The sequence below is a fragment of the Streptomyces sp. NPDC090025 genome, from assembly GCF_044748125.1.
In the GTDB taxonomy this organism is placed as follows: domain Bacteria; phylum Actinomycetota; class Actinomycetes; order Streptomycetales; family Streptomycetaceae; genus Streptomyces.
The window spans coordinates 1-56,760 of the sequence record NZ_JBIVFL010000011.1 but is presented as its reverse complement, the minus strand read 5'-3'; the positions used below and the strand labels follow the sequence as shown (position 1 = coordinate 56,760).

Sequence of the window (56,760 nt, the reverse complement as noted above, 5' to 3'; positions counted from 1 at the left end):
CGGGCCACGCCGCCACCGGCTACGCCCAGGCCACCGGCAAGGTCGGCGTCTGCATGGCGACCTCGGGCCCGGGCGCCACCAACCTGGTCACCCCGATCGCCGACGCGCACATGGACTCCGTCCCGCTGGTCGCGATCACCGGCCAGGTCGCCTCCAAGGCGATCGGCACCGACGCCTTCCAGGAGGCGGACATCTGCGGCATCACGATGCCGATCACCAAGCACAACTTCCTGGTCACCAAGGCCGAGGACATCCCGCGGACCATCGCGGAGGCGTTCCACATCGCCTCCACCGGCCGCCCGGGCCCGGTCCTGGTCGACATCGCCAAGGACGCCCTCCAGGCCAAGACCACCTTCAGCTGGCCGCCGCAGACCGACCTGCCCGGCTACCGCCCGGTCACCAAGCCGCACGCCAAGCAGATCCGCGAGGCCGCCAAGCTGATCACCGCCGCCAAGCGGCCGGTCCTCTACGTCGGCGGCGGTGTCCTCAAGGCCAACGCCACCGCCGAGCTGAAGATGCTCGCCGAGCTGACCGGCGCCCCGGTCACCACCACCCTGATGGCGCTCGGCGCGTTCCCCGACAGCCACCCGCTGCACGTCGGCATGCCGGGCATGCACGGTGCGGTCACCGCCGTCACCGCGCTGCAGAAGGCCGACCTGATCGTCGCCCTCGGCGCCCGCTTCGACGACCGCGTCACCGGCAAGCTGGACAGCTTCGCCCCGTACGCGAAGATCGTCCACGCCGACATCGACCCCGCCGAGATCGGCAAGAACCGCGTCGCCGACGTCCCGATCGTCGGTGACGCCCGCGAGGTCATCGCCGACCTGATCCAGGCCGTCCAGACCGAGTACAGCGAGGGCCACCGCGGCGACTACACCGCCTGGTGGACCGACCTCAACCGGTGGCGCGAGACCTACCCGCTCGGCTACGACCTGCCCGAGGACGGCAGCCTGTCGCCGCAGCAGGTCATCCAGCGGATCGGCCAACTCGCCCCGGAGGGCACCATCTTCGCGGCGGGCGTCGGCCAGCACCAGATGTGGGCCGCCCACTTCATCGACTACGAGCAGCCCGCCACCTGGCTGAACTCCGGCGGCGCCGGAACCATGGGCTACGCGGTCCCCGCCGCCATGGGCGCCAAGGCCGGCATGCCGGAGCGCACGGTCTGGGCGGTCGACGGCGACGGCTGCTTCCAGATGACCAACCAGGAACTCACCACCTGCGCCCTGAACAACATCCCGATCAAGGTCGCCATCATCAACAACGGCGCCCTCGGCATGGTCCGCCAGTGGCAGACGCTGTTCTACAACCAGCGCTACTCCAACACGGTCCTGCACTCCGGCCCGGACGACATCAAGGCGAACAAGGGCACCCGCGTCCCCGACTTCGTCAAGCTCTCCGAGGCCATGGGCTGCGTCGCGCTGCGCTGCGAGGACCCGGCCGACCTCGACAAGGTCATCGCCGAGGCCAACGCCATCAACGACCGGCCGGTCGTCGTCGACTTCATCGTCCACGAGGACGCCCAGGTGTGGCCGATGGTCGCCGCCGGCACCTCCAACGACGAGGTCATGGCCGCGCGGGGCGTCCGCCCCGACTTCGGCGACGGCGAAGACGACTGAGACCGCGACGCAGCAGAGCTAGAGGGAAGAGACCGACACCATGTCCACCAAGCACACGCTCTCCGTCCTGGTCGAGAACACGCCCGGCATCCTCGCCCGGATCGCCGCCCTGTTCTCCCGCCGCGGCTTCAACATCGACTCGCTCGCCGTGGGCGTCACCGAACACCCCGACATCTCCCGCATCACCATCGTGGTCAATGTCGAGGACCTGCCGCTGGAGCAGGTGACCAAGCAGCTCAACAAGCTGGTCAACGTCCTGAAGATCGTCGAACTCGAGCCCAGCGCCGCGATCCAGCGCGAGCTCGTCCTGGTGAAGGTCCGCGCCGACAACGAGACCCGCTCCCAGATCGTCGAGATCGTCCAGCTGTTCCGCGCCAAGACCGTGGACGTCTCGCCCGAGGCGGTCACCATCGAGGCCACCGGTTCGAGTGACAAGCTCGAAGCGATGCTGAAGATGCTGGAGCAGTTCGGCATCAAGGAACTCGTCCAGTCCGGCACGATCGCCATAGGGCGTGGTTCCCGGTCCATCACGGACCGGTCCCTGCGGGCCCTCGACCGCAGCGCCTGACCGAAGCGAGCACAGCGACCGCAGCAACCCCGTCCCGACAGGCGGTCCGCCTGACGAGACCCCCCGACCTTCCTTCCGCACCCCGCCGTACGGTGGGAGCAACACCAGCACCTCAAGGAGATTCCCAGTGGCCGAGCTGTTCTACGACGCCGACGCAGACCTGTCCATCATCCAGGGCCGCAAGGTCGCGGTGATCGGCTACGGCAGCCAGGGCCACGCCCACGCGCTGTCGCTCCGTGACTCGGGTGTCGACGTCCGCGTCGGTCTGCACGAGGGCTCCACGTCCAAGGCCAAGGCCGAGGAGCAGGGCCTGCGCGTGGTCACCCCCGCCGAGGCGGCCGCCGAGGCCGACCTCATCATGATCCTGATCCCGGACCCGATCCAGGCCAAGGTCTACGAGGAGTCCATCGCCCCGAACCTGAAGGACGGCGACGCGCTCTTCTTCGCGCACGGCTTCAACGTCCGCTTCGGCTTCATCAAGCCCCCGGCCGGCGTCGACGTCGCCCTGGTCGCCCCGAAGGGCCCGGGCCACCTGGTCCGCCGCCAGTACGAGGAGGGTCGCGGCGTCCCGGCGATCGCGGCCGTCGAGCAGGACGCCACCGGCAACGCGTTCGCGCTGGCCCTGTCGTACGCGAAGGCCATCGGCGGCACCCGCGCCGGTGTCATCAAGACCACCTTCACCGAGGAGACCGAGACCGACCTCTTCGGCGAGCAGGCCGTCCTCTGCGGTGGCGCCAGCGCCCTGGTGAAGGCGGGCTTCGAGACCCTGGTCGAGGCCGGCTACCAGCCGGAGATCGCGTACTTCGAGTGCCTCCACGAGCTGAAGCTGATCGTGGACCTCATGTACGAGGGCGGCCTGGAGAAGATGCGCTGGTCCGTCTCCGAGACCGCCGAGTGGGGCGACTACATCACCGGCCCGCGCATCATCACGGACGCCACCAAGGCCGAGATGAAGCAGGTCCTCGCCGAGATCCAGGACGGCACCTTCGCCAAGAACTGGATGGACGAGTACCACGGCGGTCTGAAGAAGTACAACGAGTACAAGACCCAGGACGAGCAGCACCTCCTGGAGACCACCGGCAAGGAGCTCCGCAAGCTCATGAGCTGGGTGAACGACGAGGAGGCGTAAGCCTTCGGGGCGGGGCCGGACACAGTGTCCGGCCCCGCCTCATCTCCTTGGACATCCCGTCGAACCACGGACGGGTGATCCTTCCAACGAGGCGTACGAGTGACGCCGACGCAGCACTACACTGCTCAAACAACATCGCGTCTGGCCCACAGCGTCGTGCGCTTTCACGCGGCTAGCCCCCTCTCACCGCTGCGGCCGTCGGGACGGCCGTCCGCACTGTCTTTGTGAGGACTCACGTGAGCTCGAAACCTGTCGTACTCATCGCTGAAGAGCTGTCGCCCGCCACCGTGGACGCGCTGGGCCCGGACTTCGAGATCCGGCACTGCAACGGCGCGGACCGCGCCGAACTGCTCCCGGCCGTCGCCGACGTCGACGCCATCCTGGTCCGCTCCGCGACCAAGGTCGACGCCGAGGCCATCGCCGCCGCGAAGAAGCTGAAGGTCGTCGCCCGGGCCGGCGTCGGCCTCGACAACGTCGACGTGTCCGCCGCCACCAAGGCCGGCGTGATGGTCGTGAACGCCCCGACCTCCAACATCGTCACCGCCGCCGAGCTCGCCTGCGGCCTCCTGGTCGCCACCGCGCGCAACATCCCGCAGGCCAACACCGCCCTGAAGAACGGCGAGTGGAAGCGCTCGAAGTACACCGGCGTCGAGCTCAGCGAGAAGACCCTCGGCGTCGTCGGCCTCGGCCGCATCGGCGTCCTGGTCGCCCAGCGGATGTCCGCCTTCGGCATGAAGATCGTCGCGTACGACCCCTATGTGCAGCCCGCCCGCGCCGCCCAGATGGGGGTGAAGCTGCTGGCCCTCGACGAGCTCCTGGAGGTCGCCGACTTCATCACCGTCCACCTCCCCAAGACGCCCGAGACCCTCGGTCTCATCGGCGACGAGGCGCTGCACAAGGTCAAGCCGTCCGTCCGGATCGTCAACGCCGCCCGCGGCGGCATCGTCGACGAGGAGGCGCTGTACTCGGCGCTCAAGGAGGGCCGGGTCGCCGGTGCGGGCCTCGACGTCTACGCCAAGGAGCCCTGCACGGACTCCCCGCTGTTCGAGCTCGACCAGGTCGTCTGCACCCCGCACCTCGGCGCCTCCACCGACGAGGCGCAGGAGAAGGCCGGTATCGCGGTGGCCCGTTCGGTGCGCCTCGCGCTCGCCGGCGAGCTGGTGCCGGACGCGGTGAACGTCCAGGGCGGTGTCATCGCCGAGGACGTGAAGCCCGGTCTGCCGCTGGCCGAGAAGCTCGGCCGGATCTTCACCGCGCTCGCCGGTGAGGTCGCGGTACGGCTCGACGTCGAGGTGTACGGCGAGATCACCCAGCACGATGTGAAGGTGCTCGAACTCTCCGCGCTCAAGGGCGTGTTCGAGGACGTCGTCGACGAGACGGTGTCCTATGTGAACGCCCCGCTGTTCGCCCAGGAGCGCGGTGTCGAGGTCCGCCTCACCACCAGCTCCGAGTCGCCCGACCACCGCAACGTGGTCACCGTCCGCGGCACCCTCGGCGACGGCCAGGAGGTCTCGGTCTCCGGCACCCTGGCGGGCCCCAAGCACCTCCAGAAGATCGTCGCGGTCGGCGACTACGACGTCGACCTGGCGCTCGCCGACCACATGGCGGTGCTGCGCTACGAGGACCGTCCGGGTGTCGTCGGCACCGTCGGCCGGATCCTCGGCGAGGCCGGTCTGAACATCGCGGGCATGCAGGTCTCCCGCACCAAGGAGGGCGGCGAGGCGCTGGTCGTCCTCACCGTCGACGAGACCGTCCCGGCGCCGGTCCTCGCGGAGATCGCCGACGAGATCGGCGCGGCCTCGGCCCGCTCGGTCAACCTGGTCTGACCTCGGGCGCCTCGCGCGCGACGGACGACGAGAACCGCACCCGGCCCGCCGGGTGCGGTTCTTCGTGTCCGGGGTCAACCTGACGCGGTGCCACGGGAGTTGACTAGGGTGGGCGGGTTCCGCCCCCTGTCGTCGAACCGGAGGAGCAGCGCAGGCATGTCGGCCACACCGCCCGGGACCACACCGCCCGAGGGCACCCCGCAGGAGAACGCCCCGCAGCCGACCCCGCAGCCGACCGCGCCCGGCCCGGTGCCGCCCACCGCGCCGCCCGCCACCGCGCCGCGCCCCACCGCGCCGGACGAGCCGTCCACGATGGCGCTCGCCGTCGACCATGTCGTCCCGGGCACCCGTGACCTGCCGTCCCGCAAGCGCTGGAAGGTCGTCGCGACGACCCTCTCCCTGGTCGCCGCCCTCGGCCTCGTCGGCATCTACGCGAACTACGCCGTCCCCAAGTGGCTGGACGAGTCGGCGAAACCGTCCGACGCGGCCACCGACCAGCGGATCCAGGACGACCTCGACAAGGAGGAGACCGCGTTCACCGCCGCCGTCGACTACGACCGCAGCCCGCCGGAGACCTGGCGGGTCGTGCTCGACCGCCCGCTGACCGCGCCCGAGCAGCGCCGTCTCGGCACGCTCGACGGGGACGCGGAGGCGGCCCGCGGCTATCTGACCTCGCTGGGCGGACGCACCCTGCGCCATCCCAGCTCGTTCGACGACCGCGCGGACCTGATGCCGAGGTTCACCGGCACGGACGCCACCGTCTTCCTGATGAACCTGTTCAGCAGACGGCAGTCGAAGCTGACGGTCCTGTCGATGGAGGCCGTCGACGTCTCCTGCCGCACCCCCACCGCCCGGACCGTCGTCGACCTGCCGCCGCAGGGCGGAGCCGCGTACGAGGGGGTGCTGTTCGACCTGTCGACGCCCGCCGCCCCACCGATCGTCACCGACGCGGGCCCGCTCCAGGGGCAGCCCCACTTCGCCCACCGCAAGATCGACCTCGGCGGCGGCGAGTCGCCCGGCGGGCTCCGGGTCGAGGCGGTCACCCGGGCGAAGACCTGCGACTGGGCCATCGAGGCCAAGTACCGCGACGAGTACCAGGGGTTCGGCGCCCTCGTCCTCAAGGACGGCGACAAGCCGTTCGTCGCCGAGGGCACCCCGCTCAAGCCCGAGCAGCTGTGGGTCCGGGACAGCTCCGAGCCGCGCGGCCGGCAGTGGCTGCCCTGTCATGAACGGCCCGCCGAGAGCGCCTGCGCCGCCTGGTACGAAGGTCACGCGGGCACCGCCGGGGCCGCGCGATGACCGCCGCGCCACGCGTCCTGGCCGCCGCCCTCACCACGGCCCTCACGCTGCTCGCGGTCACCGGCTGCACCCGGGACGGCGACCCCGGCCCCGCGACCACGTCCGCCTCGGCCCCCGCCCGGGTGCCGACGGCCGCGCCCGCCCCAGGACCCTGGGGCACGGACGTGGTGGTGTCCGCCGACTGCATGCTCGGCGCCCGGTTCGCGGCGGTGCAGCTGCGGGCCTGGGACCCGCGCACCTGGAAGGTGAAGGCGGAGCGGGTCTTCGACCTGCCGCCGGAGGCCGTGTTCTCCCGGGACCCCGGCGGCCCGGAGACGCTCAGCCCGCTGGTCGACCTGTGCCGGACGAACCCGGACGAGGCGGTCTATCCGTCCGACGCCCTGGAACGGGTGGTGCCCCGGGTGCGGGCCCTGTTCGACCGGGACTTCACCACCCTTGCGGTGGTGCTGCGGACCCCGGACGGCAAGGACAGCCACGTCGGGTACGTCCGGGCGGGGGACCGGGACGGCGGCCGTGCCGACCTCACCGCCCGGGACCGGACCGCCACCGTCGGCGCCCATGAGCAGAACGCGGCCCTGTCGCCCGACGGGACCCGGGTCTGGTTCACGTACCAGCTGCCGTCCGGCCGGGACCGGATCGGCAGCCGGGCGATCGGCGGCGGCGACCCCGGACGCCGTGACGAGGGGCCCGCCGTCGGTGCCGCGCTGCCGCTGGTCGTGGTGGACGGGCCGCCGCGCGGGGTGCAGGCCGAGCTGCTGCGGACCGCCCCGGACGGGCTGCGGACCACGGTGGTGCGGGGGAGCGGCCCCGGCGTCAGCGTCGTCGAGCTGCCGGACGCGCCGACCGTGCTCGCCGGAGCGGCCGTCCGGGGGGCCCGCGAGGTGCCCGGCTGTCTGCACGCGGTCGGCTGGACCGGACCCGAACGGCTGCTGTGCCGTACCGAGTCGGGCGGCTTCCGCACGGTCGGCACCGGCCCCGACGCCGCTCCGGGCCCCGAGACCCGCCCCGGCGTCCGGGGCAGCGAAGGGCTCCTGGTCTCGCCCGACGGCAGCCGCTTCCTGCTGTCGGAGCATCCGCCGGGGGACCCGTACGACGGCTTCCGCGGCTTCCGGATCGTCGGTACGGGCGCGGGTACGGGCGCGGGTACGGGCCCGGGCGGCGCGGTCACCCCGCTGACGGACCCCACCCTGACCGGCAACACCCTTTTCATCGAGTGGCGTTGAGCGGCCGGACCGCCCGACGGGACCGCCGGGCGGTGCGACATGACCGAGATGCCCGGAGGTGTCGCGTCCGGGGCCCGGCGCTGATGTGATGGTCGTTTGGGCGGTCGATCGACGGCCGTCCGACTGTTCGCCCAGGAGGCACCCATGCGCAATCCCCGCCGCACCACCCGGCTGCTGGCCGTCCTCACCGCCGCCGCGTTCCTGATCGGCGCCGCCGCCCAGTTCGCCAAGATGTCCACCAACGACCTGCACGCGACGACGGTCACCGCCATGAACAAGGCCGAACTCGTCGGCGCCTGAGGTTCCTTGACGCCCGGCGGCCGGCGCGCGGCGCCGCGGGCGGCACGGCTCAGAGCTTCGCCGCCTTCAGCGCCATGTGCAGCAGCAGCCGGTCCTCGCCCGTGTCCAGGTCGAGGCCGGTGAGCTGTTCGACGCGGGACAGCCGGTAGTAGAGGGTCTGGCGGTGGATGCCGAGGGCCGTCGCCGTGCGGCCCGCCTGGCCCGCGTGGTCGAGGAACACCTCGGCCGTGCGGGCCAGTTCGGTGTGGGCCGGAGCCAGCAGGGTGCGGACCGCCGGATCGGGCTCGGCCGCCGGGAGCGCGGTCAGCATCCGGTACGGGCCGAGGGCCGCCCACCGGGCCAGCGGGCCCAGCTGCGGCTGGGCGGTCGCCGCGCGGGCGGCCGACGCGGCCTCGCGCCAGGACACGTCGACATCGGCGAGCCCGCGCCGGGCCGACGCGATGCCCACCACGGCCGCCGCGCCCGAACCGCCGCGCAGCCGGTCCGCCGCGGTGGTGGCGGGCGTGAGGTTGTCGGCCGAGCGCAGCCGCACCAGGACCGCGAGCGCCCGGGGCGCGCCGACGGAGACCGGCCCTGCGCCGGGGCCGGGGGCCGGCCGGGCGGCCGGCGGGGTCCACGGCAGCGTGCACAGGGCCGCCGCGCCCGGCACCGTACGCGGCGAGGGGGAGTCGTCGCCGGACCAGGGGGCGACACAGAGCAGCGCGTGCAGGCCCTCGGCGTCCGGGCCGACCGCGTTGCGCAGGGCCGCCACCGCCATGTCGTACTGCCAGCCGCGTTCCGCCGTCAGGGTGGCCCGCAGCTCACGGGAGAGGTCGGCGCCCGCCCGTTCCTCGTCGGCGAGCAGCTCGCCGATCCGCGCCGCCGCCTCCATCGCGGCGGCCAGCCGTTCGTGCGAGGGGCCCGGCTCGACGTCGAGCAGCCAGACATAGCCGAGCACGACACCCCGATGGCGTACCGGCAGACAGATCCGGGCCCGGAACACCCCGGCGTCCGGCGCGGCCGGGATCCGCACCGGACCGGTCGCCCGGGTGATGCCGAAGCCCTCGAACCAGGCCCGGACCGCCGGGGTGGACTTCCTGGTGAGGATCGACCGGGTCCTGACCGGGTCCATCGCGGTGTCGTCGTCGCTGTCGTGCGCGCCGAAGGCGATCAGCCCGAAATCGCGGTTCTCCAGGGTCGCGGGGGTGCCGAGCAGCCCCGAGATCTCGTCGACCAGCTCCTGGTAATCGCCCTTCACGGCGCCATTCTCGCACCGCCCGCGCGGATCTTCAGACAGATGTCTGAGAGCGTGGCCACGGATGCGTGACAGCTGTAGATGGCGGACGATCGGAGCGATCCCTAGGTTTCACGGTGGTTATCCGTGCTGTTCCCGGTTGGTTACGAAAATCCGGGTACAGCACCTTTCGTCGCCCTGCCCTCTGGAGGTCCCCGTGCTGGGTCCTGTGATCCTCGCCGCGTCGCGCAGCGACAAGATGCGCCGTTTCGTGTCGGCCGCCCCCGGGACCAAGCAGGTCGTGGCGCGGTTCATCGCCGGCGAGACGGTGAACGACGTGGTCCCGATCGTGCAGGACCTGGCCGCCCGCGGTCTTGAGGTCACCCTCGACGTCGTCGGTGAGGACATCACCACCGTCGAGCAGTCCTACGCCGCCCGTGACGCCTACCTGGCGCTGATCGGCCGCCTCAAGGAGCTCGGCCTCGGCACCCGCGCCGAGATGTCGGTGAAGCTGTCGATGTTCGGCCAGTCCCTCGACCCCGAGGGCCCCGGCAGCGGCCACGAGCTGGCGCTCGCGAACGTCCGCCCGGTCGTCGAGGCCGCCGCCGAGATCGGCACCACGGTCACCCTGGACGCCGAGGACCACACCACCCTCGACTCGATGTTCGCCATCCACGACGAGCTGCGCCGGGACTTCCCGCAGACCGGCTGCGTCATCCAGGCGTACCTCTTCCGCACCGAGGACGACGCCCGCCGCCTCGCCGCCAACGGCTCGCGCGTGCGCATCGTGAAGGGCGCCTACAAGGAGCCCGCCGAGGTCGCGATCCAGGACAAGGCCGAGATCGACAAGGCGTACGTCCGGATCATGAAGATCCTGATGGACGGCGAGGGCTACCCGATGATCGGGTCCCACGACCCGCGCCTCATCGCCATCGGCCAGGAGCTGGCCCGCCGCGCCGGGCGCAAGCTGGACGAGTACGAGTTCCAGATGCTGTACGGCATCCGCGGCGAGGAGCAGAACCGGCTCGCGGCCGAGGGCCACCGGATGCGCGTCTACACCGCCTACGGCACCGACTGGTACGGCTACTTCATGCGCCGCCTGGCGGAGAAGCCGGCCAACCTCCTCTTCTTCGTCCGCTCCATCCTCACCAAGGGCTGAGCCCCCACTCCGGGGCCGCACCCCTCCCGGCCCCGGCCCCCGGCGAACACCCCACACCCCTCAGAAGGAGTTCCGAGACTCATGGACGCTGTGACCCAGGTCCCCACTCCCGTCAACGAGCCGGTGCACGGCTACGCCCCCGGCTCGCCCGAGCGCGCCCGGCTTGAGGTCAAGCTCAAGGAGCTGGCGGACAACCCGCGCGAGCTGCCGATGACCATCGGCGGAGTGAAGCGCATGGGCGGCGGCGACGAGTTCAAGGTCGTCCAGCCGCACAACCACAAGTCCGTCATCGGTACCTTCCGCGGCGCCACCGAGGCCGACGCCCAGGACGCGATCGACGCGGCCCTGGCCGCCGCCCCGGCCTGGCGCGCGATGGCCTTCGACGACCGCGCGGCGATCATCCTGCGCGCCGCCGAGCTGCTCGCCGGTCCGTGGCGCGAGACCCTCGCCGCCTCCACCATGCTCGGCCAGTCCAAGACCGCCCAGCAGGCCGAGATCGACACCCCGTGCGAGCTCGTCGACTTCTGGCGCTTCAACGTGGCCTACGCCCGCCAGATCCTCGCCGAGCAGCCCCCGGCGAACTCCCCGGGCGTGTGGAACCGGCTGGACCACCGCCCGCTCGAGGGCTTCGTCTACGCGATCACGCCGTTCAACTTCACGGCCATCGCGGGCAACCTGCCCACCGCCCCCGCCCTGATGGGCAACGTGGTGGTCTGGAAGCCGTCCCCGACCCAGACCCACTCCGCCGTGCTCCTCATGGAGCTCCTGGAGGAGGCCGGGCTGCCGAAGGGCGTCATCAACCTGGTCACCGGCGACGGCATCGCCGTCTCCGAGGTGGCGCTGAACCACCGCGACCTGGCCGGCATCCACTTCACCGGCTCGACCAAGACCTTCCAGCACCTGTGGAAGACGGTCGGCAACAACATCGAGAAGTACCGCTCCTACCCGCGGATCGTCGGCGAGACCGGTGGCAAGGACTTCGTCGTCGCCCACCCGAGCGCCGACCGCGCCATCCTGAAGACCGCGCTGACCCGTGGCTCCTTCGAGTTCCAGGGCCAGAAGTGCTCGGCCTCCTCGCGCGCCTACGTCCCGGCCTCGATCTGGAACGACGGCTTCAAGGAGGAGTTCGCGGCCGAGGTCGACGGCATCACCATGGGTGACGTCACCGACCTGTCGAACTTCATCGGCGCCGTCATCGACGAGCGTTCGTTCGCCAAGAACAAGGCCGCGATCGACCGTGCCGCCGCCGACCCGAGCTGCACCATCGTCGCCGGTGGCACGTACGACGACAGCGAGGGCTACTTCGTCCGCCCGACCGTCATCGAGTGCACCGACCCGGAGAACGAGGTCTTCAAGGCCGAGTACTTCGGCCCGATCCTCGCGATCCACGTGTACGACGACAGCTCCGCCGAGGGCTACGACGCCATGCTCACCCAGATGGAGTCGGTGTCGGACTACGCGCTGACCGGCTCGGTCATCTCCGGCGACCGCGCCGCCGCCGCGTACACGATGGAGAAGCTGCGCTTCGCGGCCGGCAACTTCTACATCAACGACAAGTCGACCGGCGCCGTCGTCGGCCAGCAGCCCTTCGGCGGCGGCCGCGCCTCCGGCACCAACGACAAGGCCGGTGCCCCGCAGAACCTGATGCGCTGGACGCTGACCCGCGCCATCAAGGAGACGCTGGTCCCGCCGACCGAGTACGGCTACCCGCACATGGGCTGACGCCCGCCCGCCGCCCGGCCCGCGCCGGGCGGCCCCTGAACACCGCCCCCTTCCTCGGTCCCCCAACCGAGGTCGGGGGCGGTTCCCATTCCGCCGCCGGTCCGCCGCCGCTCCCCGGGCACCACCCGGCACACTGGGCGGATGCTGATCCGTACCGCACCGACCCACGCGCTCGGGCCCGACCGGCTCGCCGCCGCCCACGCGATGCTCGACACCGCCTTCGACGGCTCGTTCGCCGCCGAGGACTGGGACCACGCCCTCGGCGGCGTGCACGCGTGGGCCGAGGACGAGCGGGGGATCGCCGCGCACGGCAGCGTCGTCATGCGCCGGGTCCTGCACGACGGCCGGTCGTTCCGGGTGGGGTACGTGGAAGCCGTCGGCGTCCGCGCCGACCTGCGCCGCCAGGGCCTCGGCGGCCGGATCATGGCCGCCCTCGAACCCGTCGTCGACGCCACCTTCGCGTACGGGGCGCTCTCGGCGTCCGAGGCGGGCGCCGCCCTCTACGCGGGCCGCGGCTGGGTCCGCTGGCCGGGCCGGATCGAGACCCTGGGCCCGACCGGGCCGGTGCGGCTGCCGGAGGACGAGGGCTCGGTGTACCTGTGGCGGACGCCGGGGCGCGAGCTGCCGGACCCGGCGCGGGCGCGGACGCTGGCGTTCGACTGGCGGGACGGCGACGTGATGTGAGGGGCGGGCGGGGCTGCGGGGGCGCTGGTACGGCGTGGGCGCGCGGGCGCTCAGCCCGTGGGGCCGGAGCCCGCACCCGCTCCCGTCCCGGGGACCGTCCCGGCCGTCTCCACGCCCTTCGTCGTCTCCACGCCCTTCGTCGTCTCCAGGTTCGCCGTCCACACCGCCGACACCACACCGCCGAACGCGGCCACGACCGCGAAGCCCGCCACTCCGAGGGCCAGGAACCCGCCGACGGCGAGCAGCAGCCAGCCGGCCAGGAACGCCTTGCCGCGGCGGCTCAGGAACAGCCGGCCGCGCGGGGTCGCGGGGCGGTCGGCCAGTTCACCGGCCGGGCCCGCCGTCACCGCCTTGGGCCGCTTGAAGTAGTGGTAGACCAGCCACTCGCCGCACGGCTCCCAGCCCTCCGGCTCCAGCTCGGCGAACACCTTCGCCCGGCGCCGCCCGGCCGTCACCTCGCGCCGGTACTCCCAGGCGAGCGCCACCCCGGGCGCCCGGCGGCAGACGAAGCGGCCCAGCGAGTCGAGGGACTCCACCTCCCAGCCCTGGTCGCCGTGGACGGTCAGCATCCGGCGGTCGTTGAACAGGTCCGCCGTCCAGGTCCAGTGCTCCGCCGCGGCCTCCGGCGCCCCGGGGGCCGGTACGACCCCGCCGAGCGAGGCCGCGAAGGCCGCGGCGGGCCCGAACTCCTCCTCGGGCGCCGTGCCCGCGTCGGCCAGATGGCCGCGCAGCTCGGCGACGGTCCCCGCGATCTGGTCCTCGGGCACCCGCGCGGCGCGCAGCGCCCCGGTGAGCTCGGCGAAGTACCCCTGGTGGTCCTGGTGGTCGTCGTGGCCCTGGTCGGCAGTCGTGTTGCCGGTCATGTCGTGTCCCCCCGTACGTTCAACTGGTCGCCCACGGCCCGGTGGAAGTCCGCCCAGGCCGCGCTCTCGGCCGCGAGATGCGCCCGGCCCGCCTCGGTGAGCCGGTAGTAGCGCCGCCCCGGTCCGCGCTCGGCGGCCCGGAACTCGGCCTCCACCAGGCCCGCCTCCTCCTGGCGGTTCAGGACCGGGTACAGCGTCCCGCCCTTGATCTCGCCGAGGCCCGCCTCCGCGAGCGCCTTGGCGATCTCGTACCCGTAACTCTCGCCCTCGGTGAGGCAGGAGAGGACGAGGAGGTCGAGGACTCCCTTGAGCCAACTGGATCTGCGGTCTGCGGCCATGAGCGCATCACATCACCATCTAGATAGGAACGCAATCTAGCTGGGTTGGCAGAATACCGCCACCGCGCGGGCGCGGGGGCTCGCCGTCTCAGATAGTAGGAAGTCCGAGTAATTGTGGAGACAGATGCGGTCACCTGCCCTAGCTTTGTAGAAGCCGAACGTCCCGCTCCATCGAGCGCAGGGCGGTCGAGAGCGCTCAGCCCCGAGCAGGCAACCCCTGCGGCGGCGCTCCCCGCCCCTTCCGGCGCCTTTGATCCCCACCGATCCCGTGCCGCCGCTCTCGCGTCGGGCCCGGGGCAACGCTGATCTCAAGGAGTCGATCCCTCATGGCCGCTCAGACCTCCCGCCGCGTCCGCCACTCCGCCGCCCGCACGAGCGACGACGCCCGCAAGAACGCCGCCGCCGCGCTCCAGCGCGCCCTCGACCGCCGTGACAACGGCGGCGAGACCGGCCACTGAGGCCCCTGGGTCCCCCGTCCGGGGGGCCTACGGCTTGCGCGCCTCGATCAGGGTGCGCGCCGAGTGCGCCACGAACGGGCCCTCCGCGCGGATCCGCGCGTCCAGCGCGCGGAGTCGCTCGTACTGCCCCGCCACCGTGAAGCCCGGCACGATCCAGATCACCTTGCGCAGGAACCACACCACGGCCCCGATGTCGTGGAACTCCATCCGCAGCCGCTCCGCCCGCAGGTCCACCACGTCGAGCCCGGCGGCCCCGGCCGCCGCCGCCTCGTCCGCGGGATGCCGCAGCCGGGCCGCCGCCGGCTGCGGGCCGAGGAAGAACTCGACCAGCTCCCAGACGCTGGCCGGGCCCACGTGCTGGGCCAGATAGCCGCCGCCCGGCCGCAGCACCCGGGCGATCTCGGCCCACCACACGGTCGCCGGGTGCCGGCTGCTGACCAGGTCGAAGGCCGCGTCGGCGAACGGCAGCGGCGGCTCGTCCGGGTCCGCCACCACCACGACCCCGCGCGGCCGCAGCAGCTCCGTCGCCCGCGCCAGGTTCGGCGGCCAGGACTCGGTGGCCGCCGCCACCGGCGGCAGTACGGGCACCCCGGCAAGCACCTCACCGCCGCCGGTCTGGATGTCGAGCGACGCCGTCACCCCCGGCCCGGCCAGCCGCTCGCCCAGCAGTCGCTGGAAGCCCCACGAAGGGCGCTCCTCGGTGGCCCGCCCGGCCAGCCAGCCGAAGTCCCAGCCGTCCACCGGCGCCTCGGCCGCCGCCGCGACCAGCTCCTCGAAGGACCCCGAGGCCCCCGCCGTACCGGCATCACCCATGTGCGCGTCCGTCATGACACCCATCCTGCGCACCCGGCGCGCCACCGGCCCGCCCCGACACGACGGCGACACCGCGTGCGTCCACATCCTGGACGTGACGTGTCAGACGGTGGGACGAAGAGTAGGGTGCGGACATGTCTCACAGCATCGATCTCGCAGTCATCCCCGGCGACGGCATCGGCCAGGAGGTCGTGGCCCAGGGCCTCAAGGTCCTCGCGGCCGTGCTTCCCCAGGATGTGAAGCTGGAGACGACGGAGTACGACTTCGGCGCCAAGCGCTACCACGCCACCGGTGAGACCCTCACCGACGCCGACCTCGACGCCCTCAAGCAGCACGACGCGATCCTGCTCGGCGCCATCGGCGACCCCTCGGTGCCGTCCGGCGTCCTGGAGCGCGGCTTCCTCCTGAAGCTCCGCTTCGCCTTCGACCACCACGTCAACCTGCGCCCCTCGAAGCTGCTCCCCGGCGTCGCGACCCCGCTCGCCGGCCAGCCGGAGATCGACTTCGTCGTCGTCCGCGAGGGCACCGAGGGCCCGTACACCGGCAACGGCGGCACCATCCGCAAGGGCACGCCGCACGAGGTCGCCACCGAGGTCTCGGTCAACACCGCCTTCGGTGTGGAGCGCGTGGTCCGGGACGCCTTCGCCCGCGCCCAGGCCCGCCCGCGCAAGAAGCTCACGCTGGTCCACAAGAACAACGTGCTGACCTTCGCGGGCCACCTGTGGACCGACATCTTCACCAAGGTCGCCGCCGAGTACCCCGAGGTCACCACCGACTACCTGCACGTCGACGCCGCGACGATCTTCCTCGTCACCGACCCGGCCCGGTTCGACGTGATCGTCACCGACAACCTCTTCGGCGACATCCTGACCGACCTCGCCGCGGCCGTCTCCGGCGGCATCGGCGTCGCCGCCTCGGGCAACATCAACCCGACCGGCGCCTTCCCGTCCATGTTCGAGCCGGTGCACGGCTCCGCCCCGGACATCGCGGGCCAGGGCAAGGCCGACCCCACGGCCACCGTCCTCTCCGTCGCCCTGCTCCTGCGCCACCTCGGCCACGACGCCGAGGCCGGGCGGATCGAGGCGGCGGTCGCCGCCGACCTCACCGAGCGCGGTGACGCCGTCCGCACCACGGACGAGATCGGCGACGCGCTCGCGGCGCGAGTAGCGAGCTGACCCGCCGCTGAAGGTCTCCACCACAGCCGCCGGGTCGCCCACCGCACCCGGCGGCTGTACCTGTGCCGTCGCAGGGTGCCACCATCGAACCCTGGACCGCGTACACACCTGTTTCGTGCACCGGCCCCCACGCGCGATAATCGAACGTGGGGCCGCGGCATGCGCGAAAGCTCGGACGTCCTAGCACCGGTGCCCACCGGTGCGGCGCGGCGTGAGCGCGGTCCTACCCACACAACCGGTGAAGGACAAGCACTCATGACGACGCCCACCATCGAGCTCAAGCCCTCCTCCAGCCCGCTGTCGGACGGGGAGCGCGCGGCGATCCTGGCGGACCCCGGGTTCGGCCGGCACTTCACCGACCACATGGTCACCATCCGCTGGACCGAGGGCCGCGGCTGGCACGACGGCCAGCTCGTGCCGTACGGCCCGCTCGCCCTCGACCCGGCGACCAACGTCCTGCACTACGCGCAGGAGATCTTCGAGGGCCTGAAGGCGTACCGCCGTCCCGACGGTTCGGTCGCCAGCTTCCGCCCGGACGCCAACGCCCGCCGGTTCCAGGCGTCCGCGCGCCGTCTCGCCATGCCCGAGCTGCCCGTCGAGACCTTCGTCGAGGCGTGCGACCTGCTGGTCCAGCAGGACAAGGCGTGGGTCCCGGAGCACGGCGGCGAGGCGTCGCTCTACCTGCGCCCGTTCATGATCGCGACCGAGGTCGGCCTGGGCGTCCGCCCCGCCAACGAGTACCTCTTCGTGGTCATCGCCTCCCCGGCGGGCCCGTACTTCCCCGGCGGCGTGAAGCCCGTCTCCATCTGGGCCTCCGAGGACCGCGTCCGCGCCGTCCCCGGCGGCATGGGCGACGCCAAGACCGGCGGCAACTACGCGGCCTCCCTGCTGGCCCAGGCCGAGGCGGCCGAGAAGGGCTGCGACCAGGTCTGCTACCTCGACGCGGTCGAGCACAAGTGGGTCGAGGAGCTCGGCGGCATGAACCTGTACTTCGTGTACGGGGACCGCATCGTCACGCCCGCCCTCAGCGGCTCCATCCTGGAGGGCATCACCCGCGACTCGCTGCTCCAGGTCGCGACGGACCTCGGCTACGCCTCCGAGGAGGCCCGGATCTCCGTCGACCAGTGGCAGACCGACACCGAGAACGGCACCCTCACCGAGGTCTTCGCCTGCGGCACCGCCGCCGTCATCACCCCGGTCGGCACGGTCAAGTCCGCCCGGGGCGAGTGGCAGCACTCCGGCGGCCGTCCGGGTGAGGTCACCATGAAGCTGCGCGAGGCGCTGCTGGCGATCCAGACCGGCAAGGCGGCGGACGTCCACGGCTGGATGCACCAGCTCGGGAAGTGAGCGAAGGCCCCGCCGGCCGCCCGGCGGGGCCTTTTCCCTTCGGTCGCCCGGCCCTTACTGGTCCGCGTCGACCAGGGCGCCCGGGACGGACACCGTCCCGGGCGTCCGCGCGTTCCCGGGCGCCTGAGCCTCGGCGGCCGTGGCCGTGCTGCCGCCCGGCGTGAGGATCGCGTACAGCACCCCGCCGACGATCCCGGAGAACACGAAGCTGCAGTCGATCCCGCCGGTCAGCGACAGCAGCGGACCCTCGTACAGCGGGGTGGACACGGCGGCCAGGCCGACGGCCGCGCCGACCGCCCAGGAGACCGTGGCCCGGGCGTGCCAGCCCGCCGCGTACCAGTAGACGCCGCCGCGCGAGCGCCGGTTGTAGACCTGGAGCGCCTCGGCGTCGTACACCCCGCGGCAGCGCCGGTGGCCGATCAGCGTGATGACCGCCCACGGGGTGCCGATCGCGGTGAGCAGCAGGACGAAGGAGGTCATCGCGGTCTGCGCGTCGGACGCGAAGTGGCCGAGGAAGACGAAGGCGGTGGCGACGGCGGCGACCACCAGGGTGGCCCGGGCACGGGTGGCCTTCGGCAGGATCGCGTCCAGGTCGAGCCCCATCGAGTACAGCATCAGACCGGCGTTGCCGACCGACCCGGCGGTGGCCGCGAGCAGCAGCGGCACCAGGTACCAGGCGGGGGAGGCGGCGACCAGCGGGCCCGCGTAGTCGGTGCCCGCCCGGGCGGCGAGCGCGGTGAAGGTGCCGAACAGCTGCGGCACGAGCAGGCCCACGACGAGGCCGAGACAGGTGGCCCACCAGACCTTGCGCGGGTTGTGCCGCTCGGGGGAGATGTAGCGGGTGTAGTCGCCGAGCAGGGTGATGAAGGCGACGGGGCCGCTGAGCCCGGCGGCGACCGCCGAAAGCAGCCAGGTCGGCCAGAACGAGCCGAGCAGGTACGGGGTGTCCGGCACGGCCGCGGTGGTGAAGTCACCCGCGTACGCGATCAGCCCGACCGCGAGCAGCAGGGTCATCACGACGGCGAGCGCCTTGCTCAGCTTGAGCAGCAGTCGGTAGCCGTAGACCGCGCCGACCACGGTGAGCGCGGCGAGCAGGGCGTAGACGGCGGCGTGCGCGGCGCCGCCGGTCGGCAGACCGACCAGCCGCTCCAGGGTGCCGACCATGACGTCGCCGCCGATCCACAGGGTCAGCGCGGTGTAGCCGAGCGAGAGCAGCAGGCCCACCACCGAGCCGACAAGGCGGCCCCGGACGCCGAAGAAGGCGCCGGAGGAGGTGGAGAGATTGGTGGCGGTACGCAGCGAGACCAGCGCGAGCGGGGCGGTCACCGCGACGCCGACGAGGGTGCCGGTGACGACGGAGGTCACCGCGCCCCACAGGCCGAGCCCGAAGGAGACCGGCAGCCAGCCGAAGACGATCACGCCGAGGCAGAGGTTGGAGCCCAGCAGGATCGCGATCAGGTCGCGGGGCCCGCTGGTGCGTTCGGCCTCGGGGATCGTGTCGACACCGCGCTGTTCTATCGCCATGGGGACTCCCGGGGGAAAGGGGGGACGGGGGTGGGGGCGGAGCGAGGGGGTGTGGGGGTGGGGTGGGACGCGGCCCGGATGCTGGGTGCGCATCTTTAGAGCAGCGCTCAATGTCAGCCAATGTGACGCATCCGCGACGGCCACGTCAATGCTTGGAAGATGCCGGTCCAACATTTAGAGTGATACTCAAACGTGACGCCGGTGCCCGACCCGCATCCCCCCCAGCCCCCGAGGACCCGTTCTCATGACGACGTACCGCATGCCCGCCGAGTGGACGCCCCACGAGCGCACCTGGATGGCCTGGCCCAGCCCCAACCCCACCTTCACCAACCCCGACGAGCTGGCCGAGGCCCGCGCCGCCTGGGCCTCCGTGGCCCGCGCCGTGCGCCGCTTCGAGCCGGTGACGGTGGTGGTGGCCCCCGGCGACGGCGACTCGGCCCGCGCGCTGCTCGGCCCGGACGTCGACCTGGTCGAGCGCGAGCTTGACGACGCCTGGATGCGGGACATCGGCCCCACCTTCGTCAAGGACGAGGACGGCCGGCTGGCCGCCGTGGACTGGGTCTTCAACGGCTGGGGCGCGCAGGACTGGGCCCGCTGGGAGCACGACTCCAAGATCGCCCGCCATGTCGCCGACGCCGCCGGGGTCCCCGTACTGCCCTCCCCGCTGGTCAACGAGGGCGGCGCGATCCACGTCGACGGCGAGGGCACCGTCCTGCTCACCGACACCGTGCAGCTCGGCGCGGGCCGCAACCCCGAGTGGACCAGGACCCAGGTCGAGCAGGAGATCCACGCCAAGCTCGGCACCACCAAGGCCATCTGGCTCCCGCACGGCCTCGCCGGGGACTACGGCCTGTACGGCACCCAGGGCCACGTCGACATCGTCGCCGCCTTCGCCCGCCCCGGCACCGTCCTGGTGCACAGCCAGCAGAACCCCCAGCACCCCGACTTCGAGCGCTCCCGCCTCTACGTCGACCTGCTGCGCCGCCAGACCGACGCCCAGGGCCGCCCGCTGGAGGTCATCGAGGTCCCGGCCCCCACCGTCCTCACCGACGAGGAGGGCGACTGGGTCGACTACTCCTACATCAACCACTACCTCTGCAACGGCGGCGTGGTGCTCTGCGCCTTCGACGACCCGCACGACGAGCTCGCCGCCGAGATCTTCCGCCGCCTCTTCCCGGAGCGCGAGGTCGTGCTCGTCGACGCCCGCCCGATCTTCGCGGGCGGCGGCGGCATCCACTGCATCACCCAGCAGCAGCCCGCGGTCTGAGCCTCGGCGGGCCCGCGCCCCGCGCCCCCGCGCGGAAAACCGTTGTCGCGCGCGGGGCGGGCCGCCGTACGCTCGGCCGCGATGGAGATCCTGACCTGCGCGGCCTGCGCCCACCCGCTCACCGCCCCGCTGCACCTGATCGCCGAGGCCCCCGACCGCCCCGGCTACGACGGCACGAAGGGCCCCGACGGCAAGCGGCGCCCGCCCGCGACCCTGCCACGCGGGTGCTACGCGATCGACCCCGAGCCCAGCGGCGCGCCGATGGTGCCGTACGAGGGCGACGACGACAGCTACCCGGGGGCGTACCCGGGCGGGCCCGCGCAGCTGGGGGAGGACGGCGACTGGCTGGTCGCGGGCGGACCCCGGAACTCGTACGTGACCCATCCCGACGACGTCGTGGAGCTCGACTTCCACCCCGACTTCGCACGGCTCGGCGGCTGCTGCGGGCCCGCCGGCGACCTGGGCGTCAACCGGGTCTGCCCCGGCTGCGGCGCCGAGGCCGCCACCGTCTTCGGCGACTGCGTCGGCCCGTACGAGACCCACTTCGCACCCGACGCGGTCCGTGCCGTCCCGGCCGCCGACGTCCCTCAAGCCGACCTGCCGGACCCGGACCGGACGGCGCCCGCCGCCGGTCCCGGCACCGGCTGAGAGGGACGGTCCGCCCATGCCCAGGACCCCGCACCCCACCGCGCCGTACCAGCTCACCACGCTCTACTCGGTGCCCGACGACGCCTGGTACCTGGAGCTCGACGACCTCGCCGACGGCGGCCGCACCCTCGTCGTCGCCGTCGTGCCCGACGAGGACCCGGCGCGCGAGCCCCACGTCCACTTCGACCCGAACACCGGGCACCGGTACATCCCGTACGAGGTGCTGCGCTGGTTCCTGGACGAGGTCGGCGCCGAGATCGCCCGCTCCCGCGACTGGATGGCGCTGCGGCCCGAGATCGTCGAGGTGATCAAGGAGCTGCGCGGGGAGTACCTCGGGGCGATCGGCGACGAGGACGTCGAGCCGGTGCTCGCCGGGCTGCGCGGCACCGTGCCCGCGGCGGACCTGGCGGACGTGATGCGGCACGCCTTCTCGCGCGGGGCGGACGGCCGCCCGCTCGTGCCGTAGGGCCTGTCCGGCGGCCCGCGCCCGGTCGTCCGTCCTGTAGAACGTACGAGTGAGTCAGCGCAGCAACCCGCCCCACCCCGCCCGCCGCCGCAACCAGGCCGCGCCGCCCATCGAGGACGTGCTCGCCGCCGCCATGGACACCATCGCCGAGCGCGGGCTCGACGGCCTCACCATGGCCGGGCTCGGCCGCCAGGTCGGCATGAGCAGCGGGCACCTGCTCTACTACTTCGGCACCAAGGACGAGTTGCTGCTGCGCACCCTGGAGTGGAGCGAGGGCCGGCTCGGCGCCGAGCGCGGCGCGCTGCTCGCCCGCCCCGGCACCGCCCGCGAACGGCTCGACGGCTATGTCGACGTGTACGTGCCGGACGGCCCGCGCGACCCGCACTGGACGCTCTGGCTGGAGGTCTGGAACCGCTCGCAGAACGCCGACGACGACGCCCGGGTCAGGCAGGCCGCCATCGAGGGCGCCTGGCACCGCGACCTGGTCGCGATCCTCGCCGAGGGCGTCTCGCGCGGCGAGTTCCGGGCCGTCGACGCGGACCGCACCGCGCACCGGATGCGGGCCCTGCTCGACGGCTTCAGCGTGCACGTGGCGGTCGGCATCCCCGGCACCGGGCGGGCCCAAGTCCTGTCCCACGTCGAGGAGTTCATCGCCGAAACCCTGCTTCCGTGACCGTTACGCACGCAAGTACTCCCGATCGTTGCCCCGTGCACCCTTGAGCCGCCCGGCGGCCTCCGGCACGGTTCGGGGACATGGGACGTGAACACTGGAAGAAGATCTGGGTCGGTTCGGCCGGAAACATGGTCGAATGGTTCGACTGGTTCGTCTACGCGAGCTTCGCGACCTACTTCGCGGGTGCGTTCTTCCCCGAGGGGAACGACACCGCCAAGCTCATGAACACCGCCGGCATCTTCGCCGTCGGATTCTTCATGCGCCCCGTCGGCGGCTGGCTGCTCGGCCGGGTCGGCGACCGCAAGGGCCGCAAGGCCGCCCTCACCCTCACCGTGACCCTGATGTCCGCGTCGGCGGTGCTCATCGCGGTCGCCCCGACCTACGGCGTCGCGGGCTACGGCGGCGCCGCCGTCCTTCTCGTCGCCCGGCTGCTCCAGGGCCTGTCCGTCGGCGGCGAGTACGCCGCCAGCGCCACCTACCTCACCGAGGCGTCCGCCCCGCAGCACCGCGGCTTCGCCTCCAGCTTCCAGTACGTGTCGATGACGGCCGGTCAGATCCTCGGCCTGGGCCTGCAGATCGTCCTCCAGCGGACGATGTCCGACGCCGCCCTGCACAGCTGGGGCTGGCGCATCCCGTTCATCGTGGGCGCGCTCGGCGCGGCCGTCGTCTTCTACCTGCGGCGCACCATGCTGGAGACCGAGGTGTACGAGGCGTCCGCCGACGACCCGGCCGCAGGCCCCGGGACCGGCGACCCCGCCGAACGCGGCACCCTCAAGGCGCTGTGGGCGCACCGCCGCGAGGCGTTCCTGGTGATCGCGCTCACCATGGGCGGCACGGTGGCCTACTACACGTACACCACCTACCTCACGAAGTACCTGTCCAACTCCGCCGGGCTGCCCAAGCAGACCGCCACCCTCGTCTCCTTCTGCGCGCTGATCGTGTTCGCCGCGATCCAGCCGCTCGCGGGGCGCCTCTCGGACCGGATCGGCCGCCGCCCGCTGCTCATCACCTTCGCGGTCGGCTCCACCCTGCTCACCGTGCCGATCATGACGATGCTGAAGCACGCGGGCTCCTTCTGGCCCGCGCTCGGCCTCTCGCTGCTCGCTCTGGTCGTCATCACCGGCTACACCTCCATCAACGCCTGTGTGAAGGCCGAGCTCTTCCCGACCCGGATCCGCGCGCTCGGGGTCGCCCTGCCGTACGCCATCGCCAACGCCCTGTTCGGCGGCACGGCGGAGTACGTCGCCCTCTGGTTCAAGAACGCCGGCGTCGAGTCCGGCTACTACTGGTACGTCGCCGGGTGCGCCGCGGTCTCGCTCGTGGTGTACGTGACGATGCGGGAGACCCGGGACATCGACCTGGGCCGGGTCGGCGGCGAGCCGGACCGCGCGGGCCGCACGGCTCAGCCGGAGGCCCCGGCCCCGGGGGCGCCGACCCCGGCGGCCTGACCCTTGCGCGCGGCGGCCAGCCGCTTCTGGAGGTCCTGGAGCTTCTCCCCGGCCAGGGTGCGCAGGGCGTCCGCGTCGCCCCGGTCGCCCTGGGCGAACACCGAGAGCACGGTGTCGCCGTCCCGGCCGTAGACGGAGACGTAGGGGAGGGCGAGCGGGCCGCCGGTGGCGCCGACGGTCTGGACGCCCTCCTCCGCGAGGACCTGGTCGAAACCGGTGACCTTCGGCACGGGGGCCGCGTGCACGCCGGTCCAGCGGGCCTGCCCGAAGTGCCGCTCCGGGCAGCTGTCCAGGGTGGCGAGGTAGTCCTCCATGAAGCCCCGCGCGGTCGCCTCGTCCTCGAAGACCCGCGCCGCGCTGAACCTGGTCCGCCTGGTCCCGTCGACCCACACCCGGCGCGAGAAGGACGCCCGGGTGCCGGGGCGCGCCTTCGGCGCCAGGATCAGGCAGTCCGGCGTCAGCTGCAGTTCGGTGAGCTCCTCGTCGGTGTAGGGCTCGGCGCGCTGGTAGCCGCCGCCCCAGTCGTCGACCTGGAGCGGCACCTCGTGCGCCGCCGACTCCGGCGTGTGGGCCTCGCCGCCCCCGCCCCCGGTGAGCACGACGGCGAGGACGACGCCCGCCACCACCAACACCCCGGCGGCCACCGCGAGCACCAGCCGCCGCCGGTTCCGGGACGCCCCGGCCGGGTCCGCCGGGTGCTCCCGCTCCGGCCCGGCCCCCTCGTCGGAGGCGCCGTCCCGCGGGGTGAGCGGTCCTTCCGGAGGTCCCTCCGCTGGCTCGTCCGGCGCGCCCTCCGGCCCGTCCCGCAACGGGCCCTTCGGCGGGCGCTGCGGCCTTGACGGGGGTTCGGCGGGCGAGGGAGTGCTCACGCGGATCATCCGTACCACCGCACGGCCGCCCGCATCCTGAGACCGCATGTCCGTCACCCGCGCGGGTGTGGCACACTGCGGGCGTGCTCGCTACCACGATGATTATCGGCAGCGGCGCGCCGGTCCGCAGTGACCGCTGAACCGCGGGAAGCCACCCCCGCGACGGCGGCCACCGTGCCCCAGACCCGCGCGCAGACCTCTCGCACCCGCGAGGGGTTTTTTCGTTTTCCGGCCCCACCACCGCCGGGAACGGACCGCGCGTGAGAATGGGGGCAAGTGGATCCAGACCTTCCGGAGCCACATCCGACAGGAGCCATCACAGTCATGACCACGGAGAACGGCGAGAGCCCGCGCCGCGTCGACGACAGCTTCCATGTCTTCGACACCACCCTGCGCGACGGCGCTCAGCGCGAGGGCATCAATCTGACCGTCGCGGACAAGCTGACCATCGCCCGGCACCTCGACGACTTCGGCGTCGGCTTCATCGAGGGCGGCTGGCCCGGCGCCAACCCGCGCGACACCGAGTTCTTCGCCCGCGCCCGGCAGGAGATCGCGTTCAAGAACGCGCAGCTCGTCGCCTTCGGCGCGACCCGCCGTGCCGGTGGCAGCGCCGCCGAGGACCCCCAGGTCAAGGCCCTGCTCGAGTCCGGAGCCCCGGTGATCACGCTGGTCGCCAAGTCGCACGACCGGCACGTCGAACTCGCCCTGCGCACCACCCTGGACGAGAACCTGGAGATGGTCCGCGACACCGTCTCCCACCTCCGCGCCCAGGGCCGCCGCGTCTTCGTCGACTGCGAGCACTTCTTCGACGGCTACAAGGAGAACCCCGGCTACGCCAAGGACGTGGTGCGCACCGCCCACGAGGCGGGCGCCGACGTGGTCATCCTCTGCGACACCAACGGCGGCATGCTCCCCGCCCAGATCCAGGCCGTGGTCGCCACCGTCCTCGCCGACACCGGCGCCCGGCTCGGCATCCACGCCCAGGACGACACCGGCTGCGCCGTCGCCAACACCCTCGCCGCCGTCGACGCGGGCGCCACCCACGTCCAGTGCACCGCCAACGGCTACGGCGAGCGGGTCGGCAACGCCAACCTCTTCCCGGTCGTCGCCGCCCTGGAGCTCAAGTACGGCAAGCAGGTGCTGCCCGAGGGCTCGCTCGCCGAGATGACCCGGATCTCGCACGCCATCGCCGAGGTCGTCAACCTCACCCCGGCCACCCACCAGCCGTACGTCGGCGTCTCCGCGTTCGCGCACAAGGCGGGCCTGCACGCCTCCGCCATCAAGGTGGACCCCGACCTCTACCAGCACATCGACCCCGAGCTGGTCGGCAACACCATGCGGATGCTGGTCTCCGACATGGCGGGCCGCGCCTCCATCGAGCTCAAGGGCAAGGAGCTCGGCGTCGACCTGGGCGGCGACCGGGCACTGGTCGCCCGGGTCGTCGAGCGGGTCAAGGAGCGCGAGCTGCGCGGCTACACCTACGAGGCCGCCGACGCCTCCTTCGAGCTGCTGCTGCGCGAGGAGGCGGAGGGCAGGCCGCGCCGCTACTTCCGCACCGAGTCCTGGCGGGCGATCGTCGAGGACCGCCCGGACGGCATCCACGCCAACGAGGCCACCGTGAAGCTGTGGGCCAAGGGCGAGCGGATCGTCGCCACCGCCGAGGGCAACGGCCCGGTCAACGCCCTCGACCGGGCGATGCGGGTGGCCCTGGAGCGGATCTACCCGCCGCTCGCCAAGTTCGAGCTGATCGACTACAAGGTCCGCATCCTCGAAGGCCGCCACGGCACCGAGTCCATCACCCGGGTCCTGATCACCACCGGTGACGGCAACGGCGAATGGTCGACCGTCGGCGTCGGCGAGAACATCATCGCCGCCTCCTGGCAGGCCCTGGAGGACGCCTTCACCTACGGCCTGCTGCGGGCCGGGATCGACCCCGCCGAGTAGCAGCCCGCCGAGCACCCCGCCCGCGGGCGGGGGAAGGGCGCGGAGAGCGGGCCTGTCCGGATATGTCTAGTTCGAGTTTGTTCGGGTAGCGTCGAACCATGAGGACCAGGCCGCTCTCCCTTCTCCCCGCTCTCGCGGGACTCATACTCGTGCTGCTCCTGGCCCTGGCGCCCGCCGCCGGGGCGGCGAGGGCCACCGGGATCCCGGACGCGGCCGCCGCCCTCAAGCAGGGGCCGGTCTATGTGGACCCCGGCGCGGCCGGGCAGCTCTCGCAGGCCGACGCCGACGCCCTGGCGAAGAAGATCAAGGACGCCGACAAGCCGCTGTTCGTGGCGGTGCTCCCCGCGAACGCGCAGTTCCCGCCGGAGAACCTGCTGCGCAACCTGCGCACCCAGACCGGGGTCACCGGCCTCTACGCGGTCCGCCTCGGCACCGGTTTCAACGCCGCCGCCGACTCCTCCGTGATGTCGCGGAACGCCGTGCAGAACCTCGTCACCTCCGTGCGGCAGCCGAACGTCGACACCAAGACCGAGCTGAACAACTTCGTCGACCAGGCACTGCCCACCCTGCGCGGCTCCGCCCCCGCCTCCTGGGGCGGCGGCGCGGCCGACGACTCCGGGGTGCCGGTGGCCGGCCTGGTCACCCTCGGCGCGGTCGTCGCGGTCGGCGGCGGCGCCGCCTACGCGGTGGTACGGCGCAACCGGCTCCGCAAGGAGGCCGAGGAGCGCGCCGCCCTGGACCGGCTGCGGGTCGTCGTCGACGAGGACATCACCGCCTTCGGCGAGGAACTGGAGCGGCTGGACTTCCACCCGGCCGAAGCGGGCGCCGACGACGCCATGCGCGCCGACTACGAGCGCTCCCTCGACTCGTACGACAAGGCGAAGTCCCTGATGGGCGCCGTCACCCGGCCGCACGAGGTGCGCGGGGTGACCGAGGCCGTGGAGGACGGCCGCTACTCGCTCGCCGTGCTCGCCGCCCGCCGCGAGCACCGGCCGCTTCCCGAGCGGCGCGCCCCCTGCTTCTTCGACCCCCGGCACGGCCCCTCCGTCGAGGACCGCGCCTGGACCCCGGCCGGTGGCGCGGCCCGCGAGGTCCCGGTCTGCGCCGCCGACGCGGCCCGGCTCGCCGACGGCCTCGACCCGCAGGCCCGCACCGTCGAGACCGACGGCGGCCGCCGCCCCTACTGGGAGGCCGGACCGGCGTACGGCCCCTGGGCGGGCGGCTACTTCGGCGGCGGCATCCTGCCGGGCCTCCTGGTCGGCACCATGCTCGGCTCGATGCTCTCCACCCCGGCCTACGCCGCCGAGTACGGCGGCGGCGACTTCCAGGACTTCCAGGGCGGCGACTTCTCCGGCGCCGACTTCAGCCCCGGTGACTTCGGATCGAGCGACTTCGGCGGCGGCGGAGGCTTCGACGGCGGGGGCGGCGGCTTCGACGGCGGCGGCGGATTCTGACCCGGCCCCCGCACCCGGCCCGGCGCGGCGCGGCCCGGCCCGGCCCTAGGCGACGCTCAGAGCAGCGGCTTCACCGACATCAGCAGATGGCGGTGGCCGCCCTCGCCGCCGTCCGTGGCGTCCGTGAGCAGTGCCCGCTGCCCGGGGCCGAGCAGCCGCAGTCCTATCTCGTCCGCCTCGAAGGAACCCAGCGCGTCGAGCAGATAGCCCGGGTTGAAGGCCACCGTCATCGGCGCGGCCCCGGACATCGTGGCGGGCAGCCGCTGCGAGGCCACGTCGTCCTCGTACCCGGCCTGGAGATGCACCGTCGTCCCGTCGAACGCCAGCTGTACGGGGCTGTCGCCCTCCGCCACCACCGCGACCCGCTTCACGGCCGCCACCAGCGGCGCCCGCTCGGTCACCGCGAGCGCGTGCTCCCCGAGCGCGAACAGCTTGTCGTGCCGGGGGAGCCGCCCGTCGAGCAGCCGGGTGGTGGTGCGCAGGCCCGCGCTCTCGAAGCCGAGCGACCCGCCGTCCAGGGCCAGCCGCAGCGTCCCCGAACCCGCCAGGGACCGGGCGATCTCGGTCAGCCGACGGGCCGGGACCACCACGTCCAGCGGCTCCGCCGCCGCGCCCGGCTCCGGCCGCCACTCCAGGTCGCGCACCGCGTACCGGTAGCGGTCGGTGGCGGCCAGCGTCATCGTCGTGCCGTCGAGCGCGAGCCGCACCCCGGTGAGCACCGGCAGCGCGTCGTCCCGCCCGGCCGCCACCGCCACCTGCCCGACGGCCGTCGCGAACGCCGCCGCGGACACCTCACCGCGCCGCGCGGGCAGCGCGGGCGGCGCCGGATGGTCGTCGAGCGGCAGCAGCGAAAGACCGAACCGCGCGTCGCCGCCGGTCACCGAGAGCCGCGCCCCCTCCACGGCGCACTCCACGGGCCCCGGCGGCAGCACCTTGCAGATGTCGAGCAGCCGCCGCCCGAGCACCAGCGCCCGCCCCGCGCCGGGCACATCGGCGGCCACCTCGATCCGGGCGGACGCCTCGTGGTCGAGCCCGAGGACCGTGAGCCGCCCGTCCGCCGCCGTCAGGAGCAGCCCGCCCAGGACGGGCAGGGGGGAGCGGGCGGGCAGCACACGGGCGGCCCACGCCACGGCCTCGGTCAGCACACCACTGTCGATACGCAGTTCCATGCCGACGACGCTAACGGCCCCCACTGACAACGGCCCTGACCAGCCGTTGTGTCCATCCGTCGGGCCCATCCGTCGGGCCCGGCGCCGAATCCGCCGGGGGCCTTGATCGTCCGGCCCGGGACCGGCAAGCTCGCGGGGAGACGGACAGCGGAACAGCAGCACGGCAGCGGGGGAGCGGGCCATGGACAGGAGCACGGCCGGGGGCGGCGAGGACCGCGAGCCGGTACCGGTGCACGGCACGGTCGCGCCCGGATTCGAGGAGGTGCGGGAGGAGTTCGGCCGGGCCCTCGACGGCCACGCCCGCGACGGCGGCGCCCAGCTCGCCGTCCACCACCGGGGCGAGCTCGTCGTCGACCTGTGGGGCGGCGACGAGCTGGCGGGCGACTCGCTGCTCGCCCTCTACTCCTGCGCCAAGGGCGCCACCGCGCTGGTCGCCGCCCTCCTCGTGCAGGAGGGCGTGCTCGACCTCGACCGCGAAGTGGCCTTCTGGTGGCCCGAGTTCGCCGCCGAGGGCAAGGGCGGGACCACCCTGCGGGAACTCCTCGCCCACCGGGCCGGGGCGATCGGCGTCGACGGCGGCTTCGCCCCCGGTGAACTCTTCGACGACCGCGCGGTGGCCGCCCGGGTCGCCGCCCACCGCCCCTACTGGGCCCCGGGCAGCGGCCACGGCTACCACGCGCTCACCTTCGGCGCCCTGGTCGGCGAGGTGGTGCTGCGGGCCACCGGCCGCACGGTCCACCAGCTGTACGCCGAGCGGATCCGCGTCCCGTACGACGTCGACTACCACCTCGGGCTCCCCGAGGAGCTCGAACCCCGCTTCAGGACCGCGCTGCCGATGCGGCCCACCCGGGTCCAGCGGGCCTTCCTCGACGCGCACCCGGTCGCCCCTGGCAGCCTGCTCGCCGTCGCCTTCCAGGTGACCGGCGCGCCCCGGGCCGACTTCATCGGGTCCGCCAACTCCCGTGCCGTGCGCGCCGCCTGCCCGCTCTCCTCCGGCGGCGTCGGCAGTGCCCGCGGCCTCTCCCGGATGTACGCGGCGGTCGCGGGCGAACTGGCCGGACGCGCCCCGCTGCTCACCCCGGACACCCTCGCGACCGTCTCCCGGCACCACTCCGCGGGCGTCGACCTGGTCACCGGCGAGCCGAACGCCTACGGACTCGGCCTCGTGCCGCTGGCCACCCGGCACCCCGAGCTCGGCCCGACCGCCGTCGGCCACAGCGGCGCCCCCGGCTCGCTGTCCTTCGCCGACCCGTCGCGCGCCCTCGGCTACGGCTACGCCCGGCGCCGCTTCGCCTTCCTCGGCGGCCCCGGCGCCGTCGAGAACCGCGCGCTGGTCCGCGCGGTGACCCGGGCCGCCGACCGCCGCCCGGCCTGACCCGCCTGGCCTGACCTGCCCGGCCTGACCTGCCCGGCCTGACCGGCCCGGCCGACTGCCGGGCCCCGCCCCCGCCCCCGTACCGCCGGAGAACGCCGAGCGCCCGCCTTCCGTGGCGGCGGAAGGGCGGGCGCGCTCGTGGTGCCGGGGTGCGGGCCTGGCGGCCCGCCCGGTTCAGCCGGTTGGCCGGTTCGGCCGGTTCAGCCGGCGTTCTTGATGGCGGAGATGTCGAAGTTCAGCTTGACCTTGTCGCTGACCATGACGCCGCCGGTCTCCAGGGCGGCGTTCCAGGTCAGGCCCCACTCGGAGCGCAGGATCTCGGCCGAGCCCTCGAAGCCGACGCGCTGGTTGCCGTACGGGTCGGTCGCGGAGCCGTTGAACTCCAGGTCGATCGCGAGCGGCCGGGTGACGTCCTTGATGGTCAGGTCGCCCTTGATGCGGTAGGTGTCACCGCCGAGGTGCGCGGCCTCGGTGGAGCGGAAGGTCATCAGCGGGAAGGTCTCGGCGTCGAAGAAGTCGCCGCTGCGCAGGTGGTTGTCGCGGTCGCCGATGCCGGTGTCGACGGAGGCGATCCTGACGTCGATGGAGGCGCTGGAGGCGGCCGGGTTCTCGCCGTTCAGGGTCAGGGTGCCCTCGTGCTCGCCGAAGCTGCCGCGCACATTGGTGACCATGGCGTGCCGGACGGTGAAGCCGATGCTGCTGTGGGCCGGGTCGATGGCGTACTCGCCGGTCAGGGCGGCCAGGGCCGGGTCCACCGGGAGGGTGGCGACGGCGGTGGCGGACTCGTTGTTCTTGCGGCTGAAGAGACCCATGACGTGCTCCTTGGGGACGGGGCGCGGGGAGGCGCCCGCTGAGGCGGTGCGGTCGCTGAGACGGTTCCACCTCGTTGGTTGAACCTTCAACGAGAATGACGATAGACCTATTCCGTTCAAGTTTCAACATCTCTCGGAAAGCTTCACCCGAACGGCGCCCCGCGGTCGCCGAGGCCCCCTGGCGGACGGCTCCCCGACGCGGGACCATCGCGGGGCGCGCCACCGGGCGCCATCGGCACCGCCGGCACCATCCGCGCCAGCCGTACCACCGACGCCTTCCGCGCCGGTCGCACCACCCGCCCGCCCGGCAGCATCCGCACGGCCGTCCCGCTCGCTCCATCCCCACCGCAGGAGGCACTGTGAAGACCCGCTCCGCGCTCGCCGCCCTCGCGCTCGTCCTGGGCACCCTCTTCGCCCCCGGCTTCGGCGCCCTGACCACCGCCACCGACGCCCACGCGGCCACCAAGATCAGTCACGCCACGGCGACCTCGATGTTCCGCTCGTCCGGCATCACCTGGTCGTCGTCCGGCGGCTGTTCGGACCGGTCCAACCCCACCTGCACGTCCTTCGAGCAGCTCAACCTCGCCACCGCGCAGGGCGCCCAGACCCTGAAGAGCGCCACCGGCTGCGCCCTCAACATCACCGGCGGCACCGAGACGGGTCACGCGGGCGGCACGTACTCCCACTGGAACGGCTACAAGCTCGACTACGCCAAGGCCACCTGTGTCACCAACTACATCAAGAACACCTTCACCTACATCGGGCTGCGCGGCGACGGCGCCCCGCAGTGGAAGTCCGGCTCCGGCAATGTCTACGCCGACGAGGGCAACCACTGGGACGTGACCTACTACAACTGCGGCGGCTGCTGAACCGATCCGGACGGGGCTTGGCAGAAAGCGCTTGCCAAAACTCTTCCTGACTCCCGGGTGCGGCTGCTAGAAACGGGCGCCAACCGGTCCCCACCCCACCCGGGAGGCTCCCGTGCCCCGCCCTGCCCGGCCCCGCCCCGCCTGGTCCCGCCGCACCTTCCTGTCCGCGACCGCCTCCGCCACCCTCGCCACCGCCGCCCTCGCCCTCCCCCCGGCCCCCGCCCCTGCCCAACCCACCCCCACCGCCGATGAGTTCGAGGCGCTGCGGCTGCGCTGGGCCGAACTCCAGCTCGGCTCCGGCTACGACCCCGCCGCCGACCCCTTCGCCGCCCGCCTCGCCGAGACCGGCACCCTCGCGACCGCCTTCCAGACCGCCATGGCCCCCGCCACCGGCTCGCTCTGGCCCGGCCTCGCCTTCGACCCGCCCGCCGGCATCACCCAGAGCTACGGGCGGCTGTGGACGATGACCCAGGCGTACGCCCAGCAGGGCACCGGCCGCACCGGCGACCCCGCCCTGCTCGCCGACGTGCTGCGCGGGCTCGACCACCTCGCCGAGCGCGTCTACCACCCCGGCGCCACCCGCTACGGCAACTGGTGGGAATGGCAGATCGGCTCGCCCCGGCTGCTCATGGACATCACCGCCGTCCTCGGGCCGCTGCTCGGCGCCGACCGGACCGCCGCCGCCTGCGCGGCCGTCGACCACTTCGTGCCGGACACCGCGCTCGGCCCGTACACCGGCACCTCCACCGGGGCCAACCGGGTCGACCTGTGCCGCTCGGTCGCGGTGCGCGGGGTCGTCGGCGCGCACCCCGGCAAACTGGCCCTCGCCAGGGACGCGCTCTCGCCGGTCTTCCCGTACGTCAGCCAGGGCGACGGCCTCTACGCCGACGGCTCCTTCGTCCAGCACACCTGGGTCGCCTACTCCGGCACCTACGGCCAGGTCATGCTCGACGGCCTCGGCCGCCTCTTCGCGCTGCTCGCCGGATCCCGCTGGGAGGTCACCGACCCGGCCCGGCAGATCGTCCTGGACAGCGTGGAGCACGCCTACGCGCCGCTGATCCACGACGGACTGATGATGGACAGCGTCAACGGCCGCGCGATCAGCCGCGGTTACCTCGCCGCCGACGAACGGCAGGTGCCGCGCTCCGACCACTTCCACGGCCAGGGCGTGATCGCCGCCGTCGCCCTGCTCGCGGGCGGCGCGAGCCCCGCCGAGCGGGACCGCTGGCACGCGCGCGTGAAGGGCTGGATCGAGCGGGACACCGTCGTGCCGATCCTCACCGCCCGCCAGTTCGGCGTCGCCGACCTGGCCCGGCTGCACGCCGTCGCCGCGGCCGAGGTCGCCGCCGCCCCCGAACCGGTCGGGCACCGGCTGTTCCCCGCCATGGCCAGGGCCGTCCACCGCCGCCCCGGCTGGGCCGTGAGCATCGCCATGGCCTCCGAACGGATCGCCCACTACGAATGCGGCAACGGCGAGAACCCGCGCGGCTGGCACACCGGCTCCGGCATGGTCTCCTGGTGGACCGGCGGCCAGGGCGGCCAGTACACCGACTGGTTCTGGCCCACCGTCGACCCCTACCGGCTGCCCGGCACCACCGTCTCAACCAAGCGCCTCGCCGACAACGCGGGCGGTGAATGGGGCGCGCCCCGGCCCGCCGTCAGCTGGGTCGGCGGCGTCACCGACGGGGAGTTCGCCGCGATCGGCCAGCACCTCAAGGGCCTCGGCTCCACCCTGGAGGCCCGCAAGTCCTGGTTCTGCGCCGCCGACACCGTGATCTGCCTGGGCGCCGGGATCAGCGCCACCGACGGGGTGCCCGTCGAGACCGTCGTCGACAACCGCTGCCTCGGCGGGAACGGCACGGCCGCCTTCACCCGGGGCACCCGCTGGGCGCACCTCGCCGGACACGGCGGCTGGGTCTTCCCGGCCGGTACGGAGGATCTGCGCATCCTGCGCGAGGACCGCACCGGGGCCTGGCGCGACATCAACGTCACCAGCTCCACCGAGCGCCGCACCCGCCGCTACCAGACCCTCTGGCTCGACCACGGCACCGATCCGGCGGGCGCCGGTTACGTCTACCTCCTGATGCCCGGCGCCGGGCCGCGCACCCTGGCGGCCCGCGCCGCCGACCGCGGCTGGCTGCGGATCCTCGCCAACGACCCGGGGTGCCAGGCCGTCGCCGTCCCGTCCCTCGGACTGACCGCGGCCAACCACTGGCGGGCCGGTACGGTGGCGGGACTCACCGTCACCGCGCCCGCGAGCCTGCTGCTGCGCCGCCGGGGCCGCGCCACGGCCCTGTCGATCGGCGACCCGACCCGCTCGGGACAGCCCTTCGAGGTGGCCTGGGACCGGCCGGTCCGGGCCGTGACCGGCCGGGACGACACGGTCGAGGTGCTGGCCGCCGGGGCCGCCGGACTACGACTGCGGATCACCCCCGGCACCGCGGGAGCCACCCACCACTGTGCGGTGCTCTCCTAGGGTGCTTGTAGGAACACTACAAGTACAGGGGGTGTCTGGCTGTTGACTCGGACGGGTGGGGCCGGTCTTTCTGTCGTGCCCCACCAGGATTCGGCGCAGGAGACTGTACGGAGTGGACGGCGGGGTTTTCTTGTCCGAGTTCGTAGGGTCGGTACATGACCGTTGTGGACCAGATCTCGAGCGAGCCCGCTGACGCCCGTGGCCGCGTGGCCGAGCTGCACGAACTGCGTGAGCAGGCCAGGCGCGGCCCGAGCGAGCGCGCCACCGAGGCGCAGCACGCCAAGGGCAAGCTGACCGCGCGCGAGCGGATCGAGCTGCTGGTCGACCCCGGTTCCTTCAACGAGGTCGAGCAGCTGCGGCGGCACCGCGCCACCGGCTTCGGCCTGGAGGCGAAGAAGCCCTACACCGACGGTGTCATCACCGGCTGGGGCACCGTCGACGGCCGCACGGTCTTCGTCTACGCCCACGACTTCCGGATCTTCGGCGGCGCCCTCGGCGAGGCCCACGCCACCAAGATCCACAAGATCATGGACATGGCCATCGCGGCCGGTGCCCCGCTGGTCTCCCTGAACGACGGCGCGGGCGCCCGTATCCAGGAGGGCGTCTCCGCCCTCGCCGGTTACGGCGGCATCTTCCAGCGCAACACCCGCGCCTCCGGCGTCATCCCGCAGATCAGCGTGATGCTCGGCCCGTGCGCGGGCGGCGCGGCCTACTCGCCGGCCCTCACCGACTTCGTCTTCATGGTCCGCGAGACCTCGCAGATGTTCATCACGGGACCGGACGTCGTCAAGGCGGTCACCGGCGAGGAGATCACCCAGAACGGCCTCGGCGGCGCCGATGTGCACGCCGAGACCTCCGGCGTCGCGCACTTCGCGTACGACGACGAGGAGACCTGCATCGCCGAGGTCCGCTACCTCCTGTCGATGCTCCCGCAGAACAACCGCGAGAACCCGCCGGTCGTCGCCTCCGAGGACCCGGCCGACCGCCGCTCCGACGTGCTGCTCGACCTGGTGCCCGCCGACGGCAACCGCCCGTACGACATGCACAAGGTCATCGAGGAGCTCGTCGACGACGGCGACTACCTGGAGATCCACGAGCGCTGGGCCCGCAACATCATCTGCGCCCTGGCCCGGCTCGACGGCCAGGTCGTCGGCATCGTCGCCAACCAGCCGCAGTCCCTCGCCGGTGTCCTCGACATCGAGGCCAGCGAGAAGGCCGCCCGCTTCGTGCAGATGTGCGACGCCTTCAACATCCCGATCATCACCCTTCTGGACGTACCCGGCTTCCTGCCGGGCGTCGACCAGGAGCACGGTGGAATCATCCGCCACGGCGCGAAGCTGCTCTACGCGTACTGCAACGCGACCGTGCCCCGGATCTCGCTGATCCTGCGCAAGGCGTACGGCGGCGCCTACATCGTCATGGACTCCCAGTCCATCGGCGCCGACCTGACGTACGCCTGGCCCACCAACGAAATCGCGGTGATGGGTGCCGAAGGCGCCGCCAACGTCATCTTCCGCAAGCAGATCGCGGAGGCCGAGGACCCCGAGGCCATGCGGGTGCGCATGGTCAAGGAGTACAAGGCCGAGCTCATGCACCCGTACTACGCCGCGGAGCGCGGCCTGGTCGACGACGTCATCGACCCGGTGGAGACCCGTGAGGTGCTCGCGCGGTCCCTGGCCATGCTCCGCACCAAGCACGCCGACCTGCCGTCCCGCAAGCACGGCAACCCGCCTCAGTAAGAGGAGCCCGTAGAAGTGACCACCCCTGCCACCGCCAATCTGCTCCGAGTCGAGAAGGGCAACGCCGAGCCGGAGGAGCTGGCCGCGATCACCGCGGTCCTGCTCGCCCGCGCCGCCGCCCAGCCCGCCGAGGAGACCCACACCCACCACCGCGCCCGTTCCACGGCCGGCTGGCGCCGCCTGGAGCGCGAGAACGGCTTCCGCGCCCCGCACAGCTGGCGCTGACCGCCCCGCGCGCACCCGCAGCACCGCACCACCACGCTCCACCCCGCACCACCGCACCACCCGAAAGGCCCCGCTCTCCGCAGGAGCGGGGCCTTTCCGCGTGCCCGCCGTCCCCAGGCAGGCCGAAGGCCCCGTACCGCCGGAGAACCGGTGGTACGGGGCCTTCGCCGACCGGCGGCCGCAACGGCCGTCCGCCCGTCGGGACTACCGCAGGCGGGCCATCAGGGCGTGCTCGACGAGGGTGATGAGCGCGCTCTTGGCGTCCGCGCGGTGGCGGGCGTCGGTGGTGAGGATCGGGGTGTCGGGGCCGATCTGCAGCGCCTCGCGGACCTCGTCGGGGGTGTACGGCTGGTGGCCGTCGAACCCGTTGAGCGCGATGACGAAGGGCAGGCCCGAGTTCTCGAAGTAGTCGACCGCGGGGAAGCAGTCGGCGAGGCGCCGGGTGTCGACCAGGACCACGGCGCCGATGGCGCCGCGTACCAGGTCGTCCCACATGAACCAGAAACGGTCCTGCCCGGGGGTGCCGAACAGGTACAGGATCAGGTCCTGGTCCAGGGTGATGCGGCCGAAGTCCATGGCGACGGTCGTCGTCGTCTTGTCGCCGGTGTGCGTGAGGTCGTCGATACCCGCGGAGGCGGACGTCATCACGGCTTCGGTACGCAGCGGGTTGATCTCCGAGACGGCGCCCACGAACGTGGTCTTGCCCACGCCGAAGCCGCCCGCCACCACGATCTTCGCGCTGGTGGTTGAACGGGCCGCACCGCCGCTAGAGCTTGCGAAGTCCACTGAGCACCCTTTCGAGCAGTGTCACGTCTGGCTGACCGCCGGCGGCCTCGTCGCCGCCCGGCTGGTGAATGGCGACGAGTCCGGCCTCGGCCAGGTCGGCCACGAGGATCCGGGCTACGCCGAGGGGGATGGAGAGAAGTGCCGAGATCTCCGCGACCGACTTGATCTCGAAGCACAGCCGGCAGATCCGCTGGTGCTCGGGCAACTGCCCCTGCAGCCGGGACGGATCGGCCGTCGTGCTCACCAGCGCCTCGATGGCGAGCTGGTAGCGCGGCCGGGTACGGCCGCCGGTCATCGCGTAGGGACGCACCAGCGGGTTGCTGCCGCCGTATCCGCCACCGCCCTGCGGGGGGCCGGACGGGGCGGACCGCTGGGCCTGCGGCTGCTGCGGCTGCTGCTGATAGGGCTGCGCCATGCCCTGTCTGCTCGGCGCGGAGGGAAAGTTGAAGCGGTTCTGCGTGGTGTCGCCGAGCGGCGTACCGTGCGCGTCGAAACCGTTGTAAGGGCTCGCGCCCGGGGGTGTGCCCACGTCTCCTCCTCCGACTGCCTCGCGGCCCCATGTCCCTTGGAACCGCGCCACCGCACCCTACGGTGCGGTGGCGAGAAACGCACTGTCTGTCTGTTGGTTGAGCGGTCTTCTAGTTGAGAAGGCTGCCCTGGAGCTCCGCCCGCAGGTCGGGAGTGAGGACACTGCCCGCGCGATCGACGAGCAGCGCCATCTCGTAACCCACCAGACCGATGTCCGACTCGGGGTGCGCGAGCACGGCCAGCGAGGAGCCGTCCGAGACCGACATGATGAAGAGGAAGCCGCGCTCCATCTCCACCACGGTCTGGTTGACCGCACCGCCCTCGAAGATCCGGGACGCGCCCGCGGTCAGCGAGGTCAGTCCGGAGGCGACGGCCGCCAGCTGGTCGGCGCGGTCCCGGGGGAACCCCTCGGACATCGCCAGCAGGAGTCCGTCGGCGGAGACCACCACCGTGTGGGACACCCCGGGGGTGTTGTCCACAAAGTTGGTGATCAACCAGTTCAGATTCTGCGCCGCCTGGCTCATCGGGCTCACACTAACGCTCCTGGTTGTAGGTACTACCCGGGCCGAGGCCCGATCCGTTCGTGTCCGTCCCCGCGTTGCGTCCCTGCTGGACACCGCGGCGCAGGTTGCTCAGCCTGCCCCGGACGTCCTCCGGTGCGCGGGAGACCTGGGGGCCGCCCTGCGGGGTGTGCTCCGCGGCGCCCTCGACCAGGTTGGCCTTGGGGATGCGTCGCGGCAGGCCGGAGGGGGTGACCCCGCCCGCCTTCGGGTCGCGCAGCCGCTCGGCCCGCGTCCAGCGCTCGTCGTTGGCCGAGCGCCAGTCCTCGGGCCCTTCGGCGTCGGTGCCGCCGCCCGGTGCCGCGGGTTCGGCCGACGGCGCGGGCTGCTCCGCGCGCGGGGCCTGCGGCGCCTGCGGGGCGGTGCTGCCGCGGCGCGGCAGACCGGCGTCGGTCAGCGCGTGGCCGGCGTCCGGGGTGGGCTCCGGCGTGGTGTCCGGCATGGCGTCCGGACGGTCGAAGCCTACGCGCTCGCCGCCCTGTTCGGGAGCGGCACCGAAGGATTCCGCATCCGTTCCCGGAAGCTGCCCGTAACCGTCGCCGTAGCCGGTCTGCTGCGGCCAGTCCGCCTGGTGGGACGGGGTGCCGTAGCCGTTGTCGTACGTCTGCTGGTCGTTCGCTCCACCGTTGTACGGGGCTTCCGCATACGCCTGGTCCTGGTAGGACTCCTGCGCCTGGGGGTACCCCTCGTACACCGGCGCGGACGGCTGCTGCTGCCCCTGCCCGGGGATGGTGACCGGGAAGCCGTAGGCGTCCTGGCCGCCGTGCTGCGCGTAATCCTGGCTGAAATCCTGACCGAATTCCGGTGCGTACGGCTGCTGCTGGTACTCGCCGGGGTAGCCCGCCGGGCCCGCCGGGTAGTCCTGCCGCGGCTGTTCCTGCTGCGCCGGCTCCGGCTGCGGGAGCTGCTGGATCATCGGCGCCTGCTGCACCGGCTGCACCTGCGGGAACTTCTGGGTCTGCTCGGCCTGGTGTGCCTGGTGCGACTGCTGCGCCGGGGCGATCTCGTCCTGGAACAGCGGCCGTTCGCCGCCGTCCTTCACCTGCGCCTCCAGGGCCGCCCGGCGCTCCTCGCGGATCAGCGAGCGGTTCACCGGGTCGAGCTGGTGGCCCTCGGCCGGCTCCTCGTAGCGGGAGTCGTCGAAGCCGAGCTCGGCCGCGGTGCGCATCGGCTGCTGGTACGGCTCGAAGGCCGACTGCTGCTGCTCCGGGATCATCTGGGAGACGGTGAAGTCGCCCGGCAGCGGCGCCTCGCCGCCACCACCGTGGGTGATCGCGTCCGGCAGCATGACCAGCGAGGTGGTGCCCGCCTGCTCGCCCGAGGGGCGCAGCTGGACCCGGATGCCGTGCCGGTCGGACAGCCGGCCGACCACGAACAGGCCCATCCGCTGCGAGACGGCGGCGTCCACCGTCGGCGGGTTGGCCAGCTTGTGGTTGATGTCCGCGAAGTCCTCGGCGGTCAGGCCGATGCCCTTGTCGTGGATCTCGACCATCACGCGGCCGTCGGGCAGCCGGGTCGCGGTGACCCGGACCTTGGTCTGCGGGGAGGAGAACGTGGTGGCGTTCTCCAGGAGCTCGGCGAGCAGGTGCACGAGGTCGGTCACGGCCTGGCCGTGGATGTCGGCCTCCGGCACGCCCGCGATGTCGACGCGCTCGTACTGCTCCACCTCGGAGGCGGCGGCGCGCATCACGTCGACCAGCGGGACCGGCTGGTCCCAGCGGCGGCCCGGCTCCTCACCGGCGAGGACCAGCAGGTTCTCGCCGTTGCGGCGCATACGGGTGGCCAGGTGGTCCAGCTTGAAGAGGTTCTCCAGCTGGTCCGGGTCGGCCTCGTTGTTCTCCAGGTCGGTGATGAGGGTCAGCTGGCCCTCGATCAGCGACTGGTTGCGGCGCGACAGGTTGGTGAAGATCGCGTTGATGTTGCCGCGGAGCAGCGCCTGCTCGGCGGCGAGCCGGACGGCCTCGCGGTGCACCTGGTCGAAGGCACGGGCGACCTCGCCGATCTCGTCGGTGGAGTCGATCGGGATGGGCTGCACCCGGGTGTCGACCCGGCCGGGCTCGGTCCTGGACAGCTGGTCGACCAGCATCGGCAGGCGCTGCTCGGCGATGCCGAAGGCGGCGGTGCGCAGCTCGCGCATCGAGCGGCTCATCTGGCGGGCCATGAGACCGGCCAGGATGAAGGCGGCGAGCAGGGCGATGACGACGATGCCGCCGCTGACCCAGGCGTCGGTCTGGGCGTCCGCGGAGATGTCGGCGGCCTCGGTGACCGTCTTGTCGACGAGCTCCTTCTCGACCTCGGTGTAGCCGTCGAACTTGCCGGTGGCGACGGCCATCCAGGTGTCGGGGGTGATGCCCTGCGACTTCAGCGCGGCGATGCCGTCGGCGTCCTTGGCGCCGCCGATGGCCTGCGCCACGCCCGCGTAGACGGAGGCGTCCTTGCCGCCGCCCTTGGGGAGTTCGATGCCGAGCGCGGACAGCTTCTTGGAGCCCTCCGCGGCCTTCCCGGCCATCACCTTCTGGAGGCGCTCCACATCGGCCTCGGTACCACCGGACTGGTACTCGCCGAGAGCGATCTGCTCCAGGTAGTTGTACGAGTTGAAGGCGACCGACTGCTGGGCGAAGACCTCGTCCTTCTGGCTGGGCCGGACGAGCAGCTGGGTGCCGATGGAGCGCTGCAGCGAGGTCGCGGCCTTGGCCAGCTGGAGGGCGTAGACGGTACGGCCGTAGCTGGTGACGTTGCCGGTGCCCAGACCGAGTTCGTTGGAGAACTCCATCAGGTAGTGCTGGACCTCGGTGTAGCCGGTCTGGGTGCTCACCGGGTCCTGGGACCGGGTGTAGGCGATCTTGCGCAGTTCCTGCAGGCGGGGCTCGGCGTCGCGGAAGAGGCCGAGGCGGCGCTCCAGGCCCTGGCCGGACGGCAGGCTGCGGACGGCCTCGTCGAACTTGACCTTGGCGGCGTCGGTGGCGGCGTAGATCGAGGTGACCTCGTCGCTCTCGCGGTCCGCCGGGGTCTTCGCGCTGAGCAGCGGGGCGGCGGTGAGGTCGCGCTCGTTGAGCAGGGCCTGGCCGTAGTCCGAGGCGGCGCGCACGATGAGCGCCGTCTTCTCGGCGTCCTGCGCCTCCTGCCAGGTGTCGATGGCGCCCTTGACCTGGAAGCCGCCCATGACGAGTCCGACGAGCACGGGTATGAGGAGGATCGCGTTCAGCCGGGTGGGCACCCGCCAGTTGCGCGGGGACAGCTTGCTGGAGCTGCCCGGGCGGCTGGGTGCCACCGGCGCCACGGGCTCGTCCGCGGGCGACATCGCCGCGCGCGACGGCGGCGTGAAGTTGCCCCGCGTCTGCTGCTCCGCGGAGCTTTCCTTGCTTCGCCTCACTCGACCAACAACCTCTCGGCGCCGGCACCTACGTTGTGCCGGGTGTTTCGTTCAGGGCCGTACTACTCGGGAGTTCATGAATTGCAGCACGTGAAGGGGGTCCCTTCCAAACAGTGCGGAGCAGCCGGTTTTTGCGGATCGCGCCAGAGATAAAACGGGCATAAAGAGCGAGCCCCGCCAAAAGGCGGGGCTCAGGTGAGCGCAGCGGCATCGATCGGATGCGTCGGGTGTCCGGCGGCCGTCAATTCTCTGTCGAAATGTTATGAACCGGCGCAACGCCCGGGTCCGATGGCGGGAAGCCGCGAGGGCGGCCGTGTCGAAAGACACAGACCGCCCCCAAAACCTCTACGACAACTGACGTATATCGACGTCTCCTTGCGGTGTACTACTTCAACCGCGCCATGAGGGCGTGCTCGACGAGGGTGATGAGCGCGCTCTTGGCGTCCGCGCGGTGCCGCGCGTCGGTCGTGATGATCGGCGTGTCCGGGCCGATCTGCAGCGCCTCGCGCACCTCGTCCGGGGTGTAGGGCTGCTGCCCGTCGAACCCGTTGAGCGCGATCACGAAAGGCAGGCCCGAGTTCTCGAAGTAGTCCACCGCGGGGAAGCAGTCGGCCAGCCGACGGGTGTCCACGAGCACCACCGCGCCGATGGCACCGCGCACGAGGTCGTCCCACATGAACCAGAAACGGTCCTGCCCCGGCGTACCGAACAGGTACAGGATCAGGTCCTGGTCCAGGGTGATCCGGCCGAAGTCCATCGCCACCGTGGTGGTCGTCTTGCCACCGGTGTGGGTCAGGTCGTCGATGCCCGCCGACGCGGCCGTCATCACGGCCTCCGTCCGCAGCGGGTTGATCTCGGAGACGGCGCCCACGAACGTGGTCTTGCCCACGCCGAAACCGCCCGCCACCACGATCTTCGCGCTGGTGGTGGAGCGAGCCGCGGACGCGGAACCGCTAGAGCTTGCGAAGTCCACTGAGCACCCTTTCGAGCAGTGTCACGTCCGGCGTGCCGCCGGCCTCTCCGTTGCCCGGCTGGTGGATGGCCACCATGCCCGCCTCGGCCAGGTCGGCCACGAGGATGCGGGCGACGCCGAGCGGCATCGACAGGAGCGCCGAGACCTCGGCGACCGACTTCACCTCGCGGCACAGGTGGCAGATCCGCTGGTGCTCCGGAAGCAGGGTGGCCAGGTGCGCCGGGTCGGCCGTGGTGCTGACCAGCGCCTCGATGGCGAGCTGGTAGCGCGGCCGGGTCCGGCCGCCGGTCATCGCGTAAGGACGTACCAGCGGCTGGTCGCCCTCACTTCCGTAGCCGTCGTCTATCGACGCGCCGTACGGATCGTGAGAGGCGGGGGGCGGGGTCATGAATCCTCCGGGCGTGACAGCAGAACCTTCTGCCGTCTGGTGGGGCCGGTGGGGGGCCGTTGGTGGCGGCCGGACGGTGATCGGGTCCGAGGCGGTGCGGAGGGGCGCACCGCCCGGGCATGTCGGTAGCGGGTTCGGACACTCGGACACTCGGGTACGAGCGGACACTCGGGTACGAGCGGACTTCAAGGGCCTGGTGGGCCCGTGGCGCGGTCAGCGCAGCAGGCTGCCCTGGAGCTCGGCCCGCAGGTCCGGGGTGAGGACACTGCCCGCACGGTCCACCAGCAGCGCCATCTCGTAGCCCACGAGGCCGATGTCGCACTCGGGGTGGGCGAGCACCGCCATGGAGGATCCGTCCGAGACGGACATGATGAAGAGGAAGCCGCGCTCCATCTCCACCACGGTCTGGGCCACCGGGCCGCCCTCGAAGATCCGGGACGCGCCCGCCGTCAGCGACGTCAGCCCGGAGGCCACCGCCGCCAGCTGGTCGGCCCGGTCCCGGGGGAACCCCTCGGACATGGCAAGGAGCAGACCGTCGGCGGAGACCACCACCGTGTGGGACACCCCGGGGGTGTTGTCCACAAAGTTGGTGATCAACCAGTTCAGATTCTGCGCCGCCTGGCTCATCGCGCTCAACTAACGCTCCTGCTGCTGGGTCGGACCGAGATTGAAGGAACCCGTGGTGGAGTTGCCCGCCTGACGGCCCTGCTGGATACCGCGGCGCAGATTCGTGAGCCGGCCGCGGACGTCGTCGGGTGCGCGGGACACCTGGGGGCCGGCCGAACCGGCCTGCTCCTGGGCGGTCCCGGGCACGAGGTTGGCCCGCGGCACCCGCCGCGGGAGCCCGGAGGTGGTGACCCCGCCGGCGGCGGGCTTGCGCACCCGCTCGGCCTGGCGCACCAGCTCGTCGTTGGGCGAGGTGCGCCAGTTGGCCTGGCCGCCCGGGCCTGCCGCGGGCGCGGCGGCCTGCGGCACCACCGGGGTCTGCGTGGTGCGCTCGGCCTCGGGCACCGCCGGCGCCTGCGCGCTCTGCGCCGGAGCCGGGTGCTGCGCCAGACGCTGCTCGTACGGCTGCGGCTGCGGGGCCTGCTGCGGCTGCTGGACCTGCGGGGGCTGCTGCGGCGCGTAGCCGTCGTGGCCCTGGCCGCTCTGGCCGCCCTGCCCGACGTGCCCGCCGTACGGCTGCCCGCCCTGACCCTGGCCCTGCGCCGGAACCGGACCGGGCTGACCGCCCTGGCCCTGCTCCTGGCGGAACCAGTTGGTCTCCAGGGTGTCGTACAGCGGGGTGCGCCCGTCACCGGAGTGCCCGGCCGGGGGCAGCGCCTCCGGCTGACGCGACTGCGGGAGCTGCGGCGCCTGCGGCTCCTGGCCGCGCTGGCGCGGCGCCGGGGCCTGCGGGGCCTGCTGCGCCGGGGCCTGCGCCTGCGGCACGAACGGCTGGTGGCCGTACGGCTGCGGCGCCTGCGCCTGCTGCGGCAGCGGCGCGTTGAAGTCAGGGCGCGGGAACTGCGCGGTGGACGCCGGGTCCTGGCCGCCGCCCTGGTACCCCTGCGGGGCCATCGGCTGCGGCTGCTGCGGCGCCGGGGCGCCGAAGTCGGGGCGCGCGAACTGGCCGGTCGAGCCGGGCCCGTCGAGCGGCTCCTCGTGACCGCGCGGCGCGTCCAGCGGCGTCATGTCCTGCTGCGGACGGCGCACCGGCTGCCGCGCCGGCTCGTTGTTGCCCCAGCTGGTCGCCTGCGGACGCGGCTGCCCCTGCGGAGCGCCGCCGGGCAGCTCGGCGCGCGGGAAGCCGTTCTGCGCCAGGTGCTGCTGCTCCTGACCGGACCCGTCCTGCGCCTGCTGCGGCTGCGGCACCTGCGGCTGGGGAGCCTGCGGGGCCTGCGGGGCGCGCGGGCCCTGGCCGCTCTGGCCGCCCCACACGTCGGTACGGGACGGGATGGCGCTCTGCGCGCCGCCCGGGAAACCACCGGGCGCGCCGGCGCCGAACCCCGGGCGCTGCTGCTGGTCCTGGGGGACCGGCGGCAGCTGCGCGGTCCCCGGGCCCTGCTGCTGCGCCTGCGCCGGGGCGGGCGCGGGCGAGCCCGAGGGGGAGCGCTCGGCGAAGAAGTTCTGGCCGCCGCCCTGGCCGCCCTGACCGTGCTGGCCCGAGCCGGAGCCGTCGCGGGACGGCAGCGCCGTACGGGCCGCTCCGGCGCCGATCCGGCCGCCGGGCGCGTTCGGGGCACCGCCGGGACGGCCGCCCGGGGCGCCGGGAGTGCCGGGACCCGCGGTGAGCCGGCCGCCCGGGGCGCCCTGGCCCTGCGGGACGGCGCCCTGGCCGCCGGTGCCGGGCTTCGGCGCGGGCTTCTTGCCGCCCTGGGCGACGTCGACCGGGAGCATGACGAGCGCGGTGGTGCCGCCCGAGTCGGACGGGCGCAGCTGGATCCGGATGCCGTGCCGCAGGGACAGCCGGCCGACCACGAACAGACCCATCCGGCGGGACACCGAGACGTCCACGGTGGGCGGCGAGGCGAGCCGCTCGTTGATCGCGGCCAGGTCCTCGGGGGACAGGCCGATGCCGGTGTCGTGGATCTCGACCAGCACCCGGCCGTCGGGCAGGGCGTGACCGGTGACCCGGACCTTGGTCTGCGGGGAGGAGAACGAGGTGGCGTTCTCAAGCAGCTCGGCGAGCAGGTGGACGAGGTCGTTGACGACGCGTCCGGCGACCTCGGTCGCCGGGACCGCGGCCAGTTCGATGCGCTCGTACTGCTCCACCTCGGAGGCGGCGGCGCGGAGCACGTCGACCAGCGGGACCGGCCGGGTCCACCGGCGGCCCGGCTCCTCACCGGCGAGGACGAGGAGGTTCTCACCGTTACGGCGCATACGCGTCGCGAGGTGGTCGAGCTTGAACAGCGAGGACAGCTGGTCCGGGTCGGCCTCGCGGGACTCCAGCTCGGAGATGAGCGAGAGCTGACGCTGGATGAGGCCCTGCGAACGGCGCGAGAGGTTGGTGAACATCGCGTTGACGTTGCCCCGGAGGAGGGCCTGCTCGGCGGCGAGCCGGACCGCCTCGCGGTGCACGTCGTCGAAGGCCGCGGCCACCTGGCCGATCTCGTCCCGGGAGTGCACACCGACGGACTCGACGGAGGTGTCGACGTCCTGCGGGTCGGACTCGGAGAGCTGCTTGACCAGCTCGGGCAGGCGTTCCTGGGCGACCTTGGTGGCGGTGTCCTGGAGCCGGCGCAGCGACCGGATCATGGACCGGGCCACCACGAAGGCGCCGACCAGCGAGACGCCGAGGACGAGGAGGATCAGCGCACCGTTGATGATGGCGTCGCGCTGCGACTCCTGGCGCAGCTCACGGGCCTTGGTCTCCATCTCACCGAGGAGGGTGGCCTCGATGGTGTTCATGGCCCGGATCTTGGTGCCGTACTCGTCGGTGAAGTTGAGGTGACCGCGCTTCACGTCGGGCAGACCGCGGTCCGACTTCAGCATCCGCTGCGCGTAGTTGTCCGCGGCCTCGATCGACGGGTTGCCGTTGGTCAGCGAGGCGGTGAGCTCCTCGGCGTCGCCGCCGGTCGACTCGTAGATCGCCTTGAAGGACTTGAGCTCGACGGCCTCACTGGTGAGCGCGGCGTCGCCGTACAGGCGGTCACCGAGCTGGAGGGCGCCGGGGCGGCTGTCGTTGGGCGGCAGCGCGGAGGCGATGATCGCCTGCTGGATGGAGGCGTACTCCTTGGCGGACGAGAACGCGGCGAGCGCGCGGGTCCGCTTGATCATCTCCGGGTTGCTGGTGGCCTGCGCCATGTCCTGGGACAGGCTGAGCAGCGAGCGGATCAGCCGGCTGTACGCCTCGACCGTCACCGAGTGCGCGATGTTCTTCTCGTACGCGGTGGAGCGGATCGAACCGAGCTGGCTGACCTGCGAGGCGATCTGGCTGACGTTCTGCCGGATGCTGCGCAGCGACTCGTCGTCCTCGGTCGCCGGGATGTCGCCGGTGGCTTCCAGGAACGCCTTGTAGGCGCGGTCGGTGTCCTTGCGCGGCTTGGACACCTGGTAGTCGTTCGAGGTCTTGCCGTTGGCGAGCGGACCGGCCGACAGGTCACGCTCGGCCTGCAGCATCTCCGCGAAGTTGGTGGCCTCCTTGGTCAGCTTGGTGAGCAGCTGCATGTGATCCAGCTGTTCCATGTCCCGGAGGGACTCGCTGATACGGATGCCGCCGAGGCTGGTGGCCGCGACCACGGGAAGGGTCAGCAGGGCGACCAGTCGGGTCGAGATGCGCCAGTTGCGCAGGGCTATTCGGGGCCCGACCTGGCCGTCGCCGGCCAGCTTCGGGAGCGGGGCGTGCTCGGCGGCCGCGTCCGCGGCGGTGCCGCGGGCGGCGCTGTCGGAGTCGCCCTTCCCCTGGTTCGGGGGCTGCGGGGCGGGGGAACCGTGCTGGGTCCCGGCACGCGGCTCCTGCTCCGCCGAGGCTTCTCCTCGGCCCTTGCGGGCCTGGGAAGAGCCCGTGCCATCCCTCTTGAAACGTCCCTGCACTAGCGTCGCAACCTCTGGACCAGGCGTCCTTCCGGGTGAACGGAGAGGACGGTGTCGGCGTCGTGGGGCACATGGTGCGCCCCAGTGTTGGTCGTCGGTGACCGGCGCAGATCCCCCATACCCCGCCACTCGGCCGGCGCTGCGTTGCGCCCCCTGCACACCGGCCTGAAACCCGCGGCGGTGCGTGGAATTCCAGCACAGTGGCGGATCTCCAACAAGAGCCGTCCGGCGCGCCCCCAGGGGCATGACAACCTGTGCACAGGCTGTCACCCGATGTAGAAGATGATCACGGAGGAATCGGGCGTTTCTCCGCGAACCGACGAGGGGGTGGGGGTGTCCCAGTCGCGATGATCAGCAGCGGAATGGCGCATTCAGTGGAGGAATGTCCGTTTCGTTTCCCTCGAACGGCGGTGCGTAATGCCCGGAATGTGCCACAGGTGGTGAGCAAACTCACACGTAGTTCGTTGAGTCCGCCATGCATTCGAAGGGAATTGCATGTTTAGCCTGACGCTTTACAGAATGGGCTGCCCGTACAGCGCGCCCCCGGGTGCGCTCCCCACCGCAGACAAGGGTCCGACACCGCGATGAACACGACCGTACTCCGCACCACGGCCAACCCCCGCCGCGCCACCCTCGCCCACCTCGAGGACGCCGAGCAGCTCGGCCGCGGCGCCCAGCCCGAGTACGCCGCCACCCTCCCGGGCGTCACCGCCAACCCGCGCCGCACCATCCTGATGGTCGCCCCCGCCCCGTACCGCCCGCTCGACTGAGGCGCCGCACGGCCGGACGGCCGGACGGGGCGCCGGTCGTCACCCCCTGCCGCGTTAGCCTGGAGCGTCCGACTCCAGCCAGTAACAAGTGAGGGGCGACAGCACGCGTGCGCATCGCCAGATTCTCCATCGACGGGAACGTCGCCTTCGGCGCGGTCGAGGGTGAGGGGACCGTCGAGTCCGGCGGCCTCGTCCTCGACATCATCAAGGGCATCCCGTACACCGACTTCGAGCTCAGCGGCACCAAGGTCCCGCTGAGCAAGGTGCGGCTGCTGCCGCCGGTGCTCCCCAACAAGGTCGTGGCCGTCGGCCGCAACTACGCGGAGCACGCGAAGGAGCTGGGCAACGAGGTCCCCGAGGCCCCGGTCGTCTTCTTCAAGCCGACCACCTCCGTGATCGGCCCCGGCGACGCCATCGAGTACCCCTCCTTCTCCGAGGACCTGCACCACGAGGCCGAACTGGCCGTCGTCATCGGCCGGCTGTGCCGCGAGGTGCCCCGCGAGCGCGTCCAGGACGTGATCTTCGGCTACACCTGCGCCAACGACGTCACCGCGCGCGACGTCCAGAAGCGCGAGCTCCAGTGGGCCCGCGCCAAGGGCTTCGACACCTCGTGCCCGCTCGGCCCCTGGGTGGAGACCGGACTGACCCCGGCCGCCGCCGGTGACCTGACCGTCCAGGCCACCGTCAACGGCGAACAGCGCCAGCTCGGCCGGACGAGCGACATGATCCGCTCCATCGAGGACCTGGTCGTCCACATCTCCGAGGCCATGACGCTGCTCCCCGGCGACGTCATCCTCACCGGCACCCCCGCCGGGGTCGGCCCCCTCACCGTCGGCGACGAGGTCGCCGTCACCATCGAAGGCATCGGCACTCTCACCAACAGGGTGATCAAGCGTGGCTAACGCGAACATCCGCGTCCGTTTCTGTCCGTCCCCGACCGGCAACCCCCACGTGGGCCTGGTCCGCACCGCCCTCTTCAACTGGGCCTTCGCCCGGCACAACGAGGGCACCATGGTGTTCCGCATCGAGGACACCGACGCGGCCCGCGACTCCGAGGAGTCGTACCAGCAGCTGCTCGACTCGCTGCGCTGGCTCGGTCTCGACTGGGACGAGGGCCCCGAGGTCGGCGGCCCGCACGCGCCCTACCGGCAGTCCCAGCGGATGGACATCTACCGGGACGTCGCCGAGAAGCTGCTCGCCGGCGGTCACGCGTACCACTGCTACTGCACCGCCACCGAGCTGGACGAGCGCCGCGAGGCCGCCCGCGCCGCCGGCCGCCCCTCCGGCTACGACGGCCACTGCCGCGACCTGAGCGCCGAGCAGACCGCCGCCTACCAGGCCGAGGGCCGCGAGGCGATCGTCCGCTTCCGGATGCCGGACGAGGCCATCACCTTCACCGACCTGGTCCGCGGCGAACTCACCTTCACCCCGGAGAACGTCCCGGACTACGGCATCGTGCGCGCCAACGGCGCCCCGCTGTACACCCTGGTCAACCCGGTCGACGACGCCCTGATGGAGATCACCCACGTCCTGCGCGGCGAGGACCTGCTCTCCTCCACCCCGCGCCAGATCGCGCTCTACAAGGCGCTGATCGAGCTGGGCGTCGCCAAGGACATCCCCGCCTTCGGCCACCTGCCGTACGTGATGGGCGAGGGCAACAAGAAGCTCTCCAAGCGCGACCCGCAGGCTTCGCTCAACCTCTACCGCGAGCGCGGCTTCCTGCCCGAGGGGCTGCTCAACTACCTCTCGCTGCTCGGCTGGTCCTTCTCCGCCGACCAGGACCTCTTCACCATCCCCGAGATGGTGGCGAAGTTCGACATCGCGGACGTCAACGCCAACCCGGCCCGCTTCGACCTCAAGAAGGCCGAGTCCATCAACGCGGACCACATCCGCATGCTGGACCCGAAGGCGTTCGCCGACGCCTGCGAGCCCTGGCTGAACGCCCCGCACGCCCCCTGGGCGCCGGCGGACTTCGACCGCGCCGCCTGGGAGGCCATCGCGCCGTACGCCCAGACCCGGCTCACCGTCCTGTCGGACATCACCGCCAACGTCGACTTCCTGTTCCTGCCGGAGCCGGTCCTCGACCAGCCCTCCTGGGACAAGGCGATGAAGGGCGAGCCCGCGGCCCTGCTCACCACGGCCCGCGAGAAGCTCGTGGCCGCCGACTGGAGCGACCCGGAGTCCCTGAAGAACGCCGTCCTGGCCGCGGGCGAGGCCCACGGCCTCAAGCTCGGCAAGGCCCAGGCCCCGGTCCGCGTCGCCGTCACCGGCCGCACGGTCGGCCTGCCGCTCTTCGAGTCGCTGCAGATCCTCGGCCAGGACCGCACCCTGGCCCGGATCGACGCCGCCCTGGCGAAGCTCGCCGCCTGACCCCGTACGGCCCCGGGCCCCAGGCCCCGCCGGCGGATGCCGGAAAGTACCCCCGTCCCGCCCCGGGACGGGGGTACCGTCGTTCCATGGCCATCCGCGCGGTGCTGTGGGACGTCGACGACACGATCTTCGACTACGGCACGGCCGACCGCGCCGGGATGCGCGCCCACCTGGCGGTCGAGGGCCTGCTCGGGCGGTACGGCTCCGTCGAGGACGCCCTGGACCACTGGAAGGCCCTCACCGAGCTGCACTGGCGGCGCTACGAGGCCACCGGGGGCGACTGGCAGGAGCAGCGCAGGGCCAGGGTCCGCGACTTCCTCGGCAGCCCCGCCCTGCCCGACGCGGACACCGACGCCTGGCTCGAGCGCTACCGGCGCCACTACGAGGCCGCCTCCGCGCTCTTCCCCGACACCGTCCCGGTGCTCGACCTGCTGGCCGGTGACTACCGTCACGCGATCCTGTCCAACGCCAGCCTGCTCGTCCAGGAGCCCAAGCTGCGCGTCCTCGGCGTCCGGGACCGCTTCGAGGCCGTGGTCTGCGCCGTGGAGCTGGGCGTCGCCAAGCCCGCGGCCGCCGCCTTCCACGCCGCCTGCGCCGCCCTGGGGCTGCCGCCCGAGGAGGTCGCGTACGTGGGGGACCACCCCGACATCGACGCCCGCGGCGCCACCGACGCCGGCCTCACCGGCATCTGGCTGGACCGCCAGGGGACCGGCGGCAGACCCGAACTGACCCGCATCACCGACCTCCACCAGCTGCCCGGAGTGCTCGCCGGGGATACCGGTTTTGGAGCGCAGGACACCTTCAGGTAATGTTCTTCCTGCGCCGAGGGGAGCGGGCCGAAAGGCCGGAAAGCCCCGAAAGCGCAAGCCGAGCAAGATCCTTCCCCGGAAGGATGGTGCCCCGGTGGCCTATGGTGTAATTGGCAGCACGACTGATTCTGGTTCAGTTAGTCTTGGTTCGAGTCCAGGTAGGCCAGCTCGCAGAGCTCATCTGCAACCGTGGAGATCAGATCCACAAAGCCCCCGTTGTGTAGCGGCCTAGCACGCTGCCCTCTCAAGGCAGTAGCGCCGGTTCGAATCCGGTCGGGGGTACAGATCCACCTTGTGGGACCACTTGGGTAGCTCCCGGTGCTCCTTCGAGACATCCATCCGGCATCCGTCGGATGGGGATCGCTAGGGCCCCCGTTGTGTAGCGGCCTAGCACGCCGCCCTCTCAAGGCGGTAGCGCCGGTTCGAATCCGGTCGGGGGTACGAACTGGTCTACACCACCAGTGGCCTATGGTGTAATTGGCAGCACGACTGATTCTGGTTCAGTTAGTCTTGGTTCGAGTCCAGGTAGGCCAGCGCAGAAAAACATCGGGTGACTCCGGTCGCTCGATCACAGACTTGCCCCCGTTGTGTAGCGGCCTAGCACGCCGCCCTCTCAAGGCGGTAGCGCCGGTTCGAATCCGGTCGGGGGTACGTGAGAAGAAGCCCTTCCCTTCGGGGGAGGGCTTCTTCGTCGTGTCCTGGCCGACCCATCGGGACGTGTGACGGTGCACACAACTCCGGCCCACCGCTGCGGCGTTGAAGCGGTGGGCCGGATCGATCTCGTACGGGAGAGGGGCGGGGAGCGGTCAGCCGTTGCGGCGCAGCGCCTCGGAGAGCCGGGCGGCGGCGTCGATGACCGCCTGGGCGTGCATCCGGCCCGGGTGGCGGGTCAGCCGCTCGATCGGCCCGGAGACCGACACGGCGGCCACCACGCGGTTCGACGGGCCCCTGACGGGCGCCGAGACGGACGCGACGCCCGGCTCGCGCTCACCGATCGACTGGGCCCAGCCGCGGCGCCGTACGCCCGACAGGGCGGTCGCCGTGAAGCGCGCGCCCTGCAGACCGCGGTGCAGCCGCTCGGGCTCCTCCCAGGCCATCAGGATCTGCGCGGACGAACCGGCCTTCATGGTGAGCGTGGAACCGACCGGGACGGTGTCCCGCAGGCCGGAGAGCCGCTCGGCCGCCGCCACACAGATGCGCATGTCGCCCTGGCGCCGGTAGAGCTGGGCGCTCTCGCCGGTCACGTCGCGCAGATGCGTCAGCACCGGCCCGGCGGTCGCGAGCAGGCGGTCCTCGCCGGCCGCGGCCGCGAGCTCCGCGAGCCGCGGGCCGAGGATGAACCGGCCCTGCATGTCGCGGGCCACCATCCGGTGGTGTTCCAGTGCCACGGCCAGTCGGTGGGCCGTGGGTCGTGCGAGTCCCGTGGCCGCGACCAGTCCTGCGAGGGTGGCCGGACCGGACTCCAGGGCGCCCAGGACAAGGGCTGCCTTGTCGAGAACGCCTACGCCGCTAGAGTTGTCCATGCAACGATATTCGCGTCTCACTCTGTGAAACGCAAGTTCAATTTTCCGAGGAACTTGTCACTCTGGTGGAGCGGCCGCACGACGGCACGCGAACTGGGTCTCTAGGTGTGCCGGTGCAACCGCCGGCCGGAGGGAAAGCGATGGGTAGGACACTCGCGGAGAAGGTCTGGGACGACCATGTCGTCCGGCGCGCCGAGGGCGAGCCCGACCTCCTCTTCATCGATCTGCACCTGCTGCACGAGGTGACCAGCCCGCAGGCGTTCGACGGGCTCCGGCAGAACGGCCGGCAGGTGCGGCGCCTCGACCTCACCATCGCCACCGAGGACCACAACACCCCCACCCTCGACATCGACAAGCCGATCGCCGACCCGGTCTCCCGCGCCCAGTTGGAGACCCTGCGCAAGAACTGCGCCGAGTTCGGCGTCCGGCTGCACCCGCTCGGCGACGTCGAGCAGGGCGTCGTCCACGTGGTGGGACCGCAGCTGGGACTGACCCAGCCGGGCACCACCGTGGTCTGCGGCGACTCGCACACCTCCACCCACGGCGCCTTCGGCGCGCTGGCCTTCGGCATCGGCACCAGCCAGGTCGAGCACGTGCTCGCCACCCAGACGCTGCCGATGGCCCGCCCCAGGACGATGGCCATCACCGTCGACGGGGAGCTGCCCGCCGACGTCACCGCCAAGGACCTGATCCTGGCGATCATCGCGAAGATCGGCACCGGCGGCGGCCAGGGCTACGTCCTGGAGTACCGCGGCTCCGCCATCGAGAAACTCTCGATGGAAGCCCGGATGACCATCTGCAACATGTCCATCGAGGCCGGCGCCCGGGCGGGCATGATCGCCCCCGACGAGACCACCTTCGCCTACCTGAAGGGCCGCGCCCACGCCCCCGAGGGCGCGGACTGGGACGCCGCCGTCGCCTACTGGCAGACCCTGCGGACCGACGAGGACGCCGTCTTCGACGCCGAGGTCGTCATCGACGCCGCCGCCCTCGCCCCGTTCGTCACCTGGGGCACCAACCCGGGCCAGGGCGCCCCGCTTTCGGCGAACGTCCCCGACCCGGCTTCGTACGAAGACGCATCGGAGCGCTTCGCCGCCGAAAAGGCCCTGGAGTACATGGGGTTGACCGCCGGACAGCCGCTGCGCGACATCAAGGTCGACACCGTCTTCGTAGGTTCCTGCACCAACGGCCGCATCGAGGACCTGCGCAACGCCGCCGCCCTCCTGGACGGCCGCAAGGTCGCCGACGGCGTCCGCATGCTGGTCGTCCCCGGCTCGGTCCGGGTCGCCCTGCAGGCCGTCGAGGAGGGCCTGGACAAGGTCTTCAAGGAGGCCGGCGCCGAATGGCGGCACGCGGGCTGCTCGATGTGCCTGGGCATGAACCCCGACCAACTCGCGCCCGGTGAGCGCTCCGCGTCCACCTCCAACCGCAACTTCGAGGGCCGGCAGGGCAAGGGCGGCCGCACCCACCTGGTCTCGCCCCAGGTCGCCGCCGCCACCGCCGTCCTGGGCCATCTGGCCTCCCCGGCCGATCTGTCCGACGTCGCCACCACCGCGGGGGTCTGAGGAACCATGGAAGCTTTCACCACGCACACCGGCCGGGCCGTCCCGCTGCGCCGCAGCAACGTCGACACCGACCAGATCATCCCCGCCCACTGGCTGAAGAAGGTCACCCGGGACGGCTTCGAGGACGGCCTGTTCGAGGCATGGCGCAAGGACGCCGAGTTCGTCCTGAACCGCCCCGAGCGGCAGGGCGCCACGGTGCTGGTCGCGGGCCCCGACTTCGGCACCGGCTCGTCCCGCGAGCACGCCGTCTGGGCGCTGCAGAACTACGGCTTCAAGACCGTGATCTCGTCCCGCTTCGCCGACATCTTCCGCGGCAACTCGCTGAAGAACGGCCTGCTCACCGTGGTGCTGCCGCAGGCCACCGTGGACGCCCTGTGGGAGCTGACCGAGGCCGACCCGGCCGTCGAGGTCACCGTGGACCTGCGGACCCGCAAGGTCCTCGCCCCCGGGATCGACGCCGACTTCGAGCTCGACGAGAACGCCCGCTGGCGGCTCCTGAACGGCCTGGACGACATCAGCCTCACCCTTCAGAACGAAGCGGACATCGCCGCCTACGAGGCCGCCCGACCGGCCTACAAGCCGCGTACAATTGCCGTCTGAGCAGCGCTTTTCCACGACTGCGCCCCCCACCCTCCGGTGGGGGGCGCAGTCGCTTGTTGAGACCCCGTCGGGCGACAACTCGCCCTAGATGGCACAATCGGTGCATGGAACGCGACAACCAACTCGAGCTCTACGAGGTCGTCGCCGCCCGATTGAAGGAAGCGCACACCAGAGTGCGCTCACTGCAAGTCCCGGAGGGCGTAAGGATGGCGCTGTCCCGGAAGCTGCTGGTCGTCACGGCCGCGGCGAAGCACGATCTCGCGGACGCGGCAACGCGTCTGGACCGGTTGATGAAGGACCTCGACGAGGGCCGATTCCCTGAAGACGACTGACGCCCGGAACTCCGCAACGGACTTCTGCGTTGCGGCACTAGGGTGATTAGCCCGTTTCGTGTTTGATTTGCGGTATATACATGCCTAACGTGCGAAAAAGCTTGAACACTTTCGTTCTGGCAAAGTCTCCGAAGGGGAAGACGTGAACAAGGCGCAGCTCGTAGAAGCGATTGCCGACAAGTTGGGCGGTCGCCAGCAGGCCGCCGAAGCCGTCGACCACGTGCTCGACGCCATCGTGCGCGCCGTGGTCTCCGGCGACCGGGTCTCGGTCACCGGTTTCGGGTCGTTCGAGAAGGTCGACCGCCCGGCCCGCTACGCCCGCAACCCGCAGACGGGTGAGCGCGTGCGGGTCAAGAAGACCTCCGTCCCGCGCTTCCGCGCCGGGCAGGGCTTCAAGGACCTGGTCAGCGGCTCGAAGAAGCTCCCCAAGGGTGGCGAGGTCGCGGTCAAGAAGGCGCCCAAGGGCAGCCTGACCGGCGGCGCCGCGTCCGCGACGGTGAAGAAGGCGGCGGCCAAGAAGGCCACCACCGCCAAGAAGGCCGCCGCGAAGAAGGCGACCCCGGCCAAGAAGACCGTGGCGAAGAAGACCACCGCCGCGGCCAAGAAGGCCACCACCGCCAAGAAGGCGTCCGCCGCCACCAAGAAGACCACCGCGGCGGCGAAGAAGACCACCACGGCCGCCAAGAAGACCACGGCCGCGGCCAAGAAGACCGTCGCCAAGAAGACCGCGCCGGCGAAGAAGGCCACCGCGAAGAAGGCGCCCGCCAAGAAGACGACGGCGCGCAAGACCACCGCGAAGAAGACCGCCGCCAAGAAGTAACCACGGCTGGTGCTCACACGCCGGGCCGGGCTCCCCCAGGGGGAGCCCGGCCCGCGGCGCGTCCTAGGTTCTGTCGTCAAATGTCACGCCCACATCAGGAGTGATGCGAGGGTGACGGCTGCTTCGTAGGACTGTGCGGTCTTGTCGTAGCGGGTGG

Annotated in this window: 50 protein-coding genes and 5 tRNA genes (1 of these 55 only partly in view); 38 read left to right on the top strand and 17 right to left on the bottom strand. The window is 72.2% G+C overall.

Translation table 11 applies throughout. The features are described from left to right. From ACIPXM_RS23855 to ACIPXM_RS23825, 7 genes are all read left to right on the top strand, one after another. Positions 1-1,616: the 3' portion of an acetolactate synthase large subunit gene (locus ACIPXM_RS23855; protein ID WP_401658641.1), read on the top strand. The gene continues 235 nt to the left of window position 1, outside the view; the window shows 1,616 of its 1,851 coding nt (coding positions 236-1,851); its start codon lies off the left edge, out of view; the stop codon is at positions 1,614-1,616. A 40-nt stretch (positions 1,617-1,656) separates the two neighbouring features. Further along, positions 1,657-2,184 carry an acetolactate synthase small subunit gene (gene ilvN, locus ACIPXM_RS23850; protein WP_015036373.1) on the top strand — a complete coding sequence of 176 codons (528 nt, stop codon included), beginning with the start codon at positions 1,657-1,659 and terminating at the stop codon, positions 2,182-2,184. A gap of 127 nt (positions 2,185-2,311) precedes the next feature. Next, complete coding sequence (gene ilvC, locus ACIPXM_RS23845; RefSeq protein WP_401658637.1) at positions 2,312-3,313, top strand: ketol-acid reductoisomerase; 1,002 nt, start codon at positions 2,312-2,314, stop codon at positions 3,311-3,313. 236 nt (positions 3,314-3,549) lie between these two features. After that, positions 3,550-5,139 carry a phosphoglycerate dehydrogenase gene (gene serA / locus ACIPXM_RS23840; RefSeq protein WP_401658634.1) on the top strand — a complete coding sequence of 530 codons (1,590 nt, stop codon included), beginning with the start codon at positions 3,550-3,552 and terminating at the stop codon, positions 5,137-5,139. Positions 5,140-5,295: 156 nt separating this feature from the next. Next, positions 5,296-6,438 carry a hypothetical protein gene (locus ACIPXM_RS23835; RefSeq protein WP_401658631.1) on the top strand — a complete coding sequence of 381 codons (1,143 nt, stop codon included), beginning with the start codon at positions 5,296-5,298 and terminating at the stop codon, positions 6,436-6,438. Next, complete coding sequence (locus tag ACIPXM_RS23830; RefSeq protein WP_401658629.1) at positions 6,435-7,661, top strand: hypothetical protein; 1,227 nt, start codon at positions 6,435-6,437, stop codon at positions 7,659-7,661. Before ACIPXM_RS23835 ends, ACIPXM_RS23830 begins: the two co-directional genes overlap by 4 nt. Positions 7,662-7,805: 144 nt before the next feature. Continuing rightward, the gene (locus ACIPXM_RS23825) at positions 7,806-7,961 is read left to right on the top strand and encodes a hypothetical protein (protein WP_401658627.1); all 156 of its coding nucleotides are present in this window, start codon (positions 7,806-7,808) and stop codon (positions 7,959-7,961) included. Between the two features lie 49 nt (positions 7,962-8,010). Here the strand turns inward: ACIPXM_RS23825 and ACIPXM_RS23820 are convergent, their stop codons facing one another. Continuing rightward, positions 8,011-9,198, bottom strand: coding sequence for a PucR family transcriptional regulator (locus tag ACIPXM_RS23820; protein ID WP_401658624.1), 1,188 nt, complete (start codon positions 9,196-9,198; stop codon positions 8,011-8,013). Between the two features lie 193 nt (positions 9,199-9,391). Here ACIPXM_RS23820 and ACIPXM_RS23815 point away from each other — a divergent pair, with 193 nt between their 5' ends. From ACIPXM_RS23815 to ACIPXM_RS23805, 3 genes are all read left to right on the top strand, one after another. Further along, entirely contained in the window at positions 9,392-10,333 is a 942-nt protein-coding gene (locus tag ACIPXM_RS23815; protein WP_401658621.1) for a proline dehydrogenase family protein, read from the top strand. Between the two features lie 81 nt (positions 10,334-10,414). Continuing rightward, entirely contained in the window at positions 10,415-12,055 is a 1,641-nt protein-coding gene (pruA, locus tag ACIPXM_RS23810) for an L-glutamate gamma-semialdehyde dehydrogenase (protein ID WP_401658618.1), read from the top strand. A gap of 141 nt (positions 12,056-12,196) precedes the next feature. Then, entirely contained in the window at positions 12,197-12,739 is a 543-nt protein-coding gene (locus tag ACIPXM_RS23805) for a GNAT family N-acetyltransferase (protein WP_401658615.1), read from the top strand. A gap of 50 nt (positions 12,740-12,789) precedes the next feature. Here ACIPXM_RS23805 and ACIPXM_RS23800 read toward each other — a convergent pair whose 3' ends face one another. Both ACIPXM_RS23800 and ACIPXM_RS23795 read right to left on the bottom strand, forming a co-directional pair. Further along, positions 12,790-13,602, bottom strand: coding sequence for a hypothetical protein (locus ACIPXM_RS23800; protein WP_401658612.1), 813 nt, complete (start codon positions 13,600-13,602; stop codon positions 12,790-12,792). Then, positions 13,599-13,940, bottom strand: coding sequence for a PadR family transcriptional regulator (locus tag ACIPXM_RS23795; RefSeq protein WP_401658609.1), 342 nt, complete (start codon positions 13,938-13,940; stop codon positions 13,599-13,601). Before ACIPXM_RS23795 ends, ACIPXM_RS23800 begins: the two co-directional genes overlap by 4 nt. 326 nt (positions 13,941-14,266) lie before the next feature. On the opposite strand from ACIPXM_RS23795, the gene ACIPXM_RS23790 reads away from it, so the two are divergent. Next, positions 14,267-14,398, top strand: a complete 132-nt coding sequence (locus tag ACIPXM_RS23790; protein WP_401658607.1) for a hypothetical protein — start codon at positions 14,267-14,269, stop codon at positions 14,396-14,398. Positions 14,399-14,425: 27 nt separating this feature from the next. Here ACIPXM_RS23790 and ACIPXM_RS23785 read toward each other — a convergent pair whose 3' ends face one another. Beyond that, positions 14,426-15,226: a class I SAM-dependent methyltransferase gene (locus tag ACIPXM_RS23785; protein WP_401658604.1), complete on the bottom strand. Its 801-nt coding sequence runs from the start codon at positions 15,224-15,226 to the stop codon at positions 14,426-14,428. A gap of 119 nt (positions 15,227-15,345) precedes the next feature. Here ACIPXM_RS23785 and ACIPXM_RS23780 point away from each other — a divergent pair, with 119 nt between their 5' ends. Next, entirely contained in the window at positions 15,346-16,386 is a 1,041-nt protein-coding gene (locus ACIPXM_RS23780; protein ID WP_401658602.1) for a 3-isopropylmalate dehydrogenase, read from the top strand. 255 nt (positions 16,387-16,641) lie between these two features. Further along, on the top strand, positions 16,642-17,733 hold the full coding sequence (locus ACIPXM_RS23775) for a branched-chain amino acid aminotransferase (protein WP_401658599.1): 1,092 nt from the start codon (positions 16,642-16,644) through the stop codon (positions 17,731-17,733). Positions 17,734-17,787: 54 nt separating this feature from the next. Here the strand turns inward: ACIPXM_RS23775 and ACIPXM_RS23770 are convergent, their stop codons facing one another. After that, positions 17,788-19,257 carry a cytosine permease gene (locus tag ACIPXM_RS23770; RefSeq protein WP_401658596.1) on the bottom strand — a complete coding sequence of 490 codons (1,470 nt, stop codon included), beginning with the start codon at positions 19,255-19,257 and terminating at the stop codon, positions 17,788-17,790. Positions 19,258-19,501: 244 nt separating this feature from the next. Here ACIPXM_RS23770 and ACIPXM_RS23765 point away from each other — a divergent pair, with 244 nt between their 5' ends. From ACIPXM_RS23765 to ACIPXM_RS23745, 5 genes are all read left to right on the top strand, one after another. After that, the gene (locus ACIPXM_RS23765) at positions 19,502-20,524 is read left to right on the top strand and encodes an agmatine/peptidylarginine deiminase (RefSeq protein ID WP_401658594.1); all 1,023 of its coding nucleotides are present in this window, start codon (positions 19,502-19,504) and stop codon (positions 20,522-20,524) included. An 81-nt stretch (positions 20,525-20,605) separates the two neighbouring features. Further along, positions 20,606-21,172: a hypothetical protein gene (locus ACIPXM_RS23760; RefSeq protein ID WP_401658591.1), complete on the top strand. Its 567-nt coding sequence runs from the start codon at positions 20,606-20,608 to the stop codon at positions 21,170-21,172. 16 nt (positions 21,173-21,188) lie between these two features. After that, the gene (locus ACIPXM_RS23755) at positions 21,189-21,638 is read left to right on the top strand and encodes a hypothetical protein (protein WP_401658588.1); all 450 of its coding nucleotides are present in this window, start codon (positions 21,189-21,191) and stop codon (positions 21,636-21,638) included. Positions 21,639-21,771: 133 nt separating this feature from the next. Continuing rightward, a complete protein-coding gene (locus tag ACIPXM_RS23750; RefSeq protein WP_401659162.1) occupies positions 21,772-22,311 on the top strand; it encodes a TetR/AcrR family transcriptional regulator in 540 nt (179 codons plus the stop codon). 80 nt (positions 22,312-22,391) lie between these two features. Then, positions 22,392-23,759: an MFS transporter gene (locus ACIPXM_RS23745; RefSeq protein WP_401658585.1), complete on the top strand. Its 1,368-nt coding sequence runs from the start codon at positions 22,392-22,394 to the stop codon at positions 23,757-23,759. On the opposite strand, the gene ACIPXM_RS23740 is transcribed toward ACIPXM_RS23745, so the two are convergent. Next, positions 23,714-24,628: a hypothetical protein gene (locus ACIPXM_RS23740; RefSeq protein ID WP_401658582.1), complete on the bottom strand. Its 915-nt coding sequence runs from the start codon at positions 24,626-24,628 to the stop codon at positions 23,714-23,716. The genes ACIPXM_RS23745 and ACIPXM_RS23740 overlap by 46 nt on opposite strands. Positions 24,629-24,952: 324 nt before the next feature. On the opposite strand from ACIPXM_RS23740, the gene cimA reads away from it, so the two are divergent. Both cimA and ACIPXM_RS23730 read left to right on the top strand, forming a co-directional pair. Beyond that, a complete protein-coding gene (gene cimA, locus ACIPXM_RS23735; protein ID WP_401658579.1) occupies positions 24,953-26,572 on the top strand; it encodes a citramalate synthase in 1,620 nt (539 codons plus the stop codon). Positions 26,573-26,670: 98 nt separating this feature from the next. Then, positions 26,671-28,026 (top strand): hypothetical protein, encoded by a 1,356-nt coding sequence (locus tag ACIPXM_RS23730; RefSeq protein ID WP_401658576.1) that lies wholly within the window; start codon positions 26,671-26,673, stop codon positions 28,024-28,026. 56 nt (positions 28,027-28,082) lie between these two features. Here ACIPXM_RS23730 and dnaN read toward each other — a convergent pair whose 3' ends face one another. Next, positions 28,083-29,195 (bottom strand): DNA polymerase III subunit beta, encoded by a 1,113-nt coding sequence (dnaN, locus tag ACIPXM_RS23725; RefSeq protein ID WP_401658573.1) that lies wholly within the window; start codon positions 29,193-29,195, stop codon positions 28,083-28,085. A 181-nt stretch (positions 29,196-29,376) separates the two neighbouring features. Between dnaN and ACIPXM_RS23720 the strand changes: the two genes are divergently transcribed. Then, positions 29,377-30,570, top strand: coding sequence for a serine hydrolase domain-containing protein (locus ACIPXM_RS23720; RefSeq protein ID WP_401658570.1), 1,194 nt, complete (start codon positions 29,377-29,379; stop codon positions 30,568-30,570). A gap of 200 nt (positions 30,571-30,770) precedes the next feature. On the opposite strand, the gene ACIPXM_RS23715 is transcribed toward ACIPXM_RS23720, so the two are convergent. After that, the gene (locus ACIPXM_RS23715; protein ID WP_401658568.1) at positions 30,771-31,382 is read right to left on the bottom strand and encodes a YceI family protein; all 612 of its coding nucleotides are present in this window, start codon (positions 31,380-31,382) and stop codon (positions 30,771-30,773) included. 359 nt (positions 31,383-31,741) lie between these two features. Between ACIPXM_RS23715 and ACIPXM_RS23710 the strand changes: the two genes are divergently transcribed. The 4 genes from ACIPXM_RS23710 to ACIPXM_RS23695 all read left to right on the top strand — a co-directional run bounded on the left by ACIPXM_RS23710 (position 31,742) and on the right by ACIPXM_RS23695 (position 36,691). Continuing rightward, entirely contained in the window at positions 31,742-32,251 is a 510-nt protein-coding gene (locus tag ACIPXM_RS23710) for a hypothetical protein (protein WP_401658565.1), read from the top strand. A gap of 112 nt (positions 32,252-32,363) precedes the next feature. After that, complete coding sequence (locus ACIPXM_RS23705; protein WP_401658562.1) at positions 32,364-34,727, top strand: polysaccharide lyase 8 family protein; 2,364 nt, start codon at positions 32,364-32,366, stop codon at positions 34,725-34,727. A 155-nt stretch (positions 34,728-34,882) separates the two neighbouring features. Continuing rightward, on the top strand, positions 34,883-36,466 hold the full coding sequence (locus tag ACIPXM_RS23700; RefSeq protein ID WP_401658559.1) for an acyl-CoA carboxylase subunit beta: 1,584 nt from the start codon (positions 34,883-34,885) through the stop codon (positions 36,464-36,466). A 15-nt stretch (positions 36,467-36,481) separates the two neighbouring features. After that, positions 36,482-36,691 carry an acyl-CoA carboxylase subunit epsilon gene (locus tag ACIPXM_RS23695; protein WP_401658556.1) on the top strand — a complete coding sequence of 70 codons (210 nt, stop codon included), beginning with the start codon at positions 36,482-36,484 and terminating at the stop codon, positions 36,689-36,691. 204 nt (positions 36,692-36,895) lie between these two features. Here ACIPXM_RS23695 and ACIPXM_RS23690 read toward each other — a convergent pair whose 3' ends face one another. The 8 genes from ACIPXM_RS23690 to ACIPXM_RS23655 all read right to left on the bottom strand — a co-directional run bounded on the left by ACIPXM_RS23690 (position 36,896) and on the right by ACIPXM_RS23655 (position 47,814). Then, positions 36,896-37,477: an ATP/GTP-binding protein gene (locus ACIPXM_RS23690; protein ID WP_014048542.1), complete on the bottom strand. Its 582-nt coding sequence runs from the start codon at positions 37,475-37,477 to the stop codon at positions 36,896-36,898. After that, complete coding sequence (locus ACIPXM_RS23685) at positions 37,458-38,006, bottom strand: DUF742 domain-containing protein (RefSeq protein ID WP_401658553.1); 549 nt, start codon at positions 38,004-38,006, stop codon at positions 37,458-37,460. The genes ACIPXM_RS23690 and ACIPXM_RS23685 overlap by 20 nt, the downstream gene beginning before the upstream one ends. A 109-nt stretch (positions 38,007-38,115) precedes the next feature. Then, a complete protein-coding gene (locus ACIPXM_RS23680; RefSeq protein WP_030496939.1) occupies positions 38,116-38,529 on the bottom strand; it encodes a roadblock/LC7 domain-containing protein in 414 nt (137 codons plus the stop codon). Between the two features lie 10 nt (positions 38,530-38,539). Beyond that, a complete protein-coding gene (locus ACIPXM_RS23675) occupies positions 38,540-41,938 on the bottom strand; it encodes a nitrate- and nitrite sensing domain-containing protein (RefSeq protein ID WP_401658550.1) in 3,399 nt (1,132 codons plus the stop codon). A 385-nt stretch (positions 41,939-42,323) separates the two neighbouring features. Next, entirely contained in the window at positions 42,324-42,911 is a 588-nt protein-coding gene (locus ACIPXM_RS23670) for a GTP-binding protein (RefSeq protein WP_401658547.1), read from the bottom strand. Beyond that, on the bottom strand, positions 42,892-43,299 hold the full coding sequence (locus tag ACIPXM_RS23665; RefSeq protein ID WP_401658544.1) for a DUF742 domain-containing protein: 408 nt from the start codon (positions 43,297-43,299) through the stop codon (positions 42,892-42,894). The genes ACIPXM_RS23670 and ACIPXM_RS23665 overlap by 20 nt, the downstream gene beginning before the upstream one ends. Before the next feature lie 213 nt (positions 43,300-43,512). Continuing rightward, a complete protein-coding gene (locus tag ACIPXM_RS23660) occupies positions 43,513-43,926 on the bottom strand; it encodes a roadblock/LC7 domain-containing protein (protein ID WP_265864815.1) in 414 nt (137 codons plus the stop codon). A gap of 9 nt (positions 43,927-43,935) precedes the next feature. Next, on the bottom strand, positions 43,936-47,814 hold the full coding sequence (locus ACIPXM_RS23655) for a nitrate- and nitrite sensing domain-containing protein (protein WP_401658541.1): 3,879 nt from the start codon (positions 47,812-47,814) through the stop codon (positions 43,936-43,938). 584 nt (positions 47,815-48,398) lie between these two features. Here ACIPXM_RS23655 and ACIPXM_RS23650 point away from each other — a divergent pair. The 9 genes from ACIPXM_RS23650 (at position 48,399) to ACIPXM_RS23610 (ending at position 52,414) form a co-directional block, all read left to right on the top strand. Continuing rightward, a complete protein-coding gene (locus ACIPXM_RS23650) occupies positions 48,399-48,584 on the top strand; it encodes a hypothetical protein (protein ID WP_401658538.1) in 186 nt (61 codons plus the stop codon). A 107-nt stretch (positions 48,585-48,691) separates the two neighbouring features. Then, entirely contained in the window at positions 48,692-49,486 is a 795-nt protein-coding gene (locus ACIPXM_RS23645; RefSeq protein WP_401658536.1) for a fumarylacetoacetate hydrolase family protein, read from the top strand. Continuing rightward, on the top strand, positions 49,479-50,954 hold the full coding sequence (gene gltX, locus ACIPXM_RS23640) for a glutamate--tRNA ligase (protein ID WP_401658533.1): 1,476 nt from the start codon (positions 49,479-49,481) through the stop codon (positions 50,952-50,954). Before ACIPXM_RS23645 ends, gltX begins: the two co-directional genes overlap by 8 nt. A gap of 86 nt (positions 50,955-51,040) precedes the next feature. Further along, entirely contained in the window at positions 51,041-51,763 is a 723-nt protein-coding gene (locus ACIPXM_RS23635) for an HAD family hydrolase (protein WP_401658531.1), read from the top strand. A 95-nt stretch (positions 51,764-51,858) separates the two neighbouring features. Then, positions 51,859-51,930 (top strand) — tRNA-Gln (locus ACIPXM_RS23630). A gap of 42 nt (positions 51,931-51,972) precedes the next feature. Then, positions 51,973-52,045: transfer RNA gene (locus ACIPXM_RS23625), tRNA-Glu, on the top strand. A gap of 86 nt (positions 52,046-52,131) precedes the next feature. After that, positions 52,132-52,204 (top strand) — tRNA-Glu (locus tag ACIPXM_RS23620). Positions 52,205-52,225: 21 nt separating this feature from the next. Next, positions 52,226-52,297 (top strand) — tRNA-Gln (locus ACIPXM_RS23615). 44 nt (positions 52,298-52,341) lie between these two features. Continuing rightward, positions 52,342-52,414 (top strand) — tRNA-Glu (locus ACIPXM_RS23610). Positions 52,415-52,569: 155 nt separating this feature from the next. On the opposite strand, the gene ndgR is transcribed toward ACIPXM_RS23610, so the two are convergent. After that, the gene (ndgR, locus tag ACIPXM_RS23605; RefSeq protein WP_189981172.1) at positions 52,570-53,286 is read right to left on the bottom strand and encodes an IclR family transcriptional regulator NdgR; all 717 of its coding nucleotides are present in this window, start codon (positions 53,284-53,286) and stop codon (positions 52,570-52,572) included. Positions 53,287-53,426: 140 nt separating this feature from the next. Here ndgR and leuC point away from each other — a divergent pair, with 140 nt between their 5' ends. The 4 genes from leuC to ACIPXM_RS23585 all read left to right on the top strand — a co-directional run bounded on the left by leuC (position 53,427) and on the right by ACIPXM_RS23585 (position 56,603). Continuing rightward, positions 53,427-54,851, top strand: a complete 1,425-nt coding sequence (leuC, locus tag ACIPXM_RS23600; protein WP_401658529.1) for a 3-isopropylmalate dehydratase large subunit — start codon at positions 53,427-53,429, stop codon at positions 54,849-54,851. Positions 54,852-54,857: 6 nt separating this feature from the next. Then, the gene (gene leuD, locus ACIPXM_RS23595) at positions 54,858-55,451 is read left to right on the top strand and encodes a 3-isopropylmalate dehydratase small subunit (RefSeq protein WP_401658527.1); all 594 of its coding nucleotides are present in this window, start codon (positions 54,858-54,860) and stop codon (positions 55,449-55,451) included. 104 nt (positions 55,452-55,555) lie between these two features. Continuing rightward, positions 55,556-55,783 (top strand): hypothetical protein, encoded by a 228-nt coding sequence (locus tag ACIPXM_RS23590; RefSeq protein ID WP_401658524.1) that lies wholly within the window; start codon positions 55,556-55,558, stop codon positions 55,781-55,783. Between the two features lie 142 nt (positions 55,784-55,925). Beyond that, positions 55,926-56,603 (top strand): HU family DNA-binding protein, encoded by a 678-nt coding sequence (locus tag ACIPXM_RS23585; protein ID WP_401658521.1) that lies wholly within the window; start codon positions 55,926-55,928, stop codon positions 56,601-56,603. Positions 56,604-56,760: the final 157 nt, after the last annotated feature.

Coding starts and splice junctions, on each gene's coding strand:
- ilvN (WP_015036373.1), top strand. CDS start 1,657: ATGTCCACCAAGCACACGCTCTCCGTCCTGGTCGAGAACACGCCCGGC.
- ACIPXM_RS23835 (WP_401658631.1), top strand. CDS start 5,296: ATGTCGGCCACACCGCCCGGGACCACACCGCCCGAGGGCACCCCGCAG.
- ACIPXM_RS23830 (WP_401658629.1), top strand. CDS start 6,435: ATGACCGCCGCGCCACGCGTCCTGGCCGCCGCCCTCACCACGGCCCTC.
- ACIPXM_RS23825 (WP_401658627.1), top strand. CDS start 7,806: ATGCGCAATCCCCGCCGCACCACCCGGCTGCTGGCCGTCCTCACCGCC.
- pruA (WP_401658618.1), top strand. CDS start 10,415: ATGGACGCTGTGACCCAGGTCCCCACTCCCGTCAACGAGCCGGTGCAC.
- ACIPXM_RS23805 (WP_401658615.1), top strand. CDS start 12,197: ATGCTGATCCGTACCGCACCGACCCACGCGCTCGGGCCCGACCGGCTC.
- ACIPXM_RS23800 (WP_401658612.1), bottom strand. CDS start 13,602: ATGACCGGCAACACGACTGCCGACCAGGGCCACGACGACCACCAGGAC.
- ACIPXM_RS23795 (WP_401658609.1), bottom strand. CDS start 13,940: ATGGCCGCAGACCGCAGATCCAGTTGGCTCAAGGGAGTCCTCGACCTC.
- ACIPXM_RS23790 (WP_401658607.1), top strand. CDS start 14,267: ATGGCCGCTCAGACCTCCCGCCGCGTCCGCCACTCCGCCGCCCGCACG.
- ACIPXM_RS23785 (WP_401658604.1), bottom strand. CDS start 15,226: ATGACGGACGCGCACATGGGTGATGCCGGTACGGCGGGGGCCTCGGGG.
- ACIPXM_RS23780 (WP_401658602.1), top strand. CDS start 15,346: ATGTCTCACAGCATCGATCTCGCAGTCATCCCCGGCGACGGCATCGGC.
- ACIPXM_RS23775 (WP_401658599.1), top strand. CDS start 16,642: ATGACGACGCCCACCATCGAGCTCAAGCCCTCCTCCAGCCCGCTGTCG.
- ACIPXM_RS23770 (WP_401658596.1), bottom strand. CDS start 19,257: ATGGCGATAGAACAGCGCGGTGTCGACACGATCCCCGAGGCCGAACGC.
- ACIPXM_RS23765 (WP_401658594.1), top strand. CDS start 19,502: ATGACGACGTACCGCATGCCCGCCGAGTGGACGCCCCACGAGCGCACC.
- ACIPXM_RS23760 (WP_401658591.1), top strand. CDS start 20,606: ATGGAGATCCTGACCTGCGCGGCCTGCGCCCACCCGCTCACCGCCCCG.
- ACIPXM_RS23755 (WP_401658588.1), top strand. CDS start 21,189: ATGCCCAGGACCCCGCACCCCACCGCGCCGTACCAGCTCACCACGCTC.
- ACIPXM_RS23750 (WP_401659162.1), top strand. CDS start 21,772: ATGGACACCATCGCCGAGCGCGGGCTCGACGGCCTCACCATGGCCGGG.
- ACIPXM_RS23745 (WP_401658585.1), top strand. CDS start 22,392: ATGGGACGTGAACACTGGAAGAAGATCTGGGTCGGTTCGGCCGGAAAC.
- cimA (WP_401658579.1), top strand. CDS start 24,953: ATGACCACGGAGAACGGCGAGAGCCCGCGCCGCGTCGACGACAGCTTC.
- ACIPXM_RS23730 (WP_401658576.1), top strand. CDS start 26,671: ATGAGGACCAGGCCGCTCTCCCTTCTCCCCGCTCTCGCGGGACTCATA.
- dnaN (WP_401658573.1), bottom strand. CDS start 29,195: ATGGAACTGCGTATCGACAGTGGTGTGCTGACCGAGGCCGTGGCGTGG.
- ACIPXM_RS23720 (WP_401658570.1), top strand. CDS start 29,377: ATGGACAGGAGCACGGCCGGGGGCGGCGAGGACCGCGAGCCGGTACCG.
- ACIPXM_RS23715 (WP_401658568.1), bottom strand. CDS start 31,382: ATGGGTCTCTTCAGCCGCAAGAACAACGAGTCCGCCACCGCCGTCGCC.
- ACIPXM_RS23700 (WP_401658559.1), top strand. CDS start 34,883: ATGACCGTTGTGGACCAGATCTCGAGCGAGCCCGCTGACGCCCGTGGC.
- ACIPXM_RS23680 (WP_030496939.1), bottom strand. CDS start 38,529: ATGAGCCAGGCGGCGCAGAATCTGAACTGGTTGATCACCAACTTTGTG.
- ACIPXM_RS23665 (WP_401658544.1), bottom strand. CDS start 43,299: ATGACCCCGCCCCCCGCCTCTCACGATCCGTACGGCGCGTCGATAGAC.
- ACIPXM_RS23660 (WP_265864815.1), bottom strand. CDS start 43,926: ATGAGCCAGGCGGCGCAGAATCTGAACTGGTTGATCACCAACTTTGTG.
- ACIPXM_RS23650 (WP_401658538.1), top strand. CDS start 48,399: ATGAACACGACCGTACTCCGCACCACGGCCAACCCCCGCCGCGCCACC.
- ACIPXM_RS23635 (WP_401658531.1), top strand. CDS start 51,041: ATGGCCATCCGCGCGGTGCTGTGGGACGTCGACGACACGATCTTCGAC.
- ndgR (WP_189981172.1), bottom strand. CDS start 53,286: ATGGACAACTCTAGCGGCGTAGGCGTTCTCGACAAGGCAGCCCTTGTC.
- leuC (WP_401658529.1), top strand. CDS start 53,427: ATGGGTAGGACACTCGCGGAGAAGGTCTGGGACGACCATGTCGTCCGG.
- leuD (WP_401658527.1), top strand. CDS start 54,858: ATGGAAGCTTTCACCACGCACACCGGCCGGGCCGTCCCGCTGCGCCGC.
- ACIPXM_RS23590 (WP_401658524.1), top strand. CDS start 55,556: ATGGAACGCGACAACCAACTCGAGCTCTACGAGGTCGTCGCCGCCCGA.